Annotated in this window: 52 protein-coding genes (1 of these 52 cut by a window edge); 20 read left to right on the forward strand and 32 right to left on the reverse strand. The window is 41.3% G+C overall.

Going from position 1 to position 57,671, the window contains the following annotated elements; genetic code table 11:
• On the reverse strand, positions 1-176 hold a 176-nt coding region (locus B4F08_RS12350), incomplete at its 3' end, for an aminotransferase class III-fold pyridoxal phosphate-dependent enzyme (RefSeq protein ID WP_291374571.1).
• Positions 177-528: 352 nt separating this feature from the next.
• On the reverse strand, positions 529-1,812 hold the full coding sequence (locus tag B4F08_RS12355; protein WP_291374514.1) for a Glu/Leu/Phe/Val family dehydrogenase: 1,284 nt from the start codon (positions 1,810-1,812) through the stop codon (positions 529-531).
• Positions 1,813-2,107: 295 nt separating this feature from the next.
• Here B4F08_RS12355 and B4F08_RS12360 point away from each other — a divergent pair, with 295 nt between their 5' ends.
• The 8 genes from B4F08_RS12360 (at position 2,108) to B4F08_RS12395 (ending at position 13,706) form a co-directional block, all read left to right on the forward strand.
• Positions 2,108-3,610 carry a PLP-dependent aminotransferase family protein gene (locus B4F08_RS12360; RefSeq protein WP_086208664.1) on the forward strand — a complete coding sequence of 501 codons (1,503 nt, stop codon included), beginning with the start codon at positions 2,108-2,110 and terminating at the stop codon, positions 3,608-3,610.
• Positions 3,611-4,027: 417 nt separating this feature from the next.
• Positions 4,028-5,473, forward strand: a complete 1,446-nt coding sequence (locus tag B4F08_RS12365; RefSeq protein ID WP_086208665.1) for an amino acid permease — start codon at positions 4,028-4,030, stop codon at positions 5,471-5,473.
• A gap of 400 nt (positions 5,474-5,873) precedes the next feature.
• On the forward strand, positions 5,874-7,982 hold the full coding sequence (locus tag B4F08_RS12370; RefSeq protein ID WP_291374516.1) for a TonB-dependent receptor family protein: 2,109 nt from the start codon (positions 5,874-5,876) through the stop codon (positions 7,980-7,982).
• Between the two features lie 444 nt (positions 7,983-8,426).
• On the forward strand, positions 8,427-9,122 hold the full coding sequence (locus tag B4F08_RS12375; protein WP_291374517.1) for an alpha/beta hydrolase: 696 nt from the start codon (positions 8,427-8,429) through the stop codon (positions 9,120-9,122).
• A gap of 493 nt (positions 9,123-9,615) precedes the next feature.
• Entirely contained in the window at positions 9,616-11,076 is a 1,461-nt protein-coding gene (locus tag B4F08_RS12380) for a cytochrome ubiquinol oxidase subunit I (RefSeq protein ID WP_291374518.1), read from the forward strand.
• A complete protein-coding gene (cydB, locus tag B4F08_RS12385) occupies positions 11,069-12,073 on the forward strand; it encodes a cytochrome d ubiquinol oxidase subunit II (RefSeq protein ID WP_086208669.1) in 1,005 nt (334 codons plus the stop codon). Before B4F08_RS12380 ends, cydB begins: the two co-directional genes overlap by 8 nt.
• Positions 12,074-12,087: 14 nt before the next feature.
• The gene (locus tag B4F08_RS12390; protein WP_086208670.1) at positions 12,088-12,210 is read left to right on the forward strand and encodes a DUF2474 family protein; all 123 of its coding nucleotides are present in this window, start codon (positions 12,088-12,090) and stop codon (positions 12,208-12,210) included.
• A gap of 74 nt (positions 12,211-12,284) precedes the next feature.
• Positions 12,285-13,706 carry a PLP-dependent aminotransferase family protein gene (locus B4F08_RS12395; protein WP_291374520.1) on the forward strand — a complete coding sequence of 474 codons (1,422 nt, stop codon included), beginning with the start codon at positions 12,285-12,287 and terminating at the stop codon, positions 13,704-13,706.
• A gap of 190 nt (positions 13,707-13,896) precedes the next feature.
• Here B4F08_RS12395 and B4F08_RS12400 read toward each other — a convergent pair whose 3' ends face one another.
• The 11 genes from B4F08_RS12400 to B4F08_RS12450 form a co-directional block, all read right to left on the reverse strand.
• Complete coding sequence (locus tag B4F08_RS12400) at positions 13,897-14,286, reverse strand: cupin domain-containing protein (RefSeq protein ID WP_291374522.1); 390 nt, start codon at positions 14,284-14,286, stop codon at positions 13,897-13,899.
• A gap of 81 nt (positions 14,287-14,367) precedes the next feature.
• Positions 14,368-15,483 carry an NAD(P)-dependent alcohol dehydrogenase gene (locus tag B4F08_RS12405; RefSeq protein WP_291374524.1) on the reverse strand — a complete coding sequence of 372 codons (1,116 nt, stop codon included), beginning with the start codon at positions 15,481-15,483 and terminating at the stop codon, positions 14,368-14,370.
• A gap of 33 nt (positions 15,484-15,516) precedes the next feature.
• Positions 15,517-16,971, reverse strand: a complete 1,455-nt coding sequence (locus B4F08_RS12410; protein WP_291374525.1) for a benzaldehyde dehydrogenase — start codon at positions 16,969-16,971, stop codon at positions 15,517-15,519.
• A gap of 101 nt (positions 16,972-17,072) precedes the next feature.
• Positions 17,073-17,954: a transporter gene (locus B4F08_RS12415; protein ID WP_291374526.1), complete on the reverse strand. Its 882-nt coding sequence runs from the start codon at positions 17,952-17,954 to the stop codon at positions 17,073-17,075.
• A 413-nt stretch (positions 17,955-18,367) separates the two neighbouring features.
• The gene (locus B4F08_RS12420) at positions 18,368-20,164 is read right to left on the reverse strand and encodes a sigma-54-dependent Fis family transcriptional regulator (protein ID WP_291374528.1); all 1,797 of its coding nucleotides are present in this window, start codon (positions 20,162-20,164) and stop codon (positions 18,368-18,370) included.
• A 237-nt stretch (positions 20,165-20,401) separates the two neighbouring features.
• Complete coding sequence (locus tag B4F08_RS12425; protein WP_291374530.1) at positions 20,402-21,328, reverse strand: hypothetical protein; 927 nt, start codon at positions 21,326-21,328, stop codon at positions 20,402-20,404.
• A gap of 20 nt (positions 21,329-21,348) precedes the next feature.
• On the reverse strand, positions 21,349-22,059 hold the full coding sequence (locus B4F08_RS12430) for an LrgB family protein (protein ID WP_086208677.1): 711 nt from the start codon (positions 22,057-22,059) through the stop codon (positions 21,349-21,351).
• Positions 22,052-22,471, reverse strand: coding sequence for a CidA/LrgA family protein (locus B4F08_RS12435; protein WP_087528196.1), 420 nt, complete (start codon positions 22,469-22,471; stop codon positions 22,052-22,054). Before B4F08_RS12435 ends, B4F08_RS12430 begins: the two co-directional genes overlap by 8 nt.
• Entirely contained in the window at positions 22,471-24,123 is a 1,653-nt protein-coding gene (locus tag B4F08_RS12440) for a nitrite/sulfite reductase (protein ID WP_291374531.1), read from the reverse strand. The genes B4F08_RS12435 and B4F08_RS12440 overlap by 1 nt, the downstream gene beginning before the upstream one ends.
• 68 nt (positions 24,124-24,191) lie before the next feature.
• A complete protein-coding gene (locus tag B4F08_RS12445) occupies positions 24,192-25,013 on the reverse strand; it encodes a hypothetical protein (protein WP_110973792.1) in 822 nt (273 codons plus the stop codon).
• A 320-nt stretch (positions 25,014-25,333) separates the two neighbouring features.
• Entirely contained in the window at positions 25,334-26,032 is a 699-nt protein-coding gene (locus B4F08_RS12450; RefSeq protein WP_139841347.1) for a hypothetical protein, read from the reverse strand.
• Positions 26,033-26,380: 348 nt separating this feature from the next.
• On the opposite strand from B4F08_RS12450, the gene B4F08_RS12455 reads away from it, so the two are divergent.
• On the forward strand, positions 26,381-27,592 hold the full coding sequence (locus B4F08_RS12455; protein ID WP_291374532.1) for a lactate oxidase: 1,212 nt from the start codon (positions 26,381-26,383) through the stop codon (positions 27,590-27,592).
• 108 nt (positions 27,593-27,700) lie between these two features.
• Positions 27,701-28,468, forward strand: coding sequence for an ABC transporter permease (locus B4F08_RS12460; protein WP_291374533.1), 768 nt, complete (start codon positions 27,701-27,703; stop codon positions 28,466-28,468).
• A gap of 157 nt (positions 28,469-28,625) precedes the next feature.
• Here B4F08_RS12460 and B4F08_RS12465 read toward each other — a convergent pair whose 3' ends face one another.
• Positions 28,626-29,087, reverse strand: coding sequence for an Lrp/AsnC family transcriptional regulator (locus tag B4F08_RS12465; RefSeq protein ID WP_291374535.1), 462 nt, complete (start codon positions 29,085-29,087; stop codon positions 28,626-28,628).
• Positions 29,088-29,196: 109 nt separating this feature from the next.
• Here B4F08_RS12465 and rarD point away from each other — a divergent pair, with 109 nt between their 5' ends.
• Positions 29,197-30,102, forward strand: a complete 906-nt coding sequence (rarD, locus tag B4F08_RS12470; protein WP_151706507.1) for an EamA family transporter RarD — start codon at positions 29,197-29,199, stop codon at positions 30,100-30,102.
• Between the two features lie 154 nt (positions 30,103-30,256).
• On the opposite strand, the gene B4F08_RS12475 is transcribed toward rarD, so the two are convergent.
• A complete protein-coding gene (locus tag B4F08_RS12475) occupies positions 30,257-31,168 on the reverse strand; it encodes a LysR family transcriptional regulator (RefSeq protein WP_291374536.1) in 912 nt (303 codons plus the stop codon).
• Between the two features lie 97 nt (positions 31,169-31,265).
• Between B4F08_RS12475 and B4F08_RS12480 the strand changes: the two genes are divergently transcribed.
• Positions 31,266-32,519, forward strand: a complete 1,254-nt coding sequence (locus B4F08_RS12480) for an MFS transporter (protein ID WP_291374537.1) — start codon at positions 31,266-31,268, stop codon at positions 32,517-32,519.
• Positions 32,520-32,532: 13 nt separating this feature from the next.
• Positions 32,533-32,868: a gamma-glutamylcyclotransferase family protein gene (locus B4F08_RS12485; protein ID WP_291374539.1), complete on the forward strand. Its 336-nt coding sequence runs from the start codon at positions 32,533-32,535 to the stop codon at positions 32,866-32,868.
• 131 nt (positions 32,869-32,999) lie between these two features.
• Here the strand turns inward: B4F08_RS12485 and B4F08_RS12490 are convergent, their stop codons facing one another.
• Positions 33,000-34,886: a bifunctional metallophosphatase/5'-nucleotidase gene (locus B4F08_RS12490; protein WP_414632477.1), complete on the reverse strand. Its 1,887-nt coding sequence runs from the start codon at positions 34,884-34,886 to the stop codon at positions 33,000-33,002.
• 295 nt (positions 34,887-35,181) lie between these two features.
• Here B4F08_RS12490 and B4F08_RS12495 point away from each other — a divergent pair, with 295 nt between their 5' ends.
• Positions 35,182-35,652 (forward strand): Csu type fimbrial protein, encoded by a 471-nt coding sequence (locus B4F08_RS12495; RefSeq protein ID WP_104488387.1) that lies wholly within the window; start codon positions 35,182-35,184, stop codon positions 35,650-35,652.
• A gap of 23 nt (positions 35,653-35,675) precedes the next feature.
• Here B4F08_RS12495 and B4F08_RS12500 read toward each other — a convergent pair whose 3' ends face one another.
• From B4F08_RS12500 to madL, 13 genes are all read right to left on the reverse strand, one after another.
• The gene (locus B4F08_RS12500) at positions 35,676-36,653 is read right to left on the reverse strand and encodes a Csu type fimbrial protein (protein ID WP_291374541.1); all 978 of its coding nucleotides are present in this window, start codon (positions 36,651-36,653) and stop codon (positions 35,676-35,678) included.
• Positions 36,644-38,992 (reverse strand): fimbria/pilus outer membrane usher protein, encoded by a 2,349-nt coding sequence (locus B4F08_RS12505; RefSeq protein WP_291374542.1) that lies wholly within the window; start codon positions 38,990-38,992, stop codon positions 36,644-36,646. The genes B4F08_RS12500 and B4F08_RS12505 overlap by 10 nt, the downstream gene beginning before the upstream one ends.
• A gap of 27 nt (positions 38,993-39,019) precedes the next feature.
• Positions 39,020-39,769, reverse strand: a complete 750-nt coding sequence (locus B4F08_RS12510) for a fimbrial biogenesis chaperone (RefSeq protein WP_291374544.1) — start codon at positions 39,767-39,769, stop codon at positions 39,020-39,022.
• Positions 39,770-39,812: 43 nt separating this feature from the next.
• Complete coding sequence (locus tag B4F08_RS12515; protein WP_086208693.1) at positions 39,813-40,289, reverse strand: Csu type fimbrial protein; 477 nt, start codon at positions 40,287-40,289, stop codon at positions 39,813-39,815.
• Between the two features lie 585 nt (positions 40,290-40,874).
• On the reverse strand, positions 40,875-41,798 hold the full coding sequence (locus B4F08_RS12520; RefSeq protein WP_291374546.1) for an acyltransferase domain-containing protein: 924 nt from the start codon (positions 41,796-41,798) through the stop codon (positions 40,875-40,877).
• Positions 41,776-42,654: a triphosphoribosyl-dephospho-CoA synthase MdcB gene (mdcB, locus tag B4F08_RS12525; RefSeq protein WP_291374548.1), complete on the reverse strand. Its 879-nt coding sequence runs from the start codon at positions 42,652-42,654 to the stop codon at positions 41,776-41,778. The genes B4F08_RS12520 and mdcB overlap by 23 nt, the downstream gene beginning before the upstream one ends.
• The gene (gene mdcG, locus B4F08_RS12530) at positions 42,632-43,312 is read right to left on the reverse strand and encodes a malonate decarboxylase holo-[acyl-carrier-protein] synthase (RefSeq protein ID WP_291374550.1); all 681 of its coding nucleotides are present in this window, start codon (positions 43,310-43,312) and stop codon (positions 42,632-42,634) included. Before mdcG ends, mdcB begins: the two co-directional genes overlap by 23 nt.
• A gap of 10 nt (positions 43,313-43,322) precedes the next feature.
• Positions 43,323-44,039, reverse strand: coding sequence for a biotin-independent malonate decarboxylase subunit gamma (gene mdcE, locus B4F08_RS12535; protein WP_291374551.1), 717 nt, complete (start codon positions 44,037-44,039; stop codon positions 43,323-43,325).
• A 4-nt stretch (positions 44,040-44,043) separates the two neighbouring features.
• On the reverse strand, positions 44,044-44,931 hold the full coding sequence (locus B4F08_RS12540; RefSeq protein WP_291374552.1) for a biotin-independent malonate decarboxylase subunit beta: 888 nt from the start codon (positions 44,929-44,931) through the stop codon (positions 44,044-44,046).
• A 3-nt stretch (positions 44,932-44,934) separates the two neighbouring features.
• Complete coding sequence (gene mdcC, locus B4F08_RS12545; protein ID WP_291374553.1) at positions 44,935-45,243, reverse strand: malonate decarboxylase acyl carrier protein; 309 nt, start codon at positions 45,241-45,243, stop codon at positions 44,935-44,937.
• A 5-nt stretch (positions 45,244-45,248) separates the two neighbouring features.
• A complete protein-coding gene (gene mdcA / locus B4F08_RS12550) occupies positions 45,249-46,904 on the reverse strand; it encodes a malonate decarboxylase subunit alpha (protein WP_110973814.1) in 1,656 nt (551 codons plus the stop codon).
• Between the two features lie 21 nt (positions 46,905-46,925).
• Positions 46,926-47,687 (reverse strand): malonate transporter subunit MadM, encoded by a 762-nt coding sequence (gene madM, locus B4F08_RS12555; RefSeq protein ID WP_086208701.1) that lies wholly within the window; start codon positions 47,685-47,687, stop codon positions 46,926-46,928.
• A 63-nt stretch (positions 47,688-47,750) separates the two neighbouring features.
• A complete protein-coding gene (madL, locus tag B4F08_RS12560; protein ID WP_110973816.1) occupies positions 47,751-48,152 on the reverse strand; it encodes a malonate transporter subunit MadL in 402 nt (133 codons plus the stop codon).
• 136 nt (positions 48,153-48,288) lie between these two features.
• On the opposite strand from madL, the gene B4F08_RS12565 reads away from it, so the two are divergent.
• Positions 48,289-48,957 (forward strand): GntR family transcriptional regulator, encoded by a 669-nt coding sequence (locus tag B4F08_RS12565; RefSeq protein ID WP_086208703.1) that lies wholly within the window; start codon positions 48,289-48,291, stop codon positions 48,955-48,957.
• Positions 48,958-49,058: 101 nt separating this feature from the next.
• Here B4F08_RS12565 and B4F08_RS12570 read toward each other — a convergent pair whose 3' ends face one another.
• Positions 49,059-50,894 carry a monovalent cation:proton antiporter-2 (CPA2) family protein gene (locus tag B4F08_RS12570; protein WP_291374555.1) on the reverse strand — a complete coding sequence of 612 codons (1,836 nt, stop codon included), beginning with the start codon at positions 50,892-50,894 and terminating at the stop codon, positions 49,059-49,061.
• A gap of 396 nt (positions 50,895-51,290) precedes the next feature.
• The gene (locus B4F08_RS12575; protein WP_228146977.1) at positions 51,291-52,157 is read right to left on the reverse strand and encodes a LysR family transcriptional regulator; all 867 of its coding nucleotides are present in this window, start codon (positions 52,155-52,157) and stop codon (positions 51,291-51,293) included.
• A 122-nt stretch (positions 52,158-52,279) separates the two neighbouring features.
• On the opposite strand from B4F08_RS12575, the gene B4F08_RS12580 reads away from it, so the two are divergent.
• Positions 52,280-53,005 (forward strand): alpha/beta fold hydrolase, encoded by a 726-nt coding sequence (locus tag B4F08_RS12580; protein ID WP_291374557.1) that lies wholly within the window; start codon positions 52,280-52,282, stop codon positions 53,003-53,005.
• A 161-nt stretch (positions 53,006-53,166) separates the two neighbouring features.
• On the opposite strand, the gene B4F08_RS12585 is transcribed toward B4F08_RS12580, so the two are convergent.
• Positions 53,167-53,787 (reverse strand): TetR/AcrR family transcriptional regulator, encoded by a 621-nt coding sequence (locus tag B4F08_RS12585; RefSeq protein ID WP_086208707.1) that lies wholly within the window; start codon positions 53,785-53,787, stop codon positions 53,167-53,169.
• A 132-nt stretch (positions 53,788-53,919) separates the two neighbouring features.
• Between B4F08_RS12585 and B4F08_RS12590 the strand changes: the two genes are divergently transcribed.
• The 4 genes from B4F08_RS12590 to B4F08_RS12605 form a co-directional block, all read left to right on the forward strand.
• Entirely contained in the window at positions 53,920-54,762 is an 843-nt protein-coding gene (locus B4F08_RS12590) for an enoyl-CoA hydratase-related protein (RefSeq protein ID WP_086208708.1), read from the forward strand.
• A gap of 72 nt (positions 54,763-54,834) precedes the next feature.
• A complete protein-coding gene (locus B4F08_RS12595; RefSeq protein WP_291374560.1) occupies positions 54,835-56,343 on the forward strand; it encodes a phytoene desaturase family protein in 1,509 nt (502 codons plus the stop codon).
• A gap of 10 nt (positions 56,344-56,353) precedes the next feature.
• On the forward strand, positions 56,354-57,520 hold the full coding sequence (locus B4F08_RS12600; RefSeq protein WP_291374561.1) for an FAD-binding oxidoreductase: 1,167 nt from the start codon (positions 56,354-56,356) through the stop codon (positions 57,518-57,520).
• 72 nt (positions 57,521-57,592) lie between these two features.
• Positions 57,593-57,671: the beginning of a long-chain-fatty-acid--CoA ligase gene (locus tag B4F08_RS12605; protein WP_291374562.1), read on the forward strand. 1,589 nt of this gene lie beyond the right edge of the window; 79 of the gene's 1,668 nt are visible here — the first part of the coding sequence; it begins with the start codon at positions 57,593-57,595; the stop codon falls past the right edge of the window.

A 57,671-nucleotide genomic window follows, 5' to 3' on the forward strand; every position in this document is an offset into this window, starting at 1 on the left:
CGGTGACCTGTATTTAGTACAGCAATACCACCAGCGAAGTCGATGTATTGATTACCTTCAGCATCCCAAATCGTGGAATTTTCTGCTTTCTCCGCATACCATTGACACATGACACCAACGCCACGAGGTGTCGCTTGTAGTTTACGTGCGTTCAGTGCAGAGTGTTTACTGTCCATTTTGCATCCTCATTCTTGATTCATACATTTATAAAATTTCAGTGTCCATATCATGCTTTTGCTGATATACAAAGGACCTGTTGTTGATTTCATTCTGCGCTTTTATTGGTACTAAACGAGAGCCACTTTCTATCAGATGAAGAGAGCCAATTTACCAGTATGCTGCATCATTATTTTCCAAATATTTTTTTATTTATTAAAAATAAACAGCTTACAAAATAAAAAACAGGCACCTTTTAAAAAGGTGCCATTACAACATCAACCTACGTGTAGAGCCATTGCAACTCAACATAGCAACCGATAGAAACACTTCGTATTGACATGATGAACATTGCTCTGACCTTCTCACATTTTAGCCAGGGTAAATGCCGCGCTCTTTACGTGCCATTAAAATTCGCTCACACGCCAAAATATAAGCTGCTGTACGTAAAGAACACTGAGCAACACTCGCTTTTAACCAAACATCCGATACAGCATTTTTCATAATCGCATCCATACGCTGATTAATCTCTTCTTCTGTCCAGAAATAACTTGCAAGATCCTGCACCCATTCAAAATAGCTCACGGTTACCCCACCAGCATTACAAATCACGTCAGGAACAACAGTAATTTGACGTTCAGCTAAGATTTCATCCGCTTCCGTTAATGTCGGGCCATTGGCACCTTCTAAAATCATTTTGGTTTGAATGCTTTGTGCCACAGCAGCATCAATTACCCCTTCAAGCGCAGCAGGAATAAAAATTTCAGCCTGAATCTGCCAAAAGTTCGCGGTATGAATTTCATCTTGCTCTGCAAAACCTTTGATTTTCCCGTGTGCTTTTGAGTATTGCATCAACTTTTTAACATCAATCCCCTGCTCTTGATAGAGGGTCGCTGAGTGGTCCTGTACACAAATCACTTTGCTACCATTTTCTTGGAATAGCAGGGCAGCTTCACTACCAACATTACCAAAGCCTTGAACACAGATTCGAGCACCCGCCAAATCTAGACCAATTTGTTGTGCGACTTCACGCCCTGAAATATACACACCACGGCCTGTCGCTTTGACACGACCTAACGAACCACCTAAATGCACAGGTTTTCCAGTCACGACACCTGTCACTGTTGAACCTGCATTCATGGAAAATGTGTCCATCATCCATGCCATTGTTTGCGGGTTAGTCCCGACATCAGGGGCAGGAATATCTTTTTGAGGGCCAATAATTAAATTAATTTCGGTGGTATAACGGCGCGTTAAGCGTTCAAGCTCACGTGGAGAGAGTTCAGTTGGATCAACACGAACACCGCCTTTAGCGCCCCCAAAAGGCAAATTCAATGCCGCACACTTGATGGTCATCCATGCAGATAGTGCCATCACCTCATCTAAGTTCACATCTGGATGGAAGCGCACGCCACCTTTCCCTGGCCCACGAGTCAGGTTATGTTGAACACGATACCCCTCAAAGTGCTTAACCGAGCCATCATCCATAATCACTGGAATATCAACAATAAGACTACGCTTCGGACGACGAAGCATATCTAAACGCTCACTCAACTCACCCAAATAAGGCGCTACTTTGTCCAGTTGTTTTAAATAATTGTTCCAAGCGGTTTCACCCTGTCCCGAATATGTGAGACCTTTGACCATGGTATTCATTTTTAAATCCTATCTATAATGCAAGCGCCAACATGCTTGCTCAAAATCAATGTCTATAAACCTGTAGGCATTTCTCAATGTGTACGTTTAAACAACCCTGCTTGTATTTTGAAATCATCTAAAAAAACTTTTGCTTTGGACGCGAGTTGTGTATATTTCCAGCCCCCTAAGTCGCGGGCTTTTGCGCCAAATGTATACAAGCAAGATGCTTTACAACTGCTGCCTGACGAGATAATTTTGCACTTGCGGTTATTGCTCTCACGAGAGCCATTTTGATTTTGTAGGAGAGAGCCAATTGCGTAGCTTGCTTGGAGATTATTTGCTGCAACGATTACAGCAAGATACCGACGGAACCCTACAATTGCGATTATTTCGCTGTTTACGCAATGCCATTATTGATAGCGTACTCGCACCTAAAACCCGCCTACCTGCATCGCGTGATTTGGCCAAAGAAATTAAAGTGTCGCGCAATACGGTCCTAAGTGCCTATGAGCAATTACAGGCTCAAGGTTATGTTGAGGCACGGACTGGTCAAGGCACATGGGTCGCAGAAAAACTGCCTGAGTCTTTCTTAGTCAAAGCTGAAAACACCCAAAATCAGGCCCAAGAAAAAAAGATCCAGCAAAATTATAGCTTGTCACAACGGGGTTCCTATCTGATTGGTTATTCAGCTGCATCGCCTTATCAGTGGGGAGCTTTCGTACCCGGCGCACCTGACGTTACCGAATTTCCACATCATATTTTTAGTCGAATTCAAATGCGCCTTAGCCGTGAACCTGAAATTAATCGACTGATTTATAGCAATGCGGGAGGATGTTTAGAACTGCGTCAGGAACTGGCTGAATACCTCAAAATTGCTCGCTCAGTGCAATGTGATGCAGACCAAATCATTATTACCGAGGGAACACATCAAGCCATTGATCTGGTTTCACGCACGTTAAGCGACCCTGGAGATGAGGTCTGGATTGAGGATCCTGCCTATTGGGGGGCACGAAATATATTGCGTATTAATGGGGTAAATTTGCGCTCACTACCTGTTGATCAAGAAGGGATTATTCCTGATCTAGAGCCCAAACGCCCGCCCAAACTGATTTTTGTGACCCCATCACATCAGTATCCTTTAGGTTCACACTTAAGTTTAGAACGTCGTAAACAGCTGATTTCAATTGCACGCCAACATAAAAGTTGGATTGTGGAAGATGACTATGACAGTGAGTTTCGTTTTTCAGGACAACCCTTTCCCTCATTGCAAGGTTTGGAGCCAGATGCGCCAGTGATTTATATGGGAACCTTCAGCAAAACCATATACCCTGCTTTGCGGATTGGTTATTTGGTCGTACCTAAAAAGCTGTTTTCTCCCTTGCGCATTGTGGCATCGGAGCTGTATCGCGGTGGACATTTGCTTGATCAGAAAGTGCTAGCTGAGTTTATTCGTGAAGGGCATTATGAAGCACATATTCGCCGTATGCGCTTGCTGTATAGTAAGCGCCATGCTTTTCTCATTGATCTAATTACACGCCATCTCGGTGCAGATTTCCTACATGAATATAATACCGCAGCAGGTTTACATCTGATTTTAAAACTGCCAAGTGCTATAGATGATGTGGTGATTGCTAGCAATGCGCTTGATCAAGGGGTGAAAGTTCGCGCACTATCGCAATACTATACCAAGCATTATTCAACGCGACAAAAAGGGCTGTTATTGGGCTTTGCTTGTGTCAGTGAGCAAGAAATATTGGTGGCTTTTGGCGTATTACTCAAGTGTCTACGCAATGCAGGCATTCGTACACTTAACTAATATTTTTATTATAAATTATAAAGTTAAACTAACAAGTCGCTTAATCTACCTACGACTAAAGCAGCAGTGACAAGACCCAACTCTGCTGCTTCATTCTATAAATTCTTCCCTATAGAGTAAAGATTGGTTCTGCGACTTTTCACATATTCTATGTAATTGGCTCCTTTCAAATGCTAAAAAATGGCTCTCGTTTCCTTAGAACAAAAAAGAGAAATTAAGTGCATACATAAACAACATGTAACCGTTTTGTAACCAAAGTGTGATTTTTCGCGCATTGCTAGAAACATCAGGTTTATCAATTTTTACCTTAATATTGATAAAGCCTTTGAGAATTCGGTTACAGTTTTACAGGATGAGTAGTGCGAAAAAGGCTTCGCCCCATTTTGAAACTACATCCTTAAAATTAAGGAAAATTATATGGAAGCACCTCAACATACCTCTGTGCCGGATGCATCTCAGGGCTTAAAAAATGGACTTAAGTCACGCCATCTCACAATGATCTCGATTGCTGGTGTAATTGGTGGTTCACTCTTCATTGGCTCGGGTAATGTCATTTACTCGGCAGGCCCTGCTGCAGTTTTGGCTTATGCTTTTGGCGGATTACTCATCCTATTAATTATGCGCATGCTGGGTGAAATGGCTGTTCTCAATCCAGATAGTGGTTCATTTTCAACCTACGCTGATCGTGCGATTGGTCGTTGGGCTGGTTTTACCATTGGCTGGCTGTATTGGTGCTCTTGGGCACTACTCATGGGTTGGGAAGCTTATGTCGCAGGTAAAATTCTCAACAGTTGGTTCCCCTTTATGCCAATCTGGGGCTACATGCTCTTAGTGATTGTGTCTTTGGTCTTAGTGAACTTACAAAACGTTAAAAACTACGGTGAATTTGAGTTCTGGTTTGCACTGATTAAAGTTATCGCGATTGTTATTTTCTTGGTCATTGGTAGCTTAGCAATCATGCATTTATGGCCTTGGAGTCAAAGTGGTGCAGCAGGTATGACGCATTTAACAGCAGAAGGTTTCATGCCAAATGGCTTTTCTGCGGTTATTACTGCCTTGCTTGGGGTAATGTTTGCCTATATTGGGGCTGAAATTGTCACTGTCGCTGCGGCAGAGTCACAAAATCCTGCTCAAGAAATCCGTAAAGCATCTAACTCGGTCGTATGGCGTATTATGCTGTTCTATGTGGGTTCAATGTTCATTACCGTTTGCCTGATTCCACATAACAACCCGCTGTTAAAAGATCCAACTTGGGGAACATATAGCGTAACGTTGTCAGCACTTGGTATTCCTGAAGCGAAACACATTGTAAATTTCGTGGTACTCACTTCAGTATGTAGCTGTTTTAACTCTGCACTTTATACCTGTTCACGTATGCTGTTTTCACTGTCTAAACGTGGTGATGCACCGAAAAGCTTTGGTTCAATCAACCGTAATGGTAGTCCGTGGATGGGCGTTTTGATCTCATCAATATTCGCTTTAGTAGCCACTTACCTCACTGCAACTGAAAGTATGAATGTCTATGATATTTTCATGCTAGCAACAGGTACAGCAGCACTATACGTGTATCTCACCATTGCTTTCTCTCAGCTACGTATGCGTAAGAAATTAGAAGCTGAAGGAAAAGTGATTGACTTCAAAATGTGGTTATTCCCTTGGCTCACGTATCTTGCAATCTTCTTTATTATTGGCGCACTTATTACCATGTTGGTTGAAGGCACTTATTTCAAAGAAGTAACCTATACCAGTTTACTTGCATTGTTTATTGTTGGATTAGGCATCTGTGCACAGAAGTTTAACTGGGGAAAGCATGCTCAAGATAAATCTGATAACACTCAGGCGGACTTGACCAACAATCTGTAATGTTAAACTAATGTCAGATTAAGCAAAATTCAACATACACTAAAACCAATGGCCTCCCAGTGAAAGCCATTGGTTTTTTAGGCTAAACTCAGCAATAAGTTCAATTTTCACTCAAATGTTAGTCGCCGTTTTTATCTATCTTTTTGTATTCATATTCTAGAAAACTGTCAGCCTGTTTGATATTACAGAGCCCTTTCAGAAAAGAATTTTGTATAGATTGCCACCTCACTTTTAAGTGCTTTCACTATTCCCTTTATTCTAATAATTTTTATATAACACTTGAATAAAAAGCAAACGATTATCATTTACAGATTTCGCTAGTCAGCTTATCATTTCACAAACTTACAAATTCTCCATATTTTCTTCACATTTCACCTATACATCATTTTAAGGATCTCTTGTGTCACTCCCTCAGTTCAAAAAATCAGTCCTCGTACTCTGCTTATTTCCCTCCATACTTTATGCAGCCGATACAGACCCTACTGTGACGCTTAACCCGATAACTGTGCAAGCCGAAGGCAACTGGTTAGATGAAGCCAATGCACAAAAAGTACTAAATCATGCTGGAGCGCGTACAGTCATTCAGCGTGATGAGTTGATTAACCGAGGCGTAACTTCTGTCAAAGAGGCTTTACGCACTGTGCCTGGTATTCAAGCTCCTGAAAATGCAGGAACAGCTGGGAGTGATGCATCGTTAAGCATCGGTGTCCGCGGTTTAACGTCACGGTTTTCACCACGCTCACAGGTACTCGTGGACGGTGTTCCACTTTCGTTTGCCCCTTATGGTCAATCACAACTCTCCTTAGCACCCACTAGTTTAGGCAATATTGAAAGTATCGACGTGGTGCGTGGCGCGGGCTCTGTTCGCTTTGGGCCACAAAATGTAGGCGGGATTATTAACTTTAACTCGCGTACAATTCCTGAAACCTTTGCTGGAACGGTAGACCTCACTACAGAAATTGCAGAAAACGGTCATGTAAAATTTAACCCCAACTTATTTGTGGGTGGAACCTTAGACAACGGTTTAGGCTTAGCGCTGTTATATTCTGGCGTTAATGGAGAGGGTTTTCGCGATAAAAATGATGACTCTGACATCAACGATATTCGCTTAAAAGCAGCTTATGCAATAGATGAATATGCAAAAATTGAAGCCAATCTACACCGCTACGATGCAGATGTAGATATGCCTGGAGGTTTAACCCCTGCTCAATTTGCTGAAAATCCATATCAGTCCTTGCGCAATCATGATTATATGAAAGGGCATCGTACTGACGGTTCAGTTAAATACAGCTATAAAAAAGATGACAATGCCTTTGAGCTTTTGGCCTATCACACTGACACCTTCCGTGATGCAGGAATGGAACGTAGTGGATCAAAACTGTACCAAACGGCGCCACGTAATTATAAAGTGACGGCAATCGAGCCACGGTATTCGCATGCGTACCAATTTGGGACTACTGAAAATGAAGTTTCTGTGGGCTATCGCTATCTACATGAAACCAGTGAAGAAGCAGTTAATCGTGCAAGCTATAACACGGTCACAGGCCCTACAAATGAATATGCTTGGACCAAAGCAGACGGGAAAACAGATGCACATGCATTGTTCATCGACAACCGCACAGATGTGGGTGCATGGTCTCTGATTCCTGGTGTTCGTTTTGAGAAAATCAAAACCACCGAAAATATGTACAAATTAAATAAAGATGCATCGGTACTCAACGGAGTACATGCTGAAAAATCCTATGATGCAGTATTACCAAGCTTTTCAGTCATGTATAAAGCCAATGATTTGTGGAATATTTTTGCAAACTACGGTAAATCTTTTGCACCACTACAATATAGCCAAATGGCCAATACCAATGCGTCAGGTGCCTATCTGACCATGCAAGGCTTACAACCTGAAAAAGCCAATAATTATGAAATTGGTACACACTATTTAGACCCATATCTATCCCTAGAATTCACCCTGTTTTATATTGATTTTGCTGATGAATTAAAACGAGATGATGCAACTCAAACTTACTCAAATTTAGGTGCCACTGAACACAAAGGGGCTGAGTTCGGATTTAAATATAATCTCGGTGCAATCAGTGACGAACTCAGCGGTATTTCGCTATATGCCAATACCACTTACACCAAAGCAACCGCATCTGCTGGGGAAAACAAAGGACAAGATCTCGACTTTTATTCACAATGGGTAGGTAATGCTGGAATAGACTATAAAGTTGATCAATGGACACTAAACACTAATTTCTACGGTCAATCTGGTCAAACCGCATCGGGCACCCATGATGCTACTGGACGCTATGGCAACATTCCTGGTTATGGTTTAGTGGGTGTTCGGGCATCCTATGATTTTTCCAACACACAACTCAATGGTCTCAAAGTGGGCTTCGGTGTGAAGAACCTATTTGACCGTGAATACTACACACGTTCAGCGGATCAAGTCGGTGGAATGTATGTAGGCGCGCCACAAACGTATTATCTACAAACCTCATTTGATTTCTAAACATTCAATTCTAGAAAAGCAAATATTCAGGCAGGGACACCTCTCATTCATCTTTGCAAAAGTGATGTCCTCGCCTGAAACAACTTTCCCTTTATTTCTAGACAGCACCAAAAGCTGAAATAGATACTCTGTCTGATAAATGTCAGCCCCTCGGCATAAGCTGCTCAGCTCAACCTACAACCTTCAAATCTAATAAAAGATACTAGAATCCCTTAAAATAAACCGATAAAAGGTTATGCCCTACGTTTTACTAAATCTTAGATTCAATATAAAAATTAAGTATTTAAATAATAAATATGTTTTCAAAAATGACTGCGAAAATTTAGCCCACTCATCTCTTTAACTTACAATCAGTTGAATTTAACAATACAGAGAAGCATAAAACCAAGCTAGTCTCCCTAAATTTTTCACGATAAGATGATAATTTAGTCTAGGGAATAGAATATGAATAATAAGCCTACAATTATATTTGTACATGGATTTTGGGGCGGTGCAGCCCATTGGTCTAAAGTTATTACCGATTTATCTCACCGCGGTTATACCGCATTGAAAGCCGTTGAACTTCCGCTTACGTCTTTAGCAGACGATGTCGAACGAACTCGTAAAATGATTGCACAAGTGCAAGGTGATGTTCTTCTGGTCGGTCACTCCTACGGCGGAGCTGTCATAACTGAAGTAGGCAATCAGCCGAATGTCGTCGGCTTAGTGTATATTGCAGCATTTGCTCCAGATACAGGAGAAAGTCTAGGTGGGATTACCCAACTGCATTTGCCCGTAGGAGCACCCAATTTAGAACCTGATAGTGACGGCTATCTTTGGGTAAAAGCAGATAAATATCATGAAAGCTTTTGTCAAGACTTAACAAATGATGAAGGCTTAGTGATGGGAATCACTCAGAAAGCCCCTGTTGCCAGTACTTTTGGCGATACAATTTCAAATCCAGCATGGAAAATCAAACCATCGTGGTATCAAATCTCAACCGAAGACCGCATGATCCACCCTGAAAACCAAGCGATGATGTCTTCACGTCTTAATGCGCAAAAAGTTATTTCGTTAAATGCAAGTCATGCTTCGCTTGCCTCTCAACCCAAAGAAGTATCTGATCTAATTGATGAAGCAGCAAACTTTCTGGCACATTAAACACCTCAAGTGTGAGGGAGTTTCGACTCCCTCTTTTCAGATCGCACCTTATTCTGCTCACAATCCTTATATTAGATAAAAACAACTTCAAACCAATGCTAAAGTCGCGTAACAAAATGACTTTCTATAGGGATCTTAATATGCTCGTTTCACGCCAAGCCAAATAATGCTAAGACACGCGATACAAACTTTGAATAACATTTTTTAACTGACTGCCTGCCAGAACTTTCTGTATATTTTTAAATAAGGAATAAAAATAAACTGATCAAAAAAGAGTTCGAAAAATATAACAAGAACTTGCGATGAATCCATTTTGTTATATTTTTATCTACGATTCTTGTACCTACTTCTACATTACATTCTCATGCAAGATTTGGATGAATATTCTAAGTAGGTAGTTTTTCATGAAACGATCTATGCTTTTTGATCACTCTTATCTAGACAGCGATGAAGTATCTCCATGCAGATACTCTCGCCAAGCATGGAGAATGCTATGAGTCTTGGATTAACTGCACTTGAGTTGGCAAGAATTCAATTTGCCTTTACTGTTTCTTTTCATATTATTTTTCCTGCTACATCCATTGGTTTGGCGTGCTTTCTCGCCATGCTGGAATGGAAATGGCTACGCACTCAAAATCCAATTTACAAAGATTTATTTAAATATTGGATTAAGATTTTTGCTGTTGCATTCGCCATGGGCGTCGTTTCTGGGGTCGTCATGGCCTATCAGTTCGGTACCAATTGGAGTGAATTCTCTCGCATCGCTGGAAGTGTCACAGGCCCTCTCCTCACCTATGAGGTTTTAAGTGCATTCTTTTTGGAAGCAGGTTTCTTGGGGATTATGCTCTTTGGTTGGGGGCGTGTCGGTCCCAAAGCCCACTTCTTTGCCACCTTAATGGTTGCTATCGGCACCTGTATCTCCATGTTCTGGATTTTGTCTTCCAACAGTTGGATGCAAACCCCTCAGGGCTTTGCCATCGAAAACGGCATTATTGTCCCGACAGACTGGTGGGCGATTGTATTTAACCCCTCCTTCCCCTATCGCTTTGCACATATGGCAACGGCAGCATTCCTTGTGTCTGGCTTGCTGGTTGTGGGCACCGCAGCATGGCATTTGTTCAAAGGCCTTCGCGATGAGTTGGTGAAAAAGTCCTTTTCCATGGGCTTATGGATGGTACTGATCACATCTTGTCTGCAAGTTGTGATTGGTGATCATCACGGTTTAAATACTTTAAAGCACCAACCTGCAAAGTTGGCAGCCATTGAAGGGCATTGGGAAACCAACCGTGACCATGCTATGCCTTTACTACTCTTCGCTTTACCAAATATGGAAACAGAGTCGAATGATCTTGAAATTGGAATTCCTTATGTAGGTAGTTTGATTCTTACCCATTCACTAGAAGGTCAAGTCACAGGCTTAAAAGATTTTGCACCCGAAGACCGTCCAAATGCCTTAATTGTATTTTGGAGCTTTCGTGTCATGGTTGGCTTGGGCATGTTGATGGTTCTACTCTCACTCACAGCACTGTGGCTACGTAAAAAAGGCGCCTTATATGAAAGCAGTTGGTTTCATAAGTTTGCCATTATTATGGGACCTACAGGTTATATCGCGCTCCTAGCAGGTTGGGTCACCACCGAGGTCGGCCGCCAACCTTGGGTAGTGTATGGGGTAATTCGTACCAAAGAGGGCTTGTCGCATACAGTTACAGCAGATCAGGTCGGATTAAGTCTCATCATCTTTGTCTTGGTTTATACCGTGGTATTTGGTGCAGGTATTTACTATATGTTGCGCTTAATCAAGCTCGGGCCTTCATTTTCCACTCCCTTAGATGCTGTTCAAGAAGTAGGTCCAGGTCATTTTAAAACCCCTTTACGTCCGCTAAGCGCTGTAGATGAATCACTTGATTCAACAAATCGCTCTACTCCAGATAGCAAGGAGAAACCGCATGATTGATCTCGTTATGGTGTGGGTCGGAATTATCGGACTCGGTGTACTCATCTATGTGGTTATGGATGGCTTTGACTTAGGGATTGGCATCCTGTTCCCGTTCATTCACGGTAGTCAAGAGCGTGATGTGATGATGAACACGGTCGCGCCTGTTTGGGATGGCAATGAAACATGGATGGTACTGGGTGGTGCTGGGTTATTCGCTGCATTTCCTTTGGTCTATTCAACCGTTTTATCGGCACTGTATTTACCCATTATCTTTATGGTAGTGGCCTTGATTTTCCGAGGTGTCGCCTTTGAATTTCGCTTCAAAGCCACTCGAACCAAATACCTTTGGGATCTCGCATTTATTTGGGGTTCTATCTTATCGAGCTTTTTCCAAGGTGTGATCTTAGGCGCCTATATCCAAGGTATACAGACTAGCAACGGTATTTATAGTGGCGGCGTATTGGACTGGTTGACTCCATTTAGCGTATTTACAGGCATTGGGGTCGTGGTGATGTACGCCACTTTAGGCTGCGGCTGGCTTATTTGGAAAACAGAGAAAGACTTACAACAGCGTATGTATCATCTAATGCCACGCTTGATCATAGCTTTGCTCATTATTTTTGGTGCGGTCAGTTTATATACGCCCCTGACTCATCCTGAAATTGCACAGCGCTGGTTCTCTTTACCGAACTTATTTTATTTTAGCCCCGTGCCCATTTTGGTCTTGTTATTCGTTGGATTAATTTTATCTGCATGTAAAAAGCAACATGACCTCAAGCCCTTTATTTATACCTTAGCTTTGGTGTTTTTAGCCTTTACAGGCTTCGTGATTAGTTTATGGCCGAATATTATTCCGCCATCGGTCAATATTTGGCAAGCGGCTGCGCCTGAGTCGAGTTTAAAATTCACTTTGGTCGGTGCTGCCATTTTAATCCCTATCATCCTAGCCTATACGTTCTTGTCTTATTGGGTATTCCGTGACAAAGTCCGTATTGGAGATCAGGGCTATCATTAATAGAGGAGATAAACATGAAAAAATTTGTGGATCGACTCAGCCCACAATTATGGTTTATTTTATTATGGTGCTTTGGCGTGATCTCTCTCGCACTTATTGCGGGTTTCTTCAAGCTCATGCTGAGTTTTGCATACTAAATTAATCATTTTTATGAATCGAGCATGGGACCTTAGATATCGGTCCTGTGCTTTTTAATTGTAGCGACCGCCATATGTATAAATCAGAAAAACTTGCGCTCAGCCTAAAACATTTGATTGAGAGTGGTTTTTGGAAACCGAACGACAAGTTACCTTCTCTGCGCCAGCAAGCGGAAACATCAGGCTTCAGCCTCATGACCGTGATGAATGCCTATCAGGAACTCGAAGCGCAGGGGCTGATTTATTCACAAGAAAAACTCGGTTACTTTGTCACTGGTGATGCTCAGTCAGAGCATAATGCCAATAGTGTTGTCCTCAATGAAAAAATTGAAATCAACTCTAAAATTTTCAGATACTTAAAATCCATTCAATCTGAAAAGATGATTCCCTTTGGCATCGCTTTTCCCAACAGTCAACTCTTGTACTCAGCCAAGCTAATGCAAACCTTAGGACAACGTGCCAAGCACCGTCTTAGTTATGAACAAATGCCGAGTTTACCCCCAGGTAACTTTGAGTTACGGAAACTGATTGCCCAACGCTACTGCATGCAAGGGATTCCGACGGATCCATCCGATATTGTGATTACCTCAGGTGGGTTGGATGCTTTAAATCTTTCTTTGCAGGCTATGACCCAACTGGGTGATTATATTTTGCTTCAAAAAACAATATTTTATGGTGCTTGGCAAGCTGCGGAACATTTGGGTCTTAAAGTTATTAGTATTCCTGAACATGACGAGCATGGTATTGACCTCGAAGCTTTTAAAGATGCAATTGAGCGCTATCCAATTAAAGTCTGCCTGCTCATGCTCAATAGCCATAATCCGATTGGTTTTACTGTAAGTGATGAAATCAAATATCAACTGGCAAAACTGTTGCATGAACGTGATATTTATCTGATTGAAGACGATGTTTATGAAGAGCTTTATTTTGATCATAAAAAACCGCTCTCGATGAAATACTTTGATCAGAAAAATTTGGTTCTACACTGCTCTTCTTTTTCAAAAACTTTGGGTGCGGGTTTTCGAATTGGTTGGGTCTATGCGGGTAAGTTTTCAGAGCATATTCAGCATTTACAACTCATGAGCACACTTTCCGTCAACTCATTTATTCAAAACGCCTTGGTCGATTATTTATCGCATCGACATTATGAAAAACACTTAAAAACTTTGCGTAACACCTTAAAACGTCTAAAAAATCAGTATTACACTTATTTATCTGAGCATTTGTCTGAAGATTATCAAATTCATTATTATCCATCGGGTTATTTTTTATGGATTACCCTGCCCGAGCAAGTGAATGGTAATGTAATTTATGAGCAACTCTTAGAGAAAAATATCAGCATTGCACCGGGTTCTTTATTTTATCAAACTGATCATGTGCCGCATCATATTCGCATCAATTGTTCCTTTGAAATCAATGACAGTATCCAAAATGCCTTAGATACGTTGATCGAATGTATTTATCCAAATGCTTTCAATTCAAATAATATTGTTTAAGTGGCTACTCATTGGGAGCATTTTTTATTCATTAGAATCATAAGCCCCTGTAAAAAGTAATATGACATGATCACTTCTGAACATGTCATCCAACGTTAGTACAGACTTATTTTTAAACTGAAATATATTGAGTGTTGAATGTGAAGCGTTTGAATTTAAAACCGCTTAATCTTCTCATCTGTGGTAAATATTAACTTTCAACCGAAAGGTTAGGCAGTCCTTCTTCTGCGGTGAAGTGAATATCAAAGGGTTTATTGGTGATAAAGAGCATTAAGGCATCATTATCGCTTCGCGCACCATGAAACATCACAGAACCCTCAGGAAACCACACAAAATTTCCTGGCCCAAACTCACCCTGACTGGTAACCAAATGTCCCTCTAATACATACATGCCATGCGCACAATGATGCCAATGCTCCACTGTCCTAAATCCAGCTGGATAACGTAACTTCCAAATCATCATGCCAGTATCTGGATCTTGCAAGCAGGTTTTAACAGGTAATTCACTGTTTAAAAAAGGAATGGGAATAAATTCCCATGGCATGGTATTGGTGTTTAGCACAAAAGGTTGATCCGCCATTGTTCTGTTCCCTGAATTTATTTTTGATAACTTTTTAAAAGGAATGACCTGATCACATCAATATGATCAGGTCATTAAACATCAGCCGATTTTAATAATCGGCTTCAGCGTAATCCCTTTATGACTGTCTATCGCGGCTTGATTGATGTCATCAAAGGCATAGAACTTTACTAGTTGATCAAACGGAAATTTACCTTGTTGATACAGCGTGACTAACTCAGGAATAAATTTCTTCGGTGCGCCACTGCCTTCAACCACACCCAAAATGGTTTTTCCACCCAACAATAAATCATTCACATCAAACTGAGCGGTAGTGCCTAAAGGTGGCGCACCAACCACTGCAATTTTGCCTAAAATCCCGAGTGCATCAATGCCCTGTTTTAAGATTTCAGGTCGCCCAGTAGACTCAAGCGCGAAGTTGATTCCACCGCCTGTAATCTCTTTGATCACCGCCACAGGATCTTGCGTTTTGCTATTAATCACATGGGTTGCACCCAATTGTTTAGCCAGCTCCAAACGTGATTCGACAATGTCGACAGCAATAATCGTTGCAGCACCACAGACTTTTGCTGCAAGCAAAGCACTTAGACCTACTGCACCGGCGCCCCATGTCACAAAGCTACTCGCAGGTGTTACTTTGAGGGCATTGATACATGCGCCCGCACCTGTTTGGATACCACAGCCTAAAGGCCCAAGTAGTTCAAGTGGAACCTCTTTAGTGACCTTCACTGCATTATTTTCACGGCTTAACGCATAAGTCGCAAAGGAAGACTGAGCAAAAAAATGATCATGTACGACGGCATGATCATGCGTACAAATTGCACTGTGTCCGTCTAGGTCAGCACCACTGAAGTTGCGACCAAAGAACTCTGCGCAATAAGCAGGGTTGCCCGTATTACACTGAGTACATTTACCACAATAGCCATAACTCAACACCACATGATCACCCACTTGCAGGTCAGTGACATTCGGGCCAATCGCCTCAATAATCCCTGCGCCCTCATGACCAAGAACAGCAGGCAGTGGTACAGGATAATATTGATCACGGACAATTAAGTCGGTATGGCACATACCTGTAGCCACCACTTTCACCAGTACTTCATCGCCTTGAGGCTGACGGATTTTAAGCGCTTGCAATTCAAAGTCTGCACCTTTACATGCCGTCACTGCGGCAATAATTTCTTTCATTTCGTTCATACGATTACTTCCTGTAATAAATGATTCAACTGATTAAAAAGGATAATGTGGTGCTTGCGTCTGTACAGTCATCCACTGCCATTGGGTAAATTCATCAGCATTGGCAGGGCCACCGATACGCGTTCCGTTTCCTGATGAGCCGAAACCACCAAATGGATTGACTGTTTCATCATTCACGGTTTGATCGTTGATGTGTAGTAAACCGACTTTGAGCTGTGCCCCCAGCTGCATCGCACGTCCCACATTTGAGCTAATCACACCGGCTGAAAGCCCGTAGTCTCCATCGTTAGCAAGTTCAATCGCTTGTTCATCTGTGCTAAAAGGAATCAGCACTGCCACAGGGCCAAAAATTTCTTCACTAAAAATTGAGTTATTGGCCGTCACATCCGAAAGCACAGTTGGTTCAAAAAATACGCCATTGGCAGATCCACCCACGTCTAATGTTGCACCTTCTGCAACTGCAGCATGCACCAGTTTTTCTACACGTTGCGCTTGTTTAGCATTAATTAGAGGGCCAATAGTGACATGACTTTCACTCGGGTTACCCACCACAAAGTTCTTCACTTTTTCAATTACACGCTGTTTGACTTGTGCATAAATTTTCTGATGAATCAAAATTTTGCCTGAAGTCATACAGATTTGACCTGAGTGCAAAAATGCACCCCATGCGATATTTTCAGCAGCCAACTCAATATCGGCATCATCCAAAATAATCAGCGAGTTTTTACCGCCTAACTCTAATGAGACTTTTTTCAAGGTTTTTGCAGCATTGGCGCCGACTATACGCCCAACATTTGTTGAACCCGTAAACTGAATACTGGCAATATTTTTATCCAGTGTCAGTGCTTCTCCGACTTCAGCTCCACCCGGTAAGACATGCAACAGACCTTTCGGGAGTCCAGCAAGTTCAAATATGCGGGCTATTGCGTAGCCGCTACACACGGCTGTGCGTTCATCTGGTTTAAGTACCACTGCATTACCCAGTGCTAATGCAGGTGCAACCGCACGTAATGCTAAATAGAGTGGAAAATTAAAAGGTGAAATCACCCCAACCACACCAAGCGGTAAGCGTTTTGCAATGCTGAGTTTCCCATTTTGGGTTGGCAGGACTGTGCCCTGATCCGCAGCAGGTAAACCGATACAATGCTTGAGCACTTGAATAGAAATACTGACTTCAAAACCTGCTTTAAGCGGTAAAGAACCACTTTCTTTCACCAACAATTCAATTACATCTGCTTGGTGATCCGTGAGTAAAATGGCTGCCCGCTCAAATACCGCTTGGCGTTCTTGATAACTCAGTGCCCACCATGCCTGCTGTGCAGTTTTTGCCTGTTGTGCTGCCTCTACTACATCTTGAGAGAAAGCATAGCCAATTTCGCCCAATTCTTGACCTGTCGCCACTTCAACCACGCTATACGTCTGTTGGGCTGGTTGCCATGAACCGTTGAATAGTTTTTTATCCCAAATCTCTTTTGCTAATATCGACATAATCACCTCTTGAAAATTGACCTAAACAATCCACACATCCATCCATTTTCATCGTTGCAGAACTGAAGCAATGGATGTGTTGTCATCGCACATGCTTTGAATTAAAAAATGTAAAAAAGTCGAAAGTTTAGTCCAAACTCTTTCTTCAACCCACTTTCGACCTGCGTGTCTGAAACCAACTGTGCACTCAATTGCGTTTTGGCATTCATCATGTGCTGGAACTCAAATCGAGCCTGTTGCTTTTCCATGTTTTGATTGAGCTGAATGCCATCCAAAGATTGTTCACCGCCATAGTTGACTGCATATCCCAAGGCAAATCGCTGCTTGGCATTTAAGTCATAACGTAAATTGACCTGTGTTTGATAACTGGTGTCTTGAGACAGGGTCTGATTGCCACTGCCTGCTTTATCATTGTCTCCATACCAAATTGCATCTTGATAAAACTCAAAGCCCCATTTGCCATAAAGCGGTTGTACCCAAGCCAACTGCACATCATATTTAAAACGGTTTTCACCCAGATTAACGGCATCATTTTTATCGTATTGTCCAAGCGGTAAATAAATAAATGGAGTTACCGCGAGATAGCGACCCGAAGCCCCTTGTTCAGGTTGATTAATCAACCAAAAAGCAGAGGCTATAATCGGATCTGCAAAACCCGATGCATTATTCAAATCTGCATCACCAATTTGAGTATTTCGCACCGATCCAAAAGGAATAACCACTTGCGGCGTTGCACGTAAACCTGCGATGTCGGTGTAATGAATGAAACGTGCAATACCAATATCTGAGCGAGAATCAGCATGGGTTTTATCACCCTTTTGGTAGTAACCATCCATTTCACTATGTTGATAATAAAAAACCCCAAGATTGGTTCCGCTCGGGAGGGTTGTATAATCCCCAACATTCACATCAATGGCATGACTCTGTGATGCGCACAAAACACCAAGTATGAGTAATCCCGCATTTTTATTCCCAAAATGCATAACATGTTCCCTTTTATCCAAATTATCCTTAATGGCTCATCTCTTTTCTTGAGCTTGTTTTAATGACCTTTAAATGCATTGATCATTTGTCAAAAATCATCAAGCGTCCTGCTTGACCGAGTATGAGTTGTAGAGTTATTGCAGAATGCATGCCATAAATTTAATAAATAAATATCAATAACTTGAGTGTTTGTAAAAATTACTCATGTCCATAAAGTAGACATACCAAAAAAGGACTGTCCAATTACTGGACAGTCCTGCTGTAAATTAAGATTTTAAAAAATCTCTTGAGGTAAATTGGTACTCTGTATACGAAACTTAGACCCAAAGTCCGAAACAGTATTGCGTTTAAATAACAGTAAAAGCTAAAGATATGGGCTAGATAACCTCGAAGCTAAGTTATGTAATAACACCTAACTGCTGATGTATTTATACACCGTTGTTCTTGAAATATTTAAGCGCTTGGCCGTGCGTGCAATATTGCCATTTTCTTCATCTAATACCTGCATGACCATCTGTTTGGTCATCGCATTTAGGTTTGGATTTCCCACTGCTAGCATAGACTGATTCACCGTTTGAACACCATCCGAAGACTCAGGCAAATAAAGCTGTGTCAAAACATCGCCCTCATTAAACGCAGCCGATAACCTTACAATGTGAATAAGCTCACGGATATTCCCCGCCCATGTATAGGTCTGAAACTGCTGCTCGACTTGAGCTGACCATTGCGAGACGCCAAACTGATGTAAAATACGATGGAAAATTGCTTGCTTATCTTGTCGTAAACGTAAAGGTTCCAGATGCACTTGAAAACCACAGATCCGATAATATAAATCGCTACGGAATGTCTGCTGTTCAATTTTCATTTTCAAGTCTTGATGGGTTGCACATAATAACTTAAATGCTGATTTAATCGGCTTTCGCCCCCCAACCCGATAAAACCGTTGGTCTTGCAAGACGCGTAAAATTTTGACTTGCAAATGTAAGGGTAAATCACCAATTTCATCGAGAAACAAAATACCTTGATCCGCCAGTTCAATCAGTCCTTTTTCACCTTGCTTTTTTGCTCCCGTAAATGCCCCGCCTTCATAACCAAACAGCTCCGCTTCTAATAAATGGTCAGGAATCGCGCCACAGTTAATGGAAATAAAAGGTAGGTCAGCATCCAGCTTTTGATGTAACTGCTGTGCGAAGTGGTCTTTACCCGTACCCGTTTCTCCTGTAATCAGCACTGGAATATCTGCTTTTAAAGCCCTTAGGGCCTGATCAAGCACCTGCTGCATAGCGATTTGTTTGGTCTGTCTTTTTTCGGCTCTATGCAAGACATACCACTTTGCATAGAAAAATGCATGATCGTGACTTTGGATAAAAAATGAATCAGTTGTCTCAAGCTGACTCAATGTCTTTGTTAAAAAGAAATCGTAAATACAGCGACCTAATAACAGTTCAATCGAACAGTTGAGTAATTTCAACGCCATTTGATTGGCTTTCACAACTTGCCCATAATTATCCAGCACGATCATGCCTGTATAAGCATTTTCAATTAAGTCTTTTGAATGTTGGAAATAAAGTACACGTTGGTTTGGTTTAAGTTCTGCAAGAATTAGTTTATTTTCTAAAATATAACTTTGATACAGCAAATGTCGAAGCCAATTGCTCGCCAAAAGCCCTTGTGGTGAAGTGATATCTAAAGCGCCTAAAACTGCTCCTGCCCCATTAAAAACAGGCACAGACGCACAAGAATAATTGGCAAATTCATCCAAATAATGCTGATGTCCCGTCATGATCATGGGTTGTTTTGACAAAACACTGCATGTCGGTGCAATTGCTCCAAATATAGAAGGATCAATCACCCGACCTGTCCGTAAAAAGTGATACTGCTCGTCTAAGTCTGGATTATGGCGTTCAGCAATAATTTTAAGCTGTTGATTAATTAAAAAAACACTAACATCCTGCTGTCCAAATAACTGCCAAATATCGTTTAAAACCACTTCAGCTAGCGCAGCAAATCTGACATCCTCACAAGACAGATGATCGACAGGAAAATCATGTAACGAGGTCAGTTTAGAAAAAGGACTTAAACCCGCTTTTTTCGATCTTTCCCATGCTTGTAAAATCGGTGAATCTCGCTCCACAATCTCTGGAAGCACACCAGTCGTGTAAAAATTGTATTTAATATTTTGCCAAGAAAATTCAGATAAACCATCCATGAGCATATCCCAAATTAAACCGTTTCTTTAAATCATACATGTGCTGATTTGAACGTATTTTTATGTACATCTACTACTCATTTTGATGTTTGAGAAGCAAGCCTATTCCGTACCGTAAAATACATTCAATTTAAACACGAATACCGCTATAGTTTTGATCACTTTCAATCAACACTAAACCAATTTACCTGCACCAGAAGTGATGAAAAAAACTTCAGCTACTCCATCACCATAAAGCTATGTATAGGATTTCTCAATACCCATATTTTGAAAATAACTACGATAAACATAAACACAGCCGAGTGAAAAACTCGCCATCAGGCAGGAGGCAATAGGTAAAGGCATCACGCTGTCTTGAGGAAAGACAAAAACCAAAAATGGAAAGGCATATACCGCAGGAATGCGCATATCAAAGAGCTTGAGTAAAAGAAACATCAAGGGCATATATATAAGGGTGAGTATTATCCCATCTTGAATCCAAAACTGCATAAGCACGGCCATTGAAATCGACAGTGTCAACACAGCAATCTGCTTAAGGCACATTTTCAACGAATACATCATCATATTTAATGATTCATACACGACCACTGTAATCGGAGGAATCAGTGCCATCGCTTCAACCTTAAAAATAGCGGCGAGTGCAAAACCGATTAAAGTAATACTGGCATACACACCTATTTTTCGTCGATCAAAATTGCCTTTCCGCTCTATGCCCTGATTCAGTTTAAAGAGCACAACACCCAACATCAGCATAAAACTGGTGACAAAAATCGAAATCAAAAACGATAGTTCATAAGCTTGGGTCACAATCGGCAAGAAACCCGTGGCCAGTGCGGGCGGTAATATATAGTTAAACATCCGCATCACCAGCAACATGGCACATAGAACCAAAACCAGTTTGAATAGATATGAAATCGGCATCAAATTAATACAGAACCCGATTACAGCAGTCAGACTCGGTAAAATAAAAATTTTATCTAGCTGATTCAGCCACTGTTTATCTCGATAAGCCCACAATCCAACGGCCATCGCTGCCATTTCAGGCAGAATGATTTCACGATCATTCAGTCCATAAGCCGCTACCACCATGAGCAAAATAAAGAGAAAAGCCATAACATAACTTTGGGAGCTTAACGTTGTCTTTGCCTGTGACATCGGATTCATCTACGGTTCCTTATTTTGATTTAAAACGCTATAGCACCAAGGATGTATCTCGTCAGTACGATCACGCTAGGAGCAAAAAGCACCATGATTATTCCTGAAATAATCATGGAAAGGCTGGCAATGACGCCTTCTAATTCATGACGCTGTCTTGCCCGAGCAATACCCATAGCATGTGCAGCATTACCCAGTGCAGTACCCGAAGCAATTCTGTTCTTGCACCGCATCCATAACAACAGAACATCTCCCAACAACATACCTACCAAACCTGTAATCACAGTAAAGAGTGGAATCAGGCTGATGGATCCCCCCACTTTTTCGGTGAGCACCAAAGCAAAAGGAATCGAAATGGAACGCGCCAACAAGCTATTTTTAACGATGTCATCAAAGTCCAATAGACTCGCCAAAAACCAACTGCTGAAAATACCCACCAACATGGCGAAGCTGGAGCTGAACAGCAACACTTTAAAATGTTGCTGAACCATACGGCGATAACGAAAAACAGGAATAGCAAAAGCCACCGTAATTGGACCAAGCATCGCCACCAAGTACTGGGTATAGTGGTAATAGTCTTGGAACTGGTGCTGAAATATTAGAATCAGTACGATGCTCAAGATGGGCACAACAATAATCGGGGACAAATAGATTTTTTGGGTTCGAACAAAGAGCCTCTTTGCCATGACATAGCACAGCACGGTCCAAGCCAAGTAAAAAACACCCCAAAACTCAGTCATCTTGATTTTCCTGCATTGTCTGTTCTGGTTTTGAGTCGTCTTGCTTTAAGCACATAGCGACGGTATATACCGAAACCAACATGACCAAAGCGGTACTGATCAAAATCACCAGTAGAATTTTCCAACCACTAGCGATCAATAAATCCTGATACTGAATCACACCGACCACAGGCGGAATGAAAAATAGCAACAGTTCAGCCAGTAATAAATCTGCACCGCGTTCAATGTGGGCTAATTTCAACCACTTCATTTCGAGTAAGAACAACAGTAGAAAGAAGCCCAATACACCCGACGCAACAGGCAGATTCAACAGCTTTTGCAAGACATAAGCACCGCTCCAAACGGCCAAAATAGCCATGATTTGGTAGCTCGCGGTTTTTAGCGTCTTCAACTGAGTTTGGACGTCCAACATCATCCGATGTCCGCATAAGCCCGTTGTTTAAATGGCTGAATGGAGACACGTTTATAAGTTTCCAAAAAGGATTCTTGCTCCAAACGCAAATCCAAATAAGTATTTAAAATTTCTTCGAGCACATCTGGAATAGCTTCTGCGGGAAATGAAGGGCCTAAAATATCACCAATGGATGCATCATGATCTGAGTTACCCCCTAAGCTAATTTGGTAATATTCAGCGCCTTTTTTATCGACACCCAAAATACCAATATTGCCAACATGATGATGCCCACATGCATTCATACAGCCTGAAATATTCAGATCGACCTTACCCAAATGATATAAAGCATCCAAATCATCAAAACGGCGAGCAATCGCTTCATACACTGGAATAGATTTGGCATTTGCCAATGAGCAAAAGTCGCCACCCGGACAGCAAATCATGTCGGTCAGGAAGCCAATATGTGCACGAGCCAAATTGCCACGATCCAAGACTTGCCACAGTTCAAACAGATCCTTTTGGCGTACGTCAGTTAAAGCAATATTTTGCTCATGCGTGGTTCGCAGCTCACCAAAAGTATATTGGTCAGCCAAATCTGCAATTATGCGCATTTCATCGGAAGTCATATCCCCCGGCGCCACACCTGCCCGTTTCAAGCTGATCGTAACAATGCGGTAGCCCGCGACTTTATGTGCATGGGTATTGATATTGAACCAGTGTTTAAACTTCGGATACTGCTGGAACAAAGCCTCAAAATCGTATTGTTCTAAAGCTTCATAGGTAAATGGCTGAAACACCGCATCCATTTTCGCCAAGACACTGGGCTGAACCTTGAGTAGTGTTTGAGTATGTGCAAACTCGGCTTCAACTTTTTCAGCAAAACCTGCTGGGGTCAGGGCTTTCACTAAAATTTTAATACGTGCTTTGTATTTATTATCACGGCGGCCATGCAGGTTATAGACACGCATGATGGCATCTAAATAAGCAATTAAATCTTCACGGGCTAAAAATGGCTTAATCACATGTCCCGCTAAAGGTGTACGCCCAAGCCCACCACCGACTTTAATTTGATAGCCCAACTCCCCTGCTTCATTTTCCACCACATAGACGCCCACATCATGAAAGGTCGTAGCAGCACGGTCTTGCTCAGGGTGTGCACAAACCGCAATTTTAAATTTACGCGGAAGGAATGAAAACTCAGGATGGAAAGTACTCCACTGGCGAATCAATTCGCAGGTCGGGCGCGGATCTGTGAGCTCCCCTTCAACGACACCTGCATATTGGTCTGTGGTGGTGTTTCGAATACAGTTGCCACTGGTCTGAATAGAATGCATGTGTACCGTAGCAAGTTCCTGCAAAATATCAGGCACATCTTCAAGCTGCGGCCAATTCAGTTGAATATTTTGACGCGTTGAAATATGTGCATAGCCACGATCATACTTCTGTGCAACCTCGGCCACCTTCCGCAGTTGTGCGGAGTTCATTAAGCCATAAGGCACTGCCAAACGTAGCATGGGGGCATAACGCTGAACATATAAACCATTTTGTAAACGTAATGGGCGGTATTCTTCTTCGGTCAGTTTCCCCGCTAAATAACGCTGGGTTTGGTCGCGGAATTGCGCGACACGTTCATTTAATAAATTTTGATCAAAGTCTGTATATAAAAACATCTGAGTGACCTATGTCTATGCATAAAGATGAAAAGGAGCAGTGTTCGAGGGCGTATCAAAACTATCAATTAGGCTAAAAAAGTTGCCTGATTGCGTGACACACCATGTTGTAAACAGGTCTGCATATACTCGGCATAGACCGACAATTTTTCATAGATATGCTCGGCATAAAACATATCTTCGATCAATTGAGTCGCTTGCTGTAGGCTATAACTGCCGTAACTCAACAATAATTCTGCATTCAGCGTGGCAAATTTTTCACATAAAGCAACATACTGTTCATCTTTGTTTTTAAAGAACAATTTACGCATATTCCAGTCACGACTGTCGATAATGCTATCTTGCGGATGGATACGAATATAGTAAATTTTTACTTTAAAAAACTGCTCAAGTTCCGCTATTTTTTGCGTATTGAGTGCCAGTGCAGTCACCAAGAAAATCTGTGAAACATCGGTTCGACAGAGTGCTTTGATCAATGAACTATAGAAAAAATCGACATCGTCTAAACTGGTATCACTTAAATCTAAATAAAGATTCAGTGCCTCAAGCACATCATCTATTTTTAAGTTTTGTCTTTGCTCAGCTTGATAGTAACGGTTGAGGATATTAAGAACAGATGGTGTGGCTGGGCTGTTATAAATCACAGGGTGATTTAGATTCGCCAAGATAAAAGGTGCAAATAAAAACGCTGCGCTAGCTTGTTCTGCTTGAATAGCGGACTGCACAATATACTGAACTTTTGAACTTGCAAAATCACGTAAAACTTTGGCACGTAGCAATGTTGCTTCTAAGTTTAGATATTGCTGAGCCAGCACATGCTGTAGTTTTTCTGAAAATCCCTGTCCTTCAATCAGTTCAGACATTGTATTCAGTTGCTGTGTTACAAACATTAGGCCACCATCAAGATTGTGATTCTTTCTTGAAACAAATTTTCATCCGATTTGATGGAAGTAAGTAGCTACAGTAAGGCGGTAAAAAACTATAACAGAATTTTATTGATGTCTTTTTCTGGTTTTATTCTTCAGTTTCCAAACGCACCATAAAAACAATTCAGTTTAGAATCCCTCTGATGATGCGGTTTAATTTTAACGACTCTTTTATCTAAATATAGTCTACTACAGTGTGTGCACATCCAAATCAAGGCGCTTGGTCGTATGGATCCAAAATTTAGCAGTTATACACTGTTACAGTGTCTTGCTCTTGCAGATGATTAAGGCTTGAGTAGCCATTCAACAGAACGATCAAATAGCTTTAAACCATCATTAGACAACAGAGTAAATGTATCATTATGCAGGAAAAACATGAGTCTTTTGGCTGGCGCTAAAGATTCATAATCCATGGTTGCGCCTTTTTCATAGCCCCAAATAGCAACTTTTTCAGGTTCACCATAAACGGTTGCAATAATCGTTGCGCCTAAACCAGGTTTCCCCCAATTCATGCTTTCTTGTTTGCTATATACATTTGCTGTACCTGCGGGGAGTTGAGCGGATAACTCATGTGGTGCATTGACCAGCCATAAATAGCGTGTTTTTTCTACCTCACCAAAATCCGTTCCTGTTCTCTTCCCAGTCATTGCAAGGTCATCAACATAATCACTTTCCCATGTCATCAAGGGTATAGACAGATACCGCCAACCAGATTTTAAATTTTTTGAACCTACAGTTGAGGATAAAATCACTAAATCTGTATTTTTAATTTGTTTAGGATCTTGGCTCTGATCAAGAATCTGTACTTGATAACCCTCTGCTTGTAAGTGCGACTGAATTGCTAAATCGGTTTTATAAGAAGGTCCATTCACTTGAGAAATGAGTGTGATATGCGGTGCATTGGGCTTTGCTTGCGTACACAGGGATATCAGCAAACATACTGCACCAATAACTGATGCACACATAAAACGTACTTTTTGCATTTTAGAACCTAAAAAATAGAAAAGAATGATCTAGAAAGACACATCAAATTAAATAGCCCTACAACGTTGATAGCAGACAATTGATTTCATGTTAGATCACGTCGCAATTTGCGATTTAGAAGATAGCATATATTTTTGAAATTAAGCTGCTATGGGGTAAATGAGCTGACACGACCCGATTACTATACCCATATGTAAAGTACATTTAAGCTGTATTCGTCATATAGATGAGACACTTCTTCCTATCCTACTTATTGTTTTGAACGCCTAAAAAATAAAAAATAACGTCATCTCCCAACACATTCTAGTCCAATCATCTATATGTTTGAATCAGGAAGGAACATCGAAATGAAGTCAAAGCACCATAAAATTGTCTTATCCATCAGTACATTGGCAATCTCGATTGCCACCAGCTTCAGCAATGCAGCAGAGACCAGCTATAAAGCCAGCAGCGTGAACCAGCCCATTAAAATCGTCAATATTGCGTCTTTAGAAGCGCAAGCTAAAGCGCAAATGCAATCAGGTGCTTTTGGGTATATCCGTGGTGGTGCAGAAGATGAAAATAACTTACGAAGTAACACTTCTGCTTTTGACAAAAAATATATCATGCCACGTATTATGCAAGGCATTGAATTAAAAGATATTAACCTGAATACCAAGTTCTTGGGCATTGACTTAAAAACCCCGATTATTCAAGCCCCTATGGCTGCTCAGGGTTTAGCCAATGTCGATGGTGAGCTTTCAACTGCCAAAGGTATGGCAAAAGCAGGTTCTATTTTTTCACTCAGCACCTATGGCAATAAAACCATTGAAGAAGTGGCTCAAGTTTCAGGAAAAAACCCTTTCTTCTTTCAGCTTTACATGAGTAAAAATGACAAATTTAATGAATTTACCTTGAAGCGTGCCAAAGAGCATGGCGCTAAAGCCATCATTTTAACAGTGGACTCACCTGTCGGTGGCTACCGTGAGGATGACATTAAAAACAACTTCCAGTTTCCCTTGGGCTTTGCAAATTTAGAACTATTTGCTCAACAAAATAAAGATGGCTCGAAGACAGGTAAAGGGGCTGGCATTAGCGAAATTTACGCCCAAGCCAAACAAGCCTTCACCCCGTCAGATATTCAATATGTAAAAAAATTGACCGGTCTGCCTGTGATTATCAAAGGGATTCAATCGCCTGAGGATGCTGACATGGCCATTCGTGCGGGTGCCGATGCCATTTGGGTATCTAACCACGGCGGTCGTCAGTTAGATAGTGGCCCATCCTCTTTTGATGTTTTGCCGGGGATTGCCAAAGTCGTCAATAAGCGTGTGCCGATTGTTTTTGACAGTGGTGTCCGTCGTGGTTCACACGTATTTAAAGCCTTAGCCAGCGGTGCTGATGTCGTTGCCATTGGTCGCCCAATTCTCTACGGCTTACAACTAGGTGGTGCTGAAGGCGTCAACTCAGTGATGGAACAGTTCAATAAAGAACTCCGCATTAACATGATGCTCGGTGGTGCCAAAGACATTGAAGCAGTGAAAAAAACCAAGCTCTATACAGACAAAGATTTTGAATAAACACTGACGGTTTTATACCCAAGTGTTGGCAACCCTGCTGACTGCTTGGGTAAATGCTTATGTGATCAGTCTTGAAATAGACTATTTCACTCAATTTCGAGTCAAACAATGAATGGACATCAACGCCTAGTAGCTGTGCATGCCTTAGCAACTCAAGAAATTCGTCGATTTCTGCGAATATGGCCGCAAAGCTTATTCGCTCCTGCACTGACGCTGACTTTATATTTATTCATTTTTCATAATTTGGGCATACCACTCGCCAATAGCGCAGATCAAGCTAACTCTCTGCACTTTATTGTGCCGGGGTTAATCCTGATGGGGGTCATCACCAATAGTTATGACAATGTCAGCCTTAGCTTCTTTAGTGCTAAATTTAGGAAAACCTTAGAAGAACTACTGACCAGCCCCATGTCTAATCATCTGATTGTGCATGGTTATTTGATGGGTAGTTTAGTGCGGGCTTTTATGGTTGCAATGATAAGTAGTCTCATGGCATGGGCGCTTACAGATCTAAGCCTAATGCATCCCATAGTCCTATTTACGATCCTTTTCATTACCGCAGTATTCTTTTCACTATGTGGCTTAATCAGTACCTTTCTGATTGATGACTTTGACCAACTGGCAGTCATTCCCAATTTTATCCTCTTGCCTTTACTTTTCTCATCGGGGATTTTTTATGATATTGATGCGCTGTCTCCCCATTGGCAGATGATTCATGCGTTCAATCCAATAACGTATCTGGTTGATTGCATTCGTTATAGCTTCATTGCAGGTTTCAACCCCAATATTCCTTTAATTATGTCGGCTTATGGGGTCATTATCATGGCTTTATATCGGCTCGCCGATTCTTTATTGACTAAAATGCGGGATGTATAATGTCTTATTACTCCATTTTTATTTTTACGATAGTAAATCGATAACATTATCAAATAAATACATTCACTATAGCCTGCTAAAGCCAGTTTAAAATTTGAAATTCGTTGCATCTAAACGGTCAGGTACAACCATGATACTTACTATACCAAAACAAAATTTATAGCTGAAAAGGCACGTCTAATGTCGCTTTGATACGCTCTAACACAACAGTAGTTTTAAACCACTGTACATTCGCATTTTGATGAAAAAGCTGATCACATAAGACTTGAAATCGACTCATACTCGGCACCAAAAGTACTAACATAAAGTCTGCCTCACCTGTTACGTAATAACACTGCTGTACTTCTGGAATTGAAAAACTCGCTTTCAACTCTTCAAGGTCAGTCACGTGGGTTTGGTTAACACGAACCTCGACAAAAATCGTAACCACCTGCCCCAGTTTGTCTGGATCCAGTACTGCGTTATTACCAATAATATAACCACTGTCTCTTAATTTTTGAATGCGACGCTGTACTGAGGCGGTTGATAAATGCACCAAGTCTGCCAATTCTCGTAGTGGCGTGAGGCAATCTTTTTGCAGATGCTGCAATAAAGCGAAATCAAATTTATCTAATTGCATCAAGCGCATTCCACGAGAAAATTTCTCATTTAAGCTAAACAATATAAGCCAATTTATCAATAAGACTGCAATAAAATATCACTTATTCATGCGTTTTAAGACCCGTTTTATGCCTCAGCATCCCAATACAACACTTGGCATTAGTTTAAATGTCACGGCCTCAGTGCTATTTGCATTAATGTTTGCCTATACTTCACTATTGGGCTCTTTGTCAGGCACAGAAATTTACGGCTGGCGCATTGTATTGAGCATTCCCTGTTTGACACTTTTTATATGGCTAAAAGGCAATTGGTCTCAGGTGATTGTGATTTATCGTCGTTTCTACCAAGAGCGCTTTTTCGTTTTAACACGCGTGTTATCTTCGTTTTTAATTGGGATTCAGTTGTGGCTGTTTATGTGGGCACCCAGTCATGGCTATGGACTGGATGTTTCACTCGGTTATTTTATGATGCCAATTAGCATGGTGATTGTGGGTCGGATTGCGTTTAAAGAACGAATGTCTCGTTTTCAACAACTGTCCTGTGTTTTTGCAGTACTGGGGATATTGAATCTCTTAGCCATTTCTCAAACCCTGACTTGGCCCACTCTGCTGATTTGCTTGGGTTATCCGATCTATTTTTGGCTCAGACAAAAAACGGAGACAAATAATATAGGCGGACTTTGGTTTGACATGATGCTGAGTGTTCCTGTCTGTCTATACTTTATTATGCACGGTTCTATCGTCACAGAAAGCCTATCTGCAAGTTCACATACACTGTGGCTTATTTCAGGACTTGGATTAATCAGTGCACTGGCTTTGGCATTTCAGTCCTTGTCTGCCCCGCATTTAAACTTAAGTCTGTTTGGACTGTTGGTTTATGTCGAACCCGTATTGTTAGTGGCCGTTTCAATCGCCTTAGGTGAAAGTATTACTTTGGCAGAATGGCCAACCTATATCGCCATTTGGCTCGCAGTATGTGTGCTTATGTTAGAAGGGTTACAGCAGTTAAAACGAAACCGAAAGTTAATGGCCTAAATCATTTATTCCATTGTTGTCCTAAACAGCTTTAATTTAGCTGTTTAGAGGACAATGGGACTACAACTAAATTGAACTGATCACCCTGATATAACATACTTTTAACTCGATGGATTATGTACTGACAACTCAGACTCAAGCGAGATACATGAAATCAAAGTGAAGCATTTAAAAGGTGATGTTGTCTCACAATACTATTCAATAAGCTGGAAAAGTTGATTGCAGGTTGGCTATGCAGATCTGCTTTAAACGCAATACCGAGTCCAATGGTTGCGGTTTTATTTTTTAGATATTTATATTTAATCCCTTCAATTTTGAGCTGTTGGGTGGACTCAGGCACCAAAGAAATCCCCAAGTTTGCCGCAACCAACGATAAAATTGAAACAATCTGAGGCGCTTGCTGTCCAACTTTTGGGGTAAAACCATGCTGTTGGCAAGTATTTAGAATCGCAGCATACAGCCCAGCACTCACCTCAGGAGGAGAAACAATAAAATTTTCATGTGCAAATTCTGCAAAATCCACCATCTCTTCATCTGCGGGATAATGTAAAGGCAAAGCAGCAATCAACTTTTCATCAATCAAGTTACGAATCGTAATAGCTTTCGGGTACTGGGCAGGTGGCCGAACAATCGCAATATCTAATTCATTATTCAGTAAACTTTCAATTAAAATCAAAGAATTGGCTTCTTTTAACACCAAATTCACCTGAGGATATCTCTGCTGGAATGCTTGGATGGCAGTCGGAATTAAAGAATTTAAAATTGAGGTGCCTGTAAAGCCGAGCCTTAGTTCTCCCCATTCACCATTTGCCGTACTTTGGGTTAATTTCACTGCATTTTTCAGTTGATTCTGAACGGGCAAGACCATTTTAAGAAAAGTTTCCCCTGCTGGTGTCAGTGCAACACCATGAGAGTAGCGATAAAAAAGTTCAACGCCGATTTCATTTTCCAACTTTTTAATTTGCATACTCAACGGTGGCTGACTTATGCCAAGACGCAAGGCTGCTTTAGAGAAACTTTGCTCTTCCGCGATAGCAATGAAGTACTGAATATTGCGCAGTTCCATATATTAAAGCTATACCATTATTGAGTTATATATATTATACATATACATCTGCACTTCTTAAAATAAAAGCTCTTCTCCATATTAAGTCAGTTAAGTCATGAAACTGAGCTCTTCGATAGAAGCAGACTGGTCTACCTTTCAGCACACCATTCCGCAAACGATCAACAAAGGTACACGTGAATATAAAAAAGCGGGTATGGCATTGTTTCTATTAGGCTTTGCTAGCTTTTCACTAATCTATTGCGTACAGCCCTTGCTACCGAATTTAAGTCAAAGTTTCCATATTGCGCCCAGTGCAAGTGCGCTTGCATTGTCTTTAACCACTGGCTTTTTAGCCATGTCGATCGTGCTATCCAGTGCTTTTTCACAAACATTGGGTAGAAAAGGGCTGATGTTTTTCTCGATGCTTTTGGCTTCAATACTTAATGTCGTGTGCGCAGTTTCACCGAGTTGGCATGTACTCATGCTTTCAAGAAGCTTAGAAGGTTTTGTTTTGGGTGGAGTTCCTGCTGTTGCTATGGCTTGGATTGCAGAAGAAATTAGCCCGAAAGATTTAGCTAAAACCATGGGGCTATATATTGCAGGCACAGCATTTGGTGGCATGATGGGACGTGTTGGCATGGGTATTTTGACCGAATTTTTCTCATGGCGTATTTCTATGGCGATTCTCGGTGGCATCTGTCTGTTCTGTGCATTAGGTTTTTTGAAACTCTTACCTAATTCGCGAAATTTCACTGCCCAGCAAGGTCTCTCTTTTAAGTTCCATCTACATGCATGGTATGCACACTTAAGTCATACACGGCTGTTAAAAATTTATGTCATCGGTTTTTTGCTCACCAGTATCTTTGTCACTTTGTTTAATTATGTGACCTTTAGACTGTTTGCAGCACCCTATCATTTAAGCCAAACTCAGATCAGCCTCATCTTTTTATCTTATAGTTTGGGTATTATTTCCTCTTCTATCGCAGGCAATATCGCAGACCGAGTAGGCAAAAAGCAGGTGATGATTTTGGGCTTTTCATGCATGCTTTTAGGCGTGCTACTCACCCTTTCTGCATCTTTATTTCTGATTATTCTTGGTATTGGCTGTGTGACCACTGGCTTTTTCATTGCCCATGCCATTGCCAGCAGTCGCGTAGGCGAACTCGCAACATCCAATAAAGGCCACGCCACCTCATTGTATCTGCTTTTTTATTATTTAGGTTCAAGCATTATAGGCGCCTATGGCGGAAATATTTGGCAAAGCTATGGCTGGAATGGCATCGTTATCTTAAATATTTTTCTCATCCTAATTGCACTCATCGTTATTTTTTCAATAAAACCACTCCATTCATCCACCCCAACACCTTAGGAATTTCGACCTCATGCAACAACACTTATTTGTCTACGGTACCTTAGCTCCCAATAAACCCAATGCCCATATTTTAGAAGCGATTGGCGGTACATGGCACAAAGGATCTGTGAAGGGATGGCTTAAAGAAGCTGGTTGGGGTGCAGAACTTGGCTTTCCTGGCCTGACACTGAGTCCAGATGGGCAAACTATTGATGGATATATTTTTAGTTCAGAACAATTAGATAGCCTGTGGAACAGCTTGGATGAGTTCGAAGGCAGTGAATATCAGCGTGTTTTAACTGAGGTCATTTTAGAGAATGGACAAATACAACAGGCCTATGTCTATGCACTAAATCAGCACGTATAAGTCGTATTTTTATGTAGCGAAGTCTCAAAAATTAAATGAAATCGAATACAGATGATTGCTCATTTAAGCTGATGTTTGAATGGCCTCAAAGTCAGTTACATACCGACTGACTTTGAGGCATTAAACCAGCTTTACTCTTTATAATGTTGTGTACTGTAGTGCTCAACAGGTAAGCGTGTTAACACCTTTTGTCCTTTCGCACCTGGCATGCTTTCGACATACTGTAAGAAAGCTTCAGCATAATCTAAACCCACATCAATCCGACGATCACCCGTGATACCTTTTAAACTGGTATAAAAGTCTTGACCATCGGCAAGGAAATTAATGGTAATCACTTGATAGGTTTGGTTTACATTTAAAGGCAAATACTGTCCATCAGCATTTCGCACTTGTAAATTCGATACCCGTTGGCCTTTGACTTGGGTTAAATCGACATCCCACGTTAAGCCCCCTGTATAGGGATAACTGCCAGTGTTGTTCAAAACCACGGCATCAATCGCGTCTTCTAAAGTTGATTTAATTTCCTGCCCTGTGGCTTGTAATTGCACCAATGTATTTTTAAAAGGCAAGACCGTATAAATTTTCTCAACCGTGATATCGCCTTCTGGTACATCCACTCTGACCCCGCCACCGTTTTGAATCGAAATATCCGCATTAAAATACTTTTTGCCTTGTTGTAAAAAGGCTTCTGCCACCAATTGTTGCACATCTCCACCATGTTGATTGGTGAAATCAGCTTTATTGCAAATATCTCCTAGACTTGAACGTGAGGCATCTCTAGTGGTGCCTGGAACACGACGTAAGCAAAGATTGCTTTCAGCTCTTGCTACAATTTCTTTGCCTAATAAATTTTTAGCCACTTTATACGGTTCTAAAATACTTAAAGCCGTCGCATCAGGCTGTACAATTTGTAAAGCATTGCTATTTTCAACATCTTGCCTAATATGCGCGATTTCAGTTGTATTCAGTAGGACTGCATCTTTTGCAGTACGTTTAAAGTCATCACCAATCAATACATTGGCCTTACCTGTACAAGCATCAACTTTACCATTGGCGTCAAAGTTGACTTTTAACTGCCCCACCACATACGCATATTGCCATGCTTGTACTACGCAAACTTGATCACCCTCTTTATTTTTCAATAAAGTTGGATAATCACCCTCAGGGGTGATGCCATAGTTCTTCAACTTTGCATCGGCCAATAAAGTATGCGAATCTCCGCCCACAATCACATCAACTCCAGATAACTGCGTAGCCAGTTCTTTTTCCGCCCCATAACCCAAATGCGACTGTACAATAATTTTATTGATGCCTTGCTGTTTTAGTTCATCAATATATTTCTGTGCAGTAGTCACTTCATCTTTAAATACTGTATCTGTATTTGGGCGTGATGCATTTTTGGTCTTATTGGCAATGGTAAGGCCAATCAATGCAATTTTTTGCCCTTCTTTTTCCATAATGGTATACGGCTTCACCAAATCTGTTCGATACAACGGTGAACTTGGCCCAAACTCGACATTGGCACTGAGTATCTGAGTTTTAGTCTTACAACTGCCTTTATCGTTTAAAAAACCCATAAACTTTTGTAGACCAGCATCTGTATTATCAAATTCATGGTTGCCCAAGGTCATCGTATCGAAACATACCGTATTCATAAGGTCTGCCTCGGCTTCACCTTCTTTCAAGGTAAAATAGAGATCCCCCGTTATGGCATCTCCTGCGTGAATTTTGATTGCATTTTTCTCACGACTCGCCAAATCATTCATCAATGCTGTGACTCGTGCAAAACCACCATTCGAGACTTGGATTTCCTCTCGCTTTCCTGCCGAAGTTTCTAACATTAATTTTACCGTCTCCTCATCTAAGTGTGAGTGGCTATCATTAATGTGGAGAAGATTGACTTCGAGTGCTTTATTCTGCACGTCAGGTGCAGTATTGTTTTTATTATCGTCGTCATTACATCCAACAAGTACGCTGCTACACAATAAAAAACCACCACTCAAACTTAACAGCTTAATGGCTCTATTTCGAAGAATCACGGTTGTCCCCAATGCTTATTTATTAAACAACCATCATGCAAGGGCACCGTTTAAAATTCGTGACACTGGTGAAATATTCTTAATATTATTTACATTATTTTGATATTTAAACAGTTTTTCTATTACTTACACCAACATGGTTTTACCAAACGATTAAATATAATTCAGTTTCTGCATTATTATGTAATATAAATTATAGTAATCAACGCTATATTTCCCTATATTAGTCACATAACTATTGATAATCATTGTAGTCTCGTGGAGACAGTACACCATGAAACTTTTCAAATATTCTTTCGCAATTCTTGCCGTCATTTCTGTTTCGGCGTATACCATGAGTGATCGTCAATCCTCACAATTTCAAGTCAAAATGCAAGTTACAGAAATTTGCGATATTGGAACAGGCAGTACTTCGGATATTGATTTTGGAACAGTGACTCGTAATGCACAGAATGTGCAAGCGACAGGAAGTTTAAATGTTTATTGTACCAATGGAACACCCTATAACATTGCGTTAAACAGCAACGGCAGTTTAAAACATAGTAATGATATTTCTATACAAATTCCTTATCAGCTATACCAAGATGCTGCCATGAGTAAAGAATGGGGCAATATTGCAGACAATCGTTTGTCTCAACAAGGTACTGGGCAAACGCAAAATATTACCATTTGGGGAAAAGTTCCCAATGCTAATGTTCCTGCAGGACAATATAGTGACAAAGTGACCGCAACCATTACCTATTAAGCTTACAAGGAATAATGAGCAACTTAGTAAGTTAAAGTGACTGTGATTGTGTCGGAGTATTGTCCAATACTTGTGATTGTTTGAGCTGGAACAGCTGCATACACAGGAACACTCTGGTTATCTACAGGATAAAAAACATTCGCCTGCCATATTTGTGAACGACTAACATCTTTATATAAATTGTACTGAATATAACTTCCCACTGCATTTCTCATTCGTCTTTGGCTTCCTTGCGCATTTACGCCATTATCCAAACTAACTTGCATACTGGTTCCTGTTGGACAAGCCAAACGAATAAGTCCTGAACCAAATAATGGGGTGTTTAATTGTTCAACAGCTCCAAAGTCAATATCCGTAGCCGATTGGATTAAACAACTATTTTCATAATTGGAGTTAACGATGAGGTTATTATTTCCTGTATTTGAATTTGCAAAAACCTCTTCATTGCTAGGTATTGCAGAACCATAACGAAAAGCAGAATAAAGTTTCAGATTTACACTATTTGTGGTGTAACTTCTCGCAGGAACCACTTGCCCAGCGAGCACTTGTCCATATATTTTAATTTGAGTACTTGCATTCGCCTGCCCAGCCTCGACTTGAAAAGTCTGGCACTGCGCCTGACTTTTACGGTCTGAACCTGGAATTTTGTACGTTCGCGCAGCATCATAGTACAAATGATAATTGAGCAGTGTTTCAGGATTATAGCTAATCATACTACGAGGATCATTCCCCGAAGGAGATGTACTATCAATTGCTAAACACATTTTATATGTGACTGGCTGACTCCAATTAGAGTTACAGCTAACCGTGACATCCGTTGAAGCAGTAGAAGAACCTTGAGCATTTGCAGTACCTAAACTGAGAGTTGCCCCCCCAATCCAGCAGCTTTCTGCATGCGCAGGCGAATAGATCAGCCCACAACTAAGGAGCAACAAGCCAATACAAGCCAAATAATGGCTAGAATAGTTCATTTTAAACCAGTGACTGTAGTTTACTGACATACGATTTGCCCCAAATCACTATAACCATTTAAAGTTTCAAGATCTGGCAACTTTACTCTGCACTGCTTGAGCTGATCACCTATATATAGGGTATTATTTTTTACATTATCCAAATACACCATACCATCATGCGCCACAATAGTCGTCGGTTGAAGTTGCTCATTTGGTTTTTCTTGCCAGACAGAAGTTCCTACCGAAAGGTTATTTCCTTGCAAATCGACCACTTGAAGTTGTAGTGATTTGACCTGATACATCGGGAACCGAATAAATACCCCACTCGACTGCCGAGGAACTGCATCCTGCTGTGTCGTTTCAATTTTTAAATTGATCGGTAAATCCAAAGTATCTACAGCCACACTGTTATGCTGATATGGATTTAAATAATCAAGCAGTAAATAACCTTTCCGATTTGTTTTGCCAATTAAACGATTTTCTAAACGTACAGGTACATCTGCAACTTGATCTGTTGAAACAACTGCAAATGAACCATTGCCTAGACGTTTAGCTAATACTGTATCTTTTAAAATCACCAACCCACCACTCACTGAAGCATAAGCACTGGTATTATTTTGTTGATCAGATTCGGTATGTTGCACATTAAATTGTGCCAAACCATAACGTCCTAAATAATCCAACTGCCCCTGAAATTGTGAATATTGCTCAGTATGGTTGGCTAAAGCTTGCCAACCTAAACCACCTTGGTCTTGATCCACAGAATGTAAAACATTCAGACTCATTTGGTTTTGGTCATTGCTACGCTGAGCGGTAAGTGTCGCAGAATTACGCTTTGCCCATGGTAAATTTAAAGATAGATAATAACTATTCTCTTTATTTAACAAGTCACGGCTATAACTCAAACTCAAGTTCATTCGTCGCGGTAAAATATAAGACCAGTTGAGCAAGACAAAACGATTACTCGCTTGATCTATGTATTCCTGCTGAATATAGCTACCGCCAAATTGTCCAAATTTAGTATTTAGTCCCATATAAAATTGATCGGACTGGCTTGCAAATGTTGCATCGTTTAAGCTTGCAATATCATTAAACTGTCCGAACTGACGTAGGCCATTATAGTTTAGACTGAGCAATGCGGAGTTCCAGCTATAGCCAAAACCCAACAATTGACCTTGTTGCTCGGATGTATGGCTATAAGCATAGGAAACATTGATTTGCCCTGCGCGCTTGCCTAATTGATAAACTGTTCCTAAACCTGCTTGTTGCAATTGTTCCGTAAGCTCGGCATGCGTTTCTACTGTGAAAGTATTACTTAGTCCATAACGATAATTTCCACTAAAAGCGGGATCATTCGCATAATCAAAAGAAGATAGACCATAATTAAGCTTAGGATAACCCAAGTTCAAAGACCAATCATTTAGTCCCTGTGCCAATAAATGATTGGCACGATACAAAGAAAAACTTTGAACTTGCTGCTGACCATTGATGTCGGTAATGACCATCTGGGCATTTCCAGCCCCCGTAATACTCGGGATGGTTTGGATATCAAATTGCCCCGGTACCACATTTTGTGAAGATTGCTTGATCCCATTAATAATCAGATCAATTTGAGAGGGCAAAGTCACCTGCCCCTTAAAACTCATTAAGGGCGTGGTTACCGTATAAGGCTGTAATGCAAAGTTTTTAGATATGCTCAAACCGCTCAAACGCGTTGAACGTGTCCATGTAAGCGCATCACTTTGAGCATCACCTAAACGCAATCGCAGCAATTGATTTGGAAAATCTTTTTCCCAATACGTATCAAGTATTTGACCATCAGTCGCGACATGATCTCGATACTGATAATTTCCTGACAGACTTAAAACGCCATTAAATAAGCCAAAATAGCGTAGCTCATTCCAACCATTAAATGAAAAAACATCATCATTTTGTTGGGCAAATGCCGTGTAGTTAAGTAACAGCCCCTTTTTTTCTTGTAATGGGTTAATACTGGCGGCAGGTAAAGCTTGATAACCATATTGGTTTTGTCCGCTTAACAACTCGACAGGTACTTGTATTGATATTTTCTGATTCAAATCATCATACTGATAGCTCAATCCATTAATTTGATCAAGCGCAATATAAGTAGCTTGATCTATGAGCATTTGCGGAGCATCCGCATGAATGGCAAAACTATCTAAAGATGCACGGTCTATATAAAGCTGTTGACCTCGTTGCAGGAAATGACCAATTTGTGGCTGAACAGACTGATTAAGTTCGACATCCAAGTATAAGTCTTGCTGGATTTCACTTGCTTGCTCTGGGGAGTCCGACTCTGCAAAAACGTGAGGAGCAATAACAATAATTAGCCCTGCACAGAGTAAACGACCGACTCGAACGTTCAATGAAGAAACTCCCAAAGACATAAGATATCAAGGAGATATAGGAAGTTCTTGTTCCCGAACATCCATATTTACAACTGCTACAAATTTTCCATTAGGTTTGACATTTATCGTAGCAGGAATAGACCATTGCATACTTTGACCACTCAGCACATACCCCATGAGTCCTTTTTGGATGGGTGTTTTTTGCCCCTGCGCATCAACATAGGCAAACTGGCTAAAACGTTTATAGTGCGGAGACAGGTTAGTAACCGTTAATTTGTTCGCATTGTATTTAAATGTCATGCCATTGAGCGAGGTTACACCTTGTTGAATGACATCAGTGCTTGAGGCCTTAAAAAATACAGGAATTGAATATTTCAACAACAACTGAAGACCACTTTGCTTTTCTGCTTGAGGGTTCGGTAGCTCATCAACAATCAAACGATAAGCTTGCTCAGATGAGTTATTGCTTGCAGTACTACGAATAAGACGAACCAACTGTCTTTGGCCTGCGGGAATCGTCAATACCATTGGGCTTGCGATCAGATCTTTAGACGGGGTTAAAATATCTTGATTATTGGTTTGCGTCCAAGCATTTACTCGAACTTGACCTTGGATGGCTTCATCCCCAGTATTGGTTAACCAAAGTTCTTTGACTTTTTCTTGAGGCGAAAATTCCAATAAAATAGGCGCAACCTGCAAACTTGCAGCATGCGCCTGTATCATAAAAATACTCGTTGCCAATATACCTAAGCTACACTTACGCAGTACATTTGACCAACGCGACGTATTTTTCATGCCGATACCCTTTTCGTGAAGAATATCCTTACGATAGCAAAAATTAATACGTTACTGTAGCGGTAACCGTGTCGATATATTTACCTGCTCGAACATTTGTTGAACCAGATACTTTTGCAACAACAGGAATAGCCTGTACGCTACCTGAACCTACACCTGAGTATAGATTACTATTATTATCCCACTGGCTTTTGTCACTTGTATTTTGGAATAACTGATATGCGATGCTAGATGAAGTATCTGTCTCATGTGTCATTTTCCCACTGCCTGCTAAACCCACTTTATATGGTGTTTGGCTTGTACAAGTAACATTTAATGTTCCTGTTTTATCATTTGCAGCCACAGCACTGTTTACACTACCAAAATCAATATCAGTGGCATTGATTGCACAAGTAGAAAGCACTTCAATTTTCACTTTAAAGTCAGCAGTTGCTGTTTTTGAAGTGGTAGCCGCATTTGCCTGTCCAGCTAAAACTAAACCAGCAGAAGCCAATAATGCAGTAGTAAGAAAATTTTTCATATAACGACCTAAAACTATTAAATTAGATAATCAAAAAGCAATCGCTATGAATAACATTGCTTTTTATAGATACTTTTTTATATAGAGGTTCACACATATAAAAAGTAAGCGTGAAATCTATCACATTTTTTAAAATTTTCAATAATTTTTTTTATTTTTTGGCATTTTTTGTTATTTTCATCATTTTTATTTATCTAATAGTGAGACCATACGCATAGTAGAAGATTATAGATTTTGGAGCACAATTTTGTTCTAAAATCCCATAAACGAGTGAGGTAATCGCTTAAAAATTAAAAATAAATGATGATATGTAGAATAGAAAATTCAGCTTCATACTGCGTTTTAAAACTCGATAAACATGATTGCTATCAATAATCCATTGCCCTTCTAAACCAACCATTCGTCGTAGGTTCAAGCTAATTTAATCAGGACAAAAAGCGGATAAGGGAACACGGCTCTTCATGTGTTATTCAGTTCATCTACATACTGAAGAAGTGATGTAGACATTGAACGATCTTCAGGACGACTGAGTGTGATTTAAAACGAAAAAGCACCGAATAAATTTTATCTCATATCGTCTTCGTTTCAGGATGATCCAATACTTTGTTTTTCTAACCATACCTGCAATCCAGACCAACTTTTAAAATCATCCACCGCACGTACGATGCAATGTGGATTACGCTCCAAGAGCATTTTACTTAAGGCGTTGCCTGGCCCAATTTCTAAGACTACATCAGGCTGATTTTCTTGTATTGCACTTAAACAAGCATCCCAATCAATCGCGTGATTCATTTGCTGAATGAGCGCACTCACGGCATCTGTGGTCTTAAAAAACTTATGCCCACCCGAACCGCTAATCATGGCCGTGCACAAACCAGCAAAGTCTTGTTGTTGTAAAACCTGCCGATACGGCTGAACTGCAGCATCCATGCATGCGGTATGCGATGCAACGGTGACATTCAAGCGTTTAACAAAACGTGTTCCTCGCAATTCGAGTTGCTGAGTCAACTGCTGTAAATTGGCATCAGCCCCACCCACGACAAAACTACTATCACTGAGCTTAATGGAAAGTGCGGTTGACGTTTCAGTCAACAACGCTTCAAGTGTATTGAGATTGATGCCCTGAACAGCCATTAAGCCACATGCATGCTGAGAGGCTAAAGACATTAACGAGGCTCGCTGCTGGGCCAAATATAGTCCTTGCTCCAAACCTATCTGCGTTGCACAAATGAGCGCACTTAACTCGCCGAGAGAATAGCCTGAGAAACTCATAAGGTCCTCAATCTCAGGCTTTAACTTTTGCCAACGACACCATTGCAAAGCAAAAATAAAAGGCTGCGCGAACTCATTCGCATACAAATCTGCTTCGGTTAAATCGGAACAAAATAGTCGTGGCAAATGTTGCTTTAAACTCTCTGATACATGAAGCTCATCTGCCAAAGTGAGTAGCTCTTGCACATGGGCTAAGCTTTGAAGTCCTTGCCCACTAAATATGATTGCGAAATTCATGTTCCACCTTCAGCATGAATAAAGTCACCCCCAATAAATCGGCACTGCCCCCCGGACTTAAACGATGCTGAACGAAATAACCTTCCACTTTAGCTACGTCTTGCATCCAATTGTGCTGTAGCACACCGCCACGGGCCAAAAACTGCTTGGCTAGATCCTGCACAATATATAAGGCTGATAAACCACCGCGCCAAACGATATTGGTGTCTTGTACATAGGCCATCAGACTGAATAAAGTCTGAATTGTAGCCTGCTGTGCATTGGCCGTTCTGGCATAAATCTCGATATACGTCGGCAAAGCAACATCCATCACCGTTTTAAAACCTGAAGCCACTTCTTCAATCGCCCCTGTGATGCCATATTGACTACGCATACGTTGTCCGTGGCTGTTGGGATTACGCTCTAGATGATGTAACAGTTCATCCTGCCAAGTACTTTGAATTTTGTGACTGATTGAGCCTGCATTCAAGGGACTATCAGCTGCTAGACATTGTCCTACTGCAGCACTGGCAAAACCTAAATTAAAAATCGCCCCTTTATGGGTATTGATCTGCTGAGTTGCGGTCATCATTTTTTGTTCAGCTAAAATGCCACATTGTCGAATCTCGTCAAAATCGACATCGTGATAGCCATTCAAGCATTGCACCTGAAAATAGCCCTGTAACGCATTCACACTGCATTGGAACAAGCTAAAGTCCATGTCATGATGACTGCCCTGTGAACTTGGACAAACCAAACCGGGCTTATGTTCTAAACTGGCTTCATCCAATAACGCCATACATGCCAAACGGTCTAATCTTTCAGCAGTCCTGATAATGTTCGGACATAAAACTTCATGTGGTTGTAGCATTTGCATATCCAAGCTTCCCTTCGAAGAATTGTTCTAATCTCAGCATCTCGACACGCTGAATTCCTTTGACGATCACTTGCTGTTTCATTTCAGGAAAAACCGCAATTAACTCATTAAATGACATATGCCAGTCTGGATGGGTTTGAATCTCTCCATCCAAGCGAATAGAACTCTGAGCTTGAGCCTGTTGAAGCAGATTTAGAATCTCTGAAGTGTGTGTTAAATCTTTTGGATATAACACCAAATCCAAGTCTGATGTTGAACGTACATAAGCTTCTTTAGTGAGATATTCATAGGCATAGGAGCCATAGACATATACTTTGCAGCCCAATTGTTCTAAGTTGCCTGCAAAATCACTCAGCACTTTAGGTTGTAGGAGCTGCGAATCCGCTTTTAACAAAGCCTGTAGAGAAAGCGGTCGAGTGATCTGCTCGATCTCGTGTTTCTCGACTAAGCACGCCACCCGATATTTATAGCCTTCAACCAAGCAATTGACCGCCAGCTTCACTTGTCCCGCATCCAGATCGTCCTGCCGACAAACGGTCATTGGAATATGTTGGCTCAACAGCTGATACACCTTTTGTTTCACTGTTTCAGGTAAAGAAACATCTAAAAAATGTAAGTGTGCTGAATCACAAAGATAAGCTAAGTCATGACGATCCATATCTGCTTCCTTAACTGTGGACAACTTTCTCAATAATGGTATTACACAACACACGCCCTTGACGCTGCTGCCCCACCATACGGCGTTGATCTGTCAGATAAGCTTCGAGATGTTGTTGTTGATTTAACAGCGCTTGGCTAACCCAATCGGTCTCCAAATCTGGCCAAATGGCATTGATTGCGCCCATTTTGTAAAAGTTTTCTGCCCCTGGAGCAAAAATAGCTGAGCTTTGCGACAACTCTTTTAACTTTTCGACTGGAATTTTAGTGACCCGTGCCATCGCGTTTAAGTCCATAACTTTCACTTGAGAATCACTCAGTGCATAAACTTCGTTTGCCATGAGGCCATAGGACAAGAACCCACCACTGACGGCTTGACCAAAAATAATCGCAAGATTGGCATGTCCACTTCTGCGCAGTAGGTCAACACAAGATGCCAAATGCGCGAAGGTACGGTTTAAGCACAGTAACTCATCGGCACGAGAAAGCGCTTGACCTTGAGTATCCACAATAAACACTACAGGTGTCTGTTGCTTCTGCTGTACCAACTCTAAAATTTCACCTGCCAGTTCCATCGCAATCTGTTGATTAATAGGTGCTGCATTGACTGTGCCAAGAATCCGCACTGGGCCTGCATCCGTTTGCGCATTACCCTTAATCACATAACCTTCGATCTGATAATCCAGTTGATGCGGAAACAACTGTTGTAAAAGTAATTCTGTATTCATGAGCTCATCCTTGCTTTAACAACACAACTTCATGGGCAGACAACATCGGAATTTTTTCTGGCTGTGAAATTCCCATGTCATGCCAAATCTGTAAACCATCATTTTTACCAAACCAGCGTTGGTACTGCTGCTCAAGCTGTTGCTGCTGTTGCAATAATTGTTCTAAATCTAAAGAAGCAGCCTTGGCGTCTAGTTGCGTTAAAATCACATCACGAATATCGGTAATATCATCCTCAACCAAAGCCTGCACATGGTTCAGTAAGTAACGATGTTTACCGCCAGTCACGCGCCAAACCAAAGCACGGTCTTTCGAGTCAAACTCTTCTACGCCTTTAACTGTTTCAATCACTTCTGGCCCAGACAGTGCCAAACGTCCTTCTTCCGTCATAATGATGGCACTGCTCAAACACGAACTGATGCCCATACCACCGAAAGCACCACAGGTTCCGCCAATCACCGTAATAATGGGAATGCCTGCATTTCGTACCTGTAACATGGCACGCATAATTTCGGAAATAGCGATGAGACCGGCATTGGCTTCATGCAAACGCACACCACCTGAATCGACAAAAAACAGCACCGCTTGCGCTTGATCTTGAATGGCTTTATGCAAAAGACCGACAATTTTCGCCCCGTGGATTTCCCCCACAGCACCGCCCATAAACTGGCCTTCCTGCGCCATGATATGTACAGCTGTTCCGTTTACACGTGCCGTACCAATAATCACGCCATCATCAAAACTACCCGGAATATCCAAAGCAGACAGGTGTGGGCTGACTTCAACTTCAGTCGGTTTGAGTATTTCATTAAAACTCTGAGCATCGACGAGCGCTTGAATCCGCGCACGTGCGGTTTTTTCATAAAAACTGTTTTTGAGCATCACTTGATCCATGTTCTATACTCCCTTAAACATAGATATTGCTTGGCTTAAGCGTAGGTTCACCACTGCTGGGGTTGCGCCCATATCATTTAACTGAAATTTAAGCCCTGCTACTGCATGACGTTGTGCAAACTCATTCAGCACAGACTTCCAAACATGTTGAAAACCGACGGCTGATGTGGTGACTTCAATCCGACAAATATCCGCCTGATCATGCTGTGAAACCAAGACTTCTAAATTTCCAGAACCGACCACACCACAAATGACCGCCGCTTGTTCGGCGCTCAGCGGCACTGATTGCAATTCAAATTTTAACTTTTCCATGTCGATCACCAGTTTCTAAAGCGACTTGGGGGGCTATATAAACCACCCGACCATTTAACTAAATCTTTCACCGATTTTGCCGCCAACAAATCACGACTGACCTGTGTTGGATCAATGCCTAAATCTTCTGGGCGTTGAATAATGCCGCGCTGGCGTAACTCGTCCACTTTGGTCTCATCACGCTGCATCCCCACTGGGGTATAACCTGCCACACCACGGATGGCTTGTTCACGTTCTTCTGGGGTTCGACATAACAGTAAGTTAGCAATACCTTCTTCCGTCACAATATGGGTCACGTCTTCGCCATAAATCATGATGGGCGGAAGTTCACTCTCCATTTTGTCCTGCAATTGCCACGCATCTAATTCTTCAACAAAGACAGGATGCATATGTTCACGGTATGTTTCGACCAATTGCACCACCAACTTACGCCCTTTAATCAGTTTACCGTCGACCGCTTCACGGCCTGCTTTGGTATAGGCATAACTGGCATGACGGCGTCCATGCGGGTCAGAGCCCATATTCGGCGCACCACCAAAACCAGAAATACGGTCTACGGTTGCAGTTGAACTGTTGCCCTGTAAGTCAATTTGCAAGGTTGAACCGATGAACAAATCACAGGCATATAAACCCGCAGTTTGACTAAAGGCACGATTGGAACGCATGCTGCCGTCACTGCCTGTAAAGAACACATCTGGACGCTCTTTAATATAGTCTTCCATCCCTACTTCAGAACCGAAGCTATGGATCGAATCGACAAATCCACTTTCAATCGCAGGAATTAAAGTTGGATGCGGATTCAAAGCCCAATTGGTACAAATCTGTCCCTTTAGTCCTAAGGATGCCCCATACGTAGGCAGCAATAATTCAATTGCCGCAGTATCAAAACCAATACCATGATTTAAGCGTTGAATTTGATATGGTGCATAGATGCCTTTAATGACCATCATCGCCATTAAAATTTGCACTTCGGTAATTTGTGCAGGATCACGGGTAAACAATGGTTCTATATAGTTGTGCTTGGGACTTTCGATATAAAAATCGACCCAATCCGCAGGTACATCCACACGCGGTAACTTATCGACAATTTCATTGACCTGCACAATCACAATCCCGCTTTTAAATGCAGTCGCTTCAATAATTGCAGGCGTATCTTCGGTATTCGCACCTGTATAAAGATTGCCCTCTCGGTCGGCCGCATGTGCCGTAATCAAGCAGACATTTGGCGTCAAATCAATAAAGTAACGCCCATACAGCTCAAGGTAAGTATGGATCGAACCAATACTGATTTTTTGCTGCTGAACCAATTGCGCTAGACGTAAACTTTGTGGGCCTGCAAAGGAAAAATCGACCTTAGAAGCAATACCTTTTTCAAAGACATCTATGTGACTGGGTAAAGCCAATACCGACTGTACGATATGTAAGTCATGAACTACCTCTGGATTACACTGGCTTAAACTCTTTGACAGAAAATCGGCCTGCTTTTGGTTATTACCTTCCAAACAAACGCGATCACCACTGGAAATCACCGTTTCCAAAAGTTCAATCACCCGAGCATGCTCAACTTGTTTTGCAAAGCCTTTTTCTTTGGCAAGATTCAGTTTTTCTAGTCTGCGGGTACGCTGCTTATCCCATAAGCGCGTCTTAACCATTTGGTTCATGGGGTCACCTTTATGCTGTGCTTAGCCGAAGATGGCATTGATTGTGAGAAAAAATACAGAGGGCCCAAGTAAACAACCAAGACCGGTATAGAAGGTTGCGACCAATGCACCATAGGGCACTAAACGTACATCAGTTCCTGCTAAACCTGCTGCTGTGCCACTGGTCGTTCCTGCCATTCCACCAAAAACCATGGCAGAACGTGGACTTTTGAGATACATAAATTTTGCGAATAACGGTGTACCCACCATGAAAAACACCGCTTTAATCAGACCAATTGCAATTGATAATGCAATCACTTCTGAGCTTGCACCGATGGCTGAACCTGTTACTGGTCCAACGATATAGGTCATCGCACCTGCGCCAATCGTGGTCATCGAAACAGGATCTTTATAGCCCATCAACCACGCCACCATTGCACCGATCAAAAATGGAATCACGCAGCCAAGTGCAAGCGCGATCAGACCCACCTTTCCTGCTTTTTTCACTTCTTTGACGTCAACTTCAAACGCCGTTGATGCAATGGCCAAGTCACGAATCATGGCACCACCGAGTAAAGCGAAACCTGAGAAAATGGCGATATCTGAAATGCCCTTTTCACCTTGAGTATAAATCCCTGCAAAATAAGCCAAGACCAGCCCCAGAGTGATGGCGATGGCTGAGCTTTGTAACTTGCCTTTGGTGAGATATTTCGACAAAAGATGCGACACATACATCATTAAACCAGTCACTGCGAGCGCCGCGACGAGGGCATTTTTGGTAAAAACCGTAATTATTTCTTCCATTGCGTTTCTTCCTTGTAACCGTACAACTGATTGTTATTTCGTGTTATGACAACACCCTTGTCCTTAAGCGGCTTTTTCAGTTGGCTCTACAGCCCATTCATAGCTGTCATAGTCGCCACTGGATTTATTCAACCAACGAATCACCAAGACAGTGCCAATTAAAGACGCAACCGAAACAATCAAACCCAACATCCCACCCGACATAGCCGCAACTACGTTTTGGCCTGCCGACATGGCAACCACAATCGGGATATACATACCTGACCAGTACAACACACCAAATTGAGTCACTTGAGGTAAGTGCCCACGTTTCGCTAACAGTTCCTTCGATAGAATTAATAAAATCATGGCGATGGCCACACCACCTACATTGGCTTGTACACCAAGGGCAATCCCGAGAGCATTGCCTAGATAAACACCAAGTAAATGGCAGACTGCCAATATGGCTGTTCCGTAAATAATCATTGCTGAATCCTCCCTGGATCATGCAGCGCTTCTAATAATCTGACTTATAATTTGCTATAGTTATAGCTTATCTGTATCCAGTGTACAATGTTTTGTACTCAAATAAACATAAATTGTATACAATTTTTGGTGATGTATGACTTCAATTGCGGAACTTCCTCTTTCTATTCAAATTAGTAAAAAGTTAGAGGATGATATTATTTATGGCTTTTTCCTGCCTGGGACGAAGCTAGATGAACAAGAACTGTGCGAACGCTATGGTGCTTCACGTACCCCGATTCGTGAGGCATTAAAGCTATTGGCCGCTGAAGGCTTGGTTGAAATTCGCCCACGTCGTGGCGCAATTATTCCAGCCATTAATTCACTCACTCTCTGTGAAATGTTCGAGGTGATGGCTGAATTAGAAGCCATGTGTGGACGACTGGCAGCACGGCGCATTCAACCTGAAGAAAAGCAAGAATTACAACGCCTGCATCAGTTATGTCAGGACTATTTAAATCAGAACGACTCAGAAAATTATTATGAGGCCAACCGTTTATTTCACTTTGCTATTTACCAAGCCAGTCATAATGCCTTTTTAATTGAACAAGCCTGTACCTTGCACAAACGTTTGCACCCATACCGCCGCCTACAACTCCGCGTTAACCATCGAATGAATCATTCATTTTCAGAGCATAGCGCAATTTTAGAGGCCATTTTTGCAGGTCATGAACAAGAAGCCGAGGCTTTGCTGAAAGCACATGTGGTAATTCAAGGTGAGAAATTTACGGATTTTATTTCAACCTTAGAACATTTAAATACTTAATTAAGCAACCATACCCTTAAGCCACATGGAATTACTTCATATAGAAAAAGAGGCCTGAAACAGACCTCTTTTATCTCCAAGTTTAAGCGTTAAACGAAAACTCAACTATCCGTATCACGAGGCTTTATGAATTCGTTATCATTTAAAACTTGCCCTGTATGCTGTGGCTTAATCAACGGTGAAGTAGGACGAGGGTTACGCTGAGTGTACTGTATCCCAATACCTGCATTAACATCATCAGCCGCTACCTCCGTTTCAAAACGCTGACTATCTAAAGCACGAATATCATCACTCACTTGCTGTATTTCTTCTGGACTAACACCCAGTTGCTGCAAGGCAGTTTGACCTAGAACCAATGCGGATTCAAAGGTTTCCCGTACCATCAAACTGACATTTTTCTTCGACAGATACAACGCATGTTCACGGTCATAACAACGTACAATCAGTTTGGCTAAAGGAAACTCAGCATTGACTAGTTCTACAATTTTATTAATGGTTTCTTTGTGATCAACACAAACCAAAATGGCTTCGGCTGTATCTGCACCAGATGCATGTAAAATATCTAAACGACATCCATCGCCATAATAGACATCAAAACCAAATTTTTCTGCGTTTTGGATCATGTTGACATCGTTATCAATAATGGTCACATCCACGCTACGAGCCAATAACAACTGACTGGCCACCTGACCGAAACGACCGAAACCAATCATTAGTACTTTGCCTGTTAAGCCGTCAGCAACTCGCACCTGATCTAATGAATGCTCATCCGTTGCAATAGTAAAGCGTTTAAATATCACCCCAATAATTGGAGTCAACACCATGGATAGCACGACAATTGCAGTTAAATTTGACTTAATGGTGTTATCAATAATTTGAGCGGTCGTTGCGGCACTAAAGAGCACAAATGCAAACTCACCGCCCTGCGCCATGAGTAAAGCTCTATCCAAGGCTTCAATATGATTACTCTTGGTTAAACGTGCCACCACATAGATCATGAGTGCTTTAGTCAACATCAGCGCAATCACACCACTGAGGATGAGTTGCCAATTTGCTTTGACCACAGACAAGTCTAAAGACATGCCTACCCCTAAAAAGAATAGCCCCAAAAGTAGACTTCGGAACGGTTCAATATCCGCTTCAATTTGATGGCGAAAAGTTGATTCGGAGAGCAAAACGCCTGCTAAAAATGCTCCTAGCGCCATGGATAAACCACTGAGTTGCATCAGCAACGCGGCACCTAAAACCACCAAAAGTGCAGCGGCAGTCATGACTTCACGTGCTTTCGCTGCTGCTAAAACTCTAAATAAAGGATTGAGTAGCCAATGCCCAGCAACAATTAAGCCAGCAATTGCCAGTAGCCCTATGCCAATCCCTTGTAAATCAATTGATGAACTTTCAGTCGCATGATTGGGGGACATAAATGCGACCAAGGCTAATAATGGAACAATCAATAGATCTTCAAACAGCAGTATTGCAACGATCTTTTGCCCCCGCCGTTGATGTAATTCGCCTCGATCATTGAGCAATTGCATCACGATGGCAGTCGAGGTCAAAACAAAACCCGCAGCAGCAATGAAAGCTATTTTCCAACTAAAACCAAACAGCATGCCCATGCCTGTCAACGCAGCCACCGCGATCAAGATTTGCAAACTGCCCAATCCAAAAATTTCTTTCCTTAAACTCCACAAATGTGAAGGCTGCATCTCCAATCCAATGATAAAGAGGTACATCACGATGCCCAGCTCAGCGATATGTAAAATGGCTGTAGGATTATTAAAAAAAGCAAAACCAAATGGCCCGATAATCAGCCCTGCAATTAAATAACCTAAAATAGATCCTAGACCAATACGTTTAAAAAGGGGAACGGCAATCACCGCAGCACTTAACAGTACGACAGGACCCACCAATCCTAATGAATCAACTTCTGCACTCATGTTTTTCTCATCTTTATTTTTTGCTAATCCATACTAACTTTACTATTTTTTAATTTTACTCAATAAAATCTATTTAAAATGGACTGACCTGTAGTTGATGACTTTTGCTCGAATCACAACTTAATTTTCACAACTTGGCAACTAGCGGACTAAACGAATTATGCTCATAAATGATGCTATACTGAGAACTATATACAGCATTGTCGTTTTACATCAAGGCTTTGTTTCATCAAAAAGAAGAGCATTTTTGCTTCAGTCGCAACATACTTCTATTGAAGACTCGTTCAAATTATCAATCTAATGCCAAAAATAATTTAGAAAAACTAAATAGTTGAGTGTCATAGCAAGCGTAAAATTGAGCTAAAAATATATTCAATGCTATGGCTACTGTTCCTTTTAAATTCCAAATTTAAGTAAAATAAAATCAATAAAACTCTTTAATTTAGGCGTCATTCTACGATCACGTGAATACAAAATATGTAATGAACCAATCACTGGCTCATACTCAGGTAATACCCGTATTAATTGCCCTCTTTCCAAGTCATCCGCCACTAGCTCATAAGGCTGTAAAAGTAGCCCCTGTCCCGCAATCGCAGCTGCACGTAAGGCTTCACCACTATTTGTCCAAAATCTGCCTGTAATTAAAACCGAACTTATCCCATTAGGCCCTTTAAATGACCATTCTGTGCGCAAAATAGAATGTGTAAAGACCAAACATTCATGGTTTTTTAAATCTTCTGGTATCGACAGTGGAGCACTAGACTGAATATATGCTGGAGAAGCACATAATACGAGTTGATAAGGAGCCAACCCCCGCACCAATAGCCCACTATCCTGCAATTCACCAGAACGAAAAATAATATCGTAACCTTCCTCAACTAAGTCGATTTTACGATTGCTGAGATTCAATTCAACAGAGACTTCAGGGTAGGTCTTTAAAAATTCGGTAATGGCGGGTGCCAAGGCATGATTCCCAAAAGTGACGGGTGCGCTGATACGTAACTTGCCTCTAGGCGTTGAACGTGTCTCCGCTAAAAAAGCCTCTGCTTCTTGCATCTCAGCCAAAATATGCTTGGCTTTTTCATAATAAATCCGTCCTGCATCAGTCAGACTTTGCTGGCGAGTTGTCCGATTCAACAACTTAATTTCTAAGCTTTGTTCAAGAAATCTTATGTGCTTTCCAGCCACTTGTGAAGATAGATCCAACTCAATTGCTGCGGCAGAAATAGAGCCTAGCTCCACAGCCTTAACAAACACTTGCATACAAGAGAATCTATCCATTTGAATCTTTTTATACCTAATGTTGATATTTTTAGATAATTTATCTCAAATTATTTCCTATGTATAGTGAGCACATCAACAATATTCAAATCAAGAGATACATCATGCAAAACCATCAACACACAGATACTCAAGCAGCCTATAACCATAAACCAACAATTGTACTTGTACACGGTGCATTTGCAGACGGTTCAACATGGAATCAAGTTCTCAAACTTTTACACGCTGAAGGCTTCAATACTATCGCGGTACAAAACCCTTTAAGCTCCTTAGATGACGATGTAATCGCAGCTCAACGTGTATTAAATAGAGTTGAAGGTTCGGTCGTCCTTGTGGGGCATTCTTGGGGAGGCATGGTGATAACTGAAGCAGGACAACATGAGTCAGTAAAATCTTTGGTTTATGTCGCCGCTTTTGCACCCGCCGTTGGTGAGTCGATCGTCGACTTAGGACAAGGCCTTCCTGCACCATCGGGCTTTGCTCATTTAGTCAGTGACCAAGACGGCTTTTTAACTTTGAGCCTTGAAGGTATTGAACAACATCTTGCACAAGATCTTAATGACTCTGTTCAAACCCAATTGATGTATGCAACACAAACCCCAATTCGGGCAAGAAACTTTGAAGAAAAAGTAAATGCTGCCGCGTGGAAAGTGAAACCATCCACTTATATCATTAGTGAAGATGACTATATGTTGCAACCTGAGCTACAAAAGAAAATGGCTGAAAGAATGTCAGCTAATATCACCACCTTGAAGGCAAGTCATGTTCCACATTTGTCACAAGCAGCTGAAGTTGCAAAAGTAATTATTGAGGCAGCATCAAAAGTTTAACAGTTATATAAACGGATGATTAGAGCTTAAAATGTTTCATGCATTCAGCAGAATGCTGCATTTTAAGCCTCTAAAAGCATTTCCACGATCTAGCCATAAAATTAAATCACAAACATAAAGATTTACGTTATTCAATCACAAAAGAAATGCCATATACCCTTTTACTCAAAATCTAAATGCGCCTTCACCAATTGATTAAACCCTAAAAGTGCTTTTTCAATTACAGCATCTTTAGAAATATGTTCTGGTAACTCAAAAACATTATGAATCATCAATGACGCGAGTCCGTGTGCAAAAGACCATGCGGCCAGTGCAGCAGAACGAACTTCTTTGGACTGAATATCTTTTTCAAGCACATCCGCTACACACTGCTCTACCACAGCATAAGCATTTTTTCGTGCCGTAGAAAGAGTAGGATTCATTTCACTATGTGCCAATTGAGAACCAAACATTAACTGATACATGGCAGGATGTTCAAAAGCAAATAACATGTACTGCCGACTAATCACCTGCATCTTATTTTTCTTGTCTATCCCTTGCTGACATTGTCCCAAAACACTTTCTAACTGAGCAAAGCCTTGTGCGGCAAGATGACTCAATAGTTCATCCTTATTGGCAAAGTGATGATAAACAGCCGTTGCACTCACACCCACTTGTTCAGAAATAGCCCGAATAGACAACTTATCTGGTCCGACTTCTTCAAGCATTTTCTTTGCTTGATCAATGAGTTGGGGTTCAAGATTACCAACATGGTAATTTTTTCTTTTGACGGATTTGTTCATAAAGTGCTGAGTAAAAATCAATATTCTTCTGCCATTTATCCTAGCATAAATTTAAATGCACCATTTAAATTAATCTTTACACTGTAAAGATTAAGGTTTAGAGTATTTTTTAAACATCTTAAGGACAGAGTGATGAATCAAAATTATGAGTGCTTTCAACTGAGTATTCAGGCTCAGATTGCGCATATACAACTTTCCCGCCCTGAAAAAGCAAATAGTTTAAATTTGTCTTTCTGGCGTGAATTTCCTCAAGTGATTCAACAATTGCATAAATCTGGACAGATCCGAGCGTTGATTATCTCGGCTCAAGGTAAAGTATTTTGTGGAGGTCTTGATCTGAGCATGTTTAGTAATCAGGCCGAATTTCATGCACAAAATGCTGTAGCACGTGAAAGCATCATGCAAAGCTTAGCTCTGATGCAAGACGCATTGACTTGCCTTGAAAAAGTTAGATTCCCTGTAATTGCAGCAGTACATGGTAGTTGTGTCGGAGCAGGTTTTGATTTAATTGCAGCATGTGATTTTTGTTTTGTGACTCCACAGGCCAAGTTTCGTATTGAAGAAACCAATATTGGGATGATGGCGGATATTGGCGTATTACAACGCATACCCCATCAAATTCCCTTCAATCTTGCCCGCTATCTTGCTTTCACGGGAGACACATTGCTCGCTGAAGATGCGTACCGTCTCGGACTAGCGGTTAAAATTTTAGAAACACCAGAAGCACTATTGGAACATTCTTTTAGCATTGCAAAAAATATTGCTGTAAAGCCACCTGTAGCCATGCAAGGCATTAAACGCAGTCTACTCTATAGTCGAGACCATAATGTGGCTCAAGCCCTAGACCATACTGTGATGTTGCAATCAGCTATTTTAAATGGACAAGATATTTTAACCATGGTGCAAAGCCGTATGTCTGAAGCATCACCGCAATTTGAAAACTTACACCCGATTCAATTCGCTGAAACTCAATAAAGCGCTAGAAAAAATCAACCCTTTCTAATTTTTTTTAATCAAATCTTACCAGTGTTAAGATTGGAGTTTAAAATGCAAAACTATGATGTCGTAGTCATTGGCTCTGGCAACGCAGGCTTAACTGCAGCCGTCACAGCACAAAAGGCAGGCAAAAAAACCTTACTGGTTGAACGTCATAACATACCCGGTGGCTGTGCCACCTCTTTTGTCCGTGGTGATTTTGAATTTGAAGTGGCATTGCATCAACTAAGTGGTTTAGGCACAGAAGAGCGCCCATTTATCATGCGACAGTTATTCGATCAACTCGGTGTGATGGATAAAGTCGAATTTGTACAAGAGCATGAACTTTATCGACTCGCTGTTTCCAATCAGGTCGATATCACCTTACCCGCAAGCTGGTCAGGGATTCGTAAGTTGCTACAAGCACAGTATCCTGCTGAGGCCGATCAACTTGAAAAATTTATGTTGGCCTGTGAAAAAGTCACTTTAGAAGGTTTTACAACCCTACCTAAAGCACAAAAAAGCAATGATCCACTGCTCGTTGATCAACTCTGTCCATACTTTAAACGCTATGGTCTACGTTCTGCCCACGATGTATTGCATGAGTTTTTCACCGATGAAACCTTAATCAGTATTTTGGCGACCTATTGGTTTTATTCAGGTATTCCACCCAAAAATCTCTTATTTAGTGATCTCGCCAATATGTTATATGCCTATGCGGTGTTTAAGCCATGGCATATCAAAGGAGGATCACAAGCCATGTCCAATGCGCTGTTGGAATCGTTCTTAGAGTCAGGCGGTGAAGCACAATTCAACTGTGGTGTGGAAAAGATCATCACTCAGGATCATGCCGTCACTGGGGTTAGGCTTGAAGATGGGCGCTTGATCAACTGTAAAGCCGTGATTTCCAATGCTAGTCCTGTACTCACATTTAATGAATTATTAGACGATCCCCTCCCTACAAAAATTCAGCAAGACTTCAAATCTCGACGTATGGGAACATCTGCCTTTGTCATTTATTTGGGTCTAGATTGCACCCCAGCACACTTAAAGATCAATGCAGCATCAACCTTTATTTCCTCGACCATGGACTGGGAAAAAACCCATGACAATATGGAAAGTTTTGATAGCCCTATTTCAGGAATGCTGACCTGCTATAACTACGATGATCCACAAGCTGCTCCAGAAGGCAAAAGTCAAGTGGTGTTGGTGTGCTTGCAATATGCTGATGTCTGGAAAAATGTGAAAGCCGAAGACTATGCCAAAACCAAATATCGTTTTGCGGATGAATTAATTGATCTGATTGAACAGGTCTATCCGAACCTACGTCAACACATTCAGGAAGTTGAAGTCGCGACACCACTCACCATGATGCGCTATTTGAATACTCCAGGCGGTGCAATTTACGGTTATAAGCAAACACGCGAAGACACCAGTTTTATCCGAGACCGATTGAATCATTTACAAGGGCTTTATTTTGCCAGTGCGTGGACCACGATGGGCGGATTCCAACCGACTTATGCTGCGGGAGTATCTACAGCCAAAGCCGTGGTGCGTCAACTCAACAAAATGGCACAATAGGAGCTAAGCAATGTCTGATCTACATATTTTAAATGCAGTCACAGGCTATCAGGAAATTATTCAAGCCAAATCTGAACTAGAACAAAATGGTACAGACTTTTCTGAATATAAAGGCCAAGTGCAACGGATAATGCACTCGCTGCATCCCAAGCGTATTGATTTGATTGTTCAGGCGATTATTGAAGAAACGCCAATGACTAAAACCATCCGCCTAGCCTCTCAGCATGGTGAAGCCTTGCCAGCATTTCAAGCAGGTCAATACATCAATCTATTTGTCACTGTGGCAGGTACTTACACAGCTCGTCCCTATGCAATTGCATCTTCGCCAACCCAAGCAGACTACTATGATCTCACCATCAAAAAAGCAGACGCGGGCTTTGTTTCACACTATTTGGTCGATCAACTATCGGTAGGACAAATCGTGCAAAGTAGTGGTCCAATGGGGAACTTTCACCACAATCCGCTGTTTCATGGTGATGATCTGGTGTTTTTGGCAGGTGGCTCTGGTAGTGTGCCAGCGCGCAGTATGCTTTTAAATCTACTTGAACAAAATCTTCAACAGCGATTCCACCTGATTTATGTCAATAGCTTTGAAGATGATGTGATTTATGCCGAAGAGCTCAGAGCACTGGCCAAACAGTATGCTCATTTCACTTTAACCGAATATATCACTCGTCCGACAGCAGACTATCAAGGTCAAACAGGACGATTAAGTGCAGAGCGCTTGAGCGAATTATTAGGTACAGAGCCGAAACAAAAGATGTTCTACATCTGTGGCCCAACGCCATTTAACCAAAGTTGCCAACAACTTTTGGCTGAGTTAGAAGTTCCTGCTCGACGTATTCGAGTTGAAGCCAATGGTGCCCCCAAAGCCCCAAACACACAGTCAACTTGGACGTCGGACATTGCATTAAATCAAGAAGTGACAGTCACAGTAAGAGGCAAAGGACAGTTTACTACCACGGTTGGTGAGCCTTTACTGAACAGTCTAGAACGACATGGTTTCTTTGTCGAAAATGCCTGTCGCTCAGGCGAATGCAGTCTGTGTCGGATCAAACTGATTTCAGGTGAAGTCTTTAATCCCGACGAGGCGCACTTACGCCGCTCAGACCGCCAATTTGGCTGGATTTATAGCTGTGTTGCATTTCCACTCAGCGATATTGAAGTAATGCTTTAAATCATTCTGCTGAACTTTTTAAAAAAGTTCAGCTTTTTATTTTTAAATACATGCAAAACAAAGGAATAAAGCATGAACAATAAGTTATGGGAAAAAAGTTATCCAAAACAATTAAAAAATTATCAGCTCAATGAATCACTCCTGTCAGGCT

The organism is Acinetobacter sp. UBA6720 (assembly GCF_002454215.1).
Taxonomy (GTDB): domain Bacteria; phylum Pseudomonadota; class Gammaproteobacteria; order Pseudomonadales; family Moraxellaceae; genus Acinetobacter.

Bases quoted from the DNA above. Each gene is read 5' to 3' on its own strand.
- B4F08_RS12355 (WP_291374514.1), bottom strand. From the start codon at position 1,812: ATGAATACCATGGTCAAAGGTCTCACATATTCGGGACAGGGTGAAACC.
- B4F08_RS12365 (WP_086208665.1), top strand. From the start codon at position 4,028: ATGGAAGCACCTCAACATACCTCTGTGCCGGATGCATCTCAGGGCTTA.
- B4F08_RS12375 (WP_291374517.1), top strand. From the start codon at position 8,427: ATGAATAATAAGCCTACAATTATATTTGTACATGGATTTTGGGGCGGT.
- B4F08_RS12380 (WP_291374518.1), top strand. From the start codon at position 9,616: ATGAGTCTTGGATTAACTGCACTTGAGTTGGCAAGAATTCAATTTGCC.
- cydB (WP_086208669.1), top strand. From the start codon at position 11,069: ATGATTGATCTCGTTATGGTGTGGGTCGGAATTATCGGACTCGGTGTA.
- B4F08_RS12390 (WP_086208670.1), top strand. From the start codon at position 12,088: ATGAAAAAATTTGTGGATCGACTCAGCCCACAATTATGGTTTATTTTA.
- B4F08_RS12395 (WP_291374520.1), top strand. From the start codon at position 12,285: ATGTATAAATCAGAAAAACTTGCGCTCAGCCTAAAACATTTGATTGAG.
- B4F08_RS12400 (WP_291374522.1), bottom strand. From the start codon at position 14,286: ATGGCGGATCAACCTTTTGTGCTAAACACCAATACCATGCCATGGGAA.
- B4F08_RS12405 (WP_291374524.1), bottom strand. From the start codon at position 15,483: ATGAACGAAATGAAAGAAATTATTGCCGCAGTGACGGCATGTAAAGGT.
- B4F08_RS12410 (WP_291374525.1), bottom strand. From the start codon at position 16,971: ATGTCGATATTAGCAAAAGAGATTTGGGATAAAAAACTATTCAACGGT.
- B4F08_RS12415 (WP_291374526.1), bottom strand. From the start codon at position 17,954: ATGCATTTTGGGAATAAAAATGCGGGATTACTCATACTTGGTGTTTTG.
- B4F08_RS12420 (WP_291374528.1), bottom strand. From the start codon at position 20,164: ATGGATGGTTTATCTGAATTTTCTTGGCAAAATATTAAATACAATTTT.
- B4F08_RS12425 (WP_291374530.1), bottom strand. From the start codon at position 21,328: ATGAATCCGATGTCACAGGCAAAGACAACGTTAAGCTCCCAAAGTTAT.
- B4F08_RS12430 (WP_086208677.1), bottom strand. From the start codon at position 22,059: ATGACTGAGTTTTGGGGTGTTTTTTACTTGGCTTGGACCGTGCTGTGC.
- B4F08_RS12435 (WP_087528196.1), bottom strand. From the start codon at position 22,471: ATGTTGGACGTCCAAACTCAGTTGAAGACGCTAAAAACCGCGAGCTAC.
- B4F08_RS12440 (WP_291374531.1), bottom strand. From the start codon at position 24,123: ATGTTTTTATATACAGACTTTGATCAAAATTTATTAAATGAACGTGTC.
- B4F08_RS12445 (WP_110973792.1), bottom strand. From the start codon at position 25,013: ATGTTTGTAACACAGCAACTGAATACAATGTCTGAACTGATTGAAGGA.
- B4F08_RS12450 (WP_139841347.1), bottom strand. From the start codon at position 26,032: ATGCAAAAAGTACGTTTTATGTGTGCATCAGTTATTGGTGCAGTATGT.
- B4F08_RS12455 (WP_291374532.1), top strand. From the start codon at position 26,381: ATGAAGTCAAAGCACCATAAAATTGTCTTATCCATCAGTACATTGGCA.
- B4F08_RS12460 (WP_291374533.1), top strand. From the start codon at position 27,701: ATGAATGGACATCAACGCCTAGTAGCTGTGCATGCCTTAGCAACTCAA.
- B4F08_RS12465 (WP_291374535.1), bottom strand. From the start codon at position 29,087: ATGCAATTAGATAAATTTGATTTCGCTTTATTGCAGCATCTGCAAAAA.
- rarD (WP_151706507.1), top strand. From the start codon at position 29,197: ATGCCTCAGCATCCCAATACAACACTTGGCATTAGTTTAAATGTCACG.
- B4F08_RS12475 (WP_291374536.1), bottom strand. From the start codon at position 31,168: ATGGAACTGCGCAATATTCAGTACTTCATTGCTATCGCGGAAGAGCAA.
- B4F08_RS12480 (WP_291374537.1), top strand. From the start codon at position 31,266: ATGAAACTGAGCTCTTCGATAGAAGCAGACTGGTCTACCTTTCAGCAC.
- B4F08_RS12485 (WP_291374539.1), top strand. From the start codon at position 32,533: ATGCAACAACACTTATTTGTCTACGGTACCTTAGCTCCCAATAAACCC.
- B4F08_RS12495 (WP_104488387.1), top strand. From the start codon at position 35,182: ATGAAACTTTTCAAATATTCTTTCGCAATTCTTGCCGTCATTTCTGTT.
- B4F08_RS12500 (WP_291374541.1), bottom strand. From the start codon at position 36,653: ATGTCAGTAAACTACAGTCACTGGTTTAAAATGAACTATTCTAGCCAT.
- B4F08_RS12510 (WP_291374544.1), bottom strand. From the start codon at position 39,769: ATGAAAAATACGTCGCGTTGGTCAAATGTACTGCGTAAGTGTAGCTTA.
- B4F08_RS12515 (WP_086208693.1), bottom strand. From the start codon at position 40,289: ATGAAAAATTTTCTTACTACTGCATTATTGGCTTCTGCTGGTTTAGTT.
- B4F08_RS12520 (WP_291374546.1), bottom strand. From the start codon at position 41,798: ATGAATTTCGCAATCATATTTAGTGGGCAAGGACTTCAAAGCTTAGCC.
- mdcB (WP_291374548.1), bottom strand. From the start codon at position 42,654: ATGCAAATGCTACAACCACATGAAGTTTTATGTCCGAACATTATCAGG.
- mdcG (WP_291374550.1), bottom strand. From the start codon at position 43,312: ATGGATCGTCATGACTTAGCTTATCTTTGTGATTCAGCACACTTACAT.
- mdcE (WP_291374551.1), bottom strand. From the start codon at position 44,039: ATGAATACAGAATTACTTTTACAACAGTTGTTTCCGCATCAACTGGAT.
- B4F08_RS12540 (WP_291374552.1), bottom strand. From the start codon at position 44,931: ATGGATCAAGTGATGCTCAAAAACAGTTTTTATGAAAAAACCGCACGT.
- mdcC (WP_291374553.1), bottom strand. From the start codon at position 45,243: ATGGAAAAGTTAAAATTTGAATTGCAATCAGTGCCGCTGAGCGCCGAA.
- mdcA (WP_110973814.1), bottom strand. From the start codon at position 46,904: ATGAACCAAATGGTTAAGACGCGCTTATGGGATAAGCAGCGTACCCGC.
- madM (WP_086208701.1), bottom strand. From the start codon at position 47,687: ATGGAAGAAATAATTACGGTTTTTACCAAAAATGCCCTCGTCGCGGCG.
- madL (WP_110973816.1), bottom strand. From the start codon at position 48,152: ATGATTATTTACGGAACAGCCATATTGGCAGTCTGCCATTTACTTGGT.
- B4F08_RS12565 (WP_086208703.1), top strand. From the start codon at position 48,289: ATGACTTCAATTGCGGAACTTCCTCTTTCTATTCAAATTAGTAAAAAG.
- B4F08_RS12570 (WP_291374555.1), bottom strand. From the start codon at position 50,894: ATGAGTGCAGAAGTTGATTCATTAGGATTGGTGGGTCCTGTCGTACTG.
- B4F08_RS12575 (WP_228146977.1), bottom strand. From the start codon at position 52,157: ATGCAAGTGTTTGTTAAGGCTGTGGAGCTAGGCTCTATTTCTGCCGCA.
- B4F08_RS12580 (WP_291374557.1), top strand. From the start codon at position 52,280: ATGCAAAACCATCAACACACAGATACTCAAGCAGCCTATAACCATAAA.
- B4F08_RS12585 (WP_086208707.1), bottom strand. From the start codon at position 53,787: ATGAACAAATCCGTCAAAAGAAAAAATTACCATGTTGGTAATCTTGAA.
- B4F08_RS12590 (WP_086208708.1), top strand. From the start codon at position 53,920: ATGAATCAAAATTATGAGTGCTTTCAACTGAGTATTCAGGCTCAGATT.
- B4F08_RS12595 (WP_291374560.1), top strand. From the start codon at position 54,835: ATGCAAAACTATGATGTCGTAGTCATTGGCTCTGGCAACGCAGGCTTA.
- B4F08_RS12600 (WP_291374561.1), top strand. From the start codon at position 56,354: ATGTCTGATCTACATATTTTAAATGCAGTCACAGGCTATCAGGAAATT.